This is a genomic window from uncultured Pigmentiphaga sp., from assembly GCF_937950555.1.
In the GTDB taxonomy this organism is placed as follows: Bacteria; Pseudomonadota; Gammaproteobacteria; order Burkholderiales; family Burkholderiaceae_B; genus Pigmentiphaga.
Genome location: NZ_CALFCW010000030.1, coordinates 55,009 through 110,844 on the forward strand (window position 1 = coordinate 55,009; position 55,836 = coordinate 110,844).

The window sequence follows — 55,836 nt, forward strand, 5'->3', positions numbered from 1 at the left end:
ACTGTCGCCGGCCGTGGCCCGCCTCGTCAAGCAATACAGCGCCAAGGTCGCTTCGGCTGCTTGATCGCCGTGTCCACTGCGTCCACGGCCTCCGGGGAGCATCCCGCCGACCTCGTCGAGGTCGGGCATGTGACGGAAGCCTACGGAATCCGCGGCGGACTCAAGATTCAGCCGTATTCGGCGCAGTCCGATGCCTTGCTGGGCACCCGCTCCTGGTGGTTGCGCAAGGGCAGGGAAATCCGGCGCGTCGAGGTCCTCTCTGCCAAGCGGCACGGTGCGTCGGTGACAGCCATGTGGTCCGGCGTCACTGATCGTGATCAGGCCCAGGCGTGGAAGGGGTGGACCGTGTTGGTGCCCCGCAGTGAATTTCCTCCCCTTGCCGAAGGCGAGTTCTACTGGGTAGACCTGATCGGCTGCGAGTTGATCGGCAAGGGAGAGAACGGCGAGGACCGCTTGCTGGGTTCGGTGTCGCATGTCAGCGACAATGGTGCCCATGCGGTGTTGCACGTGGCGCTCGTCGTGCCGGTGGCCCTGGGTGAGTCGTCCCAGCCCCTGCTGGATGCGAAGGGCCGGCAACGGGAAACGCTGGTGCCCTTCGTCGAGGCTTATGTGCGCAACGTGGATTTGGACGCGCGCCGCATCGACACCGACTGGCCGGAAGGTTTCTGAGGGCCGGCCATGAGCGGGGCGCTGCGGTTCGACGTAGTGACGCTGTTCGGCGCGATGTTCGACGCCGTCAGCGAGCTGGGCGTGACCGGCCGGGCGCATGCCCAGGGACGATGGGCCTTGCACCGGTGGAATCCGAGGGATTTCACCGTCGACGTGCACCGCACGGTCGACGATCGCCCCTACGGGGGCGGCCCGGGCATGGTGATGCGGGTCGAGCCGCTCGAGAAAGCCGTCCGCGCGGCGCTGGAAGGGCGTGCGAAGGCGGGGTTGCCGGAGACGGAAGTGATCCTGCTCTCTCCCCAGGGCCGCCGCTTCGACCAGTCCATCGCGCAGTCGATGGCGCGCGGTTCGGGGGCCATATTGGTATGCGGCCGCTACGAGGGCATCGACCAGCGGTTCATCGACCGCTGGGTGACGCAGGAGCTCTCGCTGGGTGATTTCGTGCTGTCCGGCGGCGAAATTGCGGCGATGGCGGTCATGGATGCCGTGGTCAGGCTGCTGCCCGGCGTGTTGAACGATGATGAGTCCGCTGTGCAGGATTCGTTCAACGAGCACTTGTCCGGACTGCTGGACTGCCCGCATTACACGCGGCCCGAGGTTTACGAGGGCGAGGCGGTGCCGGAGGTGCTGTTGTCCGGGCACCACGCCAATATTTTGCGGTGGCGCCGCAGGCAGTCGCTGGCGGTGACGCTCAGGAAACGCCCCGACTTGATCGAGGCGGCGCGGGCACGCGGCTGGTTGAGCCGCGACGACGAGAAGTTTCTGTCCGACCTGCAAAGGGAGGACGACCGCTGATCGCTGAGGCGATCAGTTTTGCAGTAGGCCTGCCGGGCATGAGTTCGGCGGGAACACCCATCCTCTGGTGGCGGTGCCAGGAAAAGCAGAACCGCTACGCATGATGGTCATTGGAGATAAACATGGACCTGATCAAAGTCCTCGAGCAAGAAGAGATCGCCCGCTTGACGGCCAATAAGACCATTCCCGAATTCGCTCCCGGCGATACGGTCGTGGTGAACGTCAACGTGGTCGAAGGCAACCGCAAGCGCGTGCAAGCCTACGAAGGCGTGGTCATCGCCAAGCGCAATCGTGGCTTGAATTCGTCGTTCATCGTTCGCAAGATTTCGTCCGGCGAAGGCGTCGAGCGTACGTTCCAGTTGTACGCCCCGACCATCGCTTCGATCGAAGTCAAGCGCCGTGGCGACGTCCGCCGTGCCAAGCTGTACTATTTGCGTTCCCGTTCGGGCAAATCGGCCCGGATCAAGGAAAAGCTCGTACGCAATACGTCGGCTGCCAAGGCTTGATTCCTGCTGTACCGCAATACAAAGGCGCCTCGTACGGGCGCCTTTTTTTTCCCTAGAACCGATGCCTGCGTCCAATCCTCCCGATCAGCGCCATGCGGCTCCGGCCCGAGCCGACGATACGTCCGTGCAAGTCCAGCCCGCGTCCCCCGATGGCCGGCGGGCGCGACCGCCGCAGCGTCCCGGATTCGACCCGGCCGCACAACCCTGGATCGCCAACCCCGGCGGCCTGGACCCGGTGCCGCTCGAGCGGCTCACGCCTGCCGCGCTGCGCCGGCGTTTTGCTGAACCGCCCGCCTGGGAGCCCGATGCGAACGATCCCGAGTCCAAGGGCATGGCAGGGCGAGCCGTGCGGCTGGCGTCGGTGCTGATTCCCTTGGTGCTTCGTCCGGAAGGGATATGTGTCATGCTGACCCAACGGACCGCACACTTGCACGACCATGCCGGGCAGGTGAGCTTTCCGGGGGGGAGGGTAGAAGAAAGCGATGCGTCGGCAACCGACGCCGCTTTGCGCGAAACCGAAGAAGAAACGGGGCTGCCTCGGGGGCTGGTCGAGATCATCGGCCAATTGCCCGACTATTTCACGCGCACGGGATTTCGCATCATCCCGCTGGTCGGCTTGGTTCGCCCGGATTTCTCCCCGCGGCCGGATCCGTTCGAGGTGGCCGAAGTGTTCGAGGTGCCCTTGTCCTTCCTCATGGACCCGACGAATCATCGCCTGCACAGCGCCACCTTGCCTTCCGGCGACGCCCGTACCTACTACTCGATGCCCTGGAAGCAATTCTTCATCTGGGGGGCGACAGCTGGAATGTTGCGCAATCTCTACCAGTTTCTGCGCGCGTAAGGCCGGCGGGCTGGTCGGTCGATGCTGCACATCGGCGCTATGCACTCTAGAATGCGGTCATGAGCTTTTTTGCACTTCTCCTCGCCTTTCTCGCCGAACAGGTCAGGCCCCTGCCCCGCTCGAATGCCGTCCACGAAGCCGCGCGTGCCGCGTGCCGCTGGGCCGGCCATGCGCTGGATGCCGGCAGCCGCGGGTACGCCATCCTCGGTTGGCTGCTGGTCGCCTTGGTTCCCAGTCTTGCCGTGTGGCTGATCGGATCGCTCGCCTGGGCGATTCATCCCGTCCTCGCACTCGTTTTCCATATCGTAGTGCTGTGGTTCACGCTGGGTTTTCGCCAGTTCAGCCATCATTTCACTGAGATCCAGTTTGCATTGGCCCGCGGTGACGTCACGGTGGCACGCAATCACATGCAGGCCTGGCTGCAGGCCTTTCAGGGCAATGCCTCGGCGGACACCATGACCGTCCAGGAGATTTGCCGTACCGCGATCGAAGAGGGGGTGGTGGCCTCGCATCGCAACGTTTACGGCGTGCTGTTCTGGTATGCGGTGTTGCCGGGCGCCTCGGGGGCGGCCTTGTACCGGCTTGCCGGCATCGTCCGCGAAGAGTGGGCCGACCGCACGGATGCCTTCGGGGACGTGGCGCGCGGCGCATTCCGCCTGCTTGACTGGATACCGGCGCGGATGACGGCCATCGGTTTCGCCATCGTTGGCAATTTCGAGGACGCGCTGTATGGCTGGCGCCAACGCGCCGCGCAATGGAAGGACGTACAGCGCGGCGTGGTTGTCGAGAGCGCTGCCGGCGCACTGGGCGTGCGCCTGGCACCCTTGCCTCCCAAGTGGCAGGCCGCTGCGCCCGCCGAGCCTCCCGCGCCGGCGCCTTCGGTCCAGCCGGCGGCGGCCGCGAGCGAATTTGCCGCTGCCGAGGCGCCAGACGAACCCATACGGTGGCCCGATCCGACGACACTGCATGCCGCGGTGGGGCTGTTGTGGCGCGCCGTCGTACTGTGGATGGCCTTGCTCTTGCTTTTGTCTGTGGTGTCCTGGGCGTCCTGAAGCGGTTCCCGAGCGCTTCGTCATGTTGCACTGCATGAGGTCACAACCTCCTGCAGGCGCTATAGTGGGCCGTCTACCGGAGCGGAGGGCCTGCAATGTTCTCTTTCCAATATTCCCCGAATCGCTCTTCCCGAGTGCTCGAGGTGGAAATCGATCCGCGCCAGCGTGAACCGGGCATGTGGGATGCCCAGTGCCGGATCTACGAGCGGACGAACGGCAAGCGCCTGTTGCTCGGCCCGGTCATGCCGCTGAGGGGAATCGCGGCCTCTTCCGAGCAGGAGTGCTTGGACGAAGCCGAGATCCGTATTGCGGAAGAGATCGAAAACGACCGCTGGTTCAAGCTGTAGCTGCACGGGGCGCGGGCCCGGCAAGGGCTATAACTCGCGGCTGAACCGTACGCGGTGCTGCCCCGGTCCGGCGTAGTCCAGGTGAACCGGCACGCCGTCCATCTCTCCCGTTCCAGGGGCGATCGCGAATCCCATTTTGCGATGGAAGTCGATCGATCCCTTGTTGGCGGGCGAGGTGATGCTGCACACCTGGGTGCAGCCGCGGGCGCGGACGATGTCGAAGAAATGCTCGTACAGCATGCGTCCGATGCCGCGACCCCGCAAGGCGGGGTCTACACCCACGAAATGAACGTAGGCGATGCGAGGATCGGTCTGGGAAATGAAGCCGATCAGAAACGCCTCGATGACGTCCTGCGACGCCAAGACGAAGCTGGTCGGTTGGAAATGCTCGAAGAACAGGCGCGGCAGCAGCGCCCGCACGGGGCGCCCGCCCCACCAGGCGTCGACACAGGCGGTGATGGGGTCGTAATCGGACGACGAGATTGCTCGCAGTCGTGAAGTCGGCATGACGGGCGAATGTCTTTGGTGGGGCGGTACATCATAGCGTCGCGGCGCGCCCCGGACGAGCGCTCGCATCCCCGTGTCTTCCGCAGGAATAAAAAAAACTCCCCCGGCGTCCGGAGACGCCGGGGGAGTCATATCACGCTGTGCGCGCTCGCCGCCTTAGGCGACGATGCGGATCTTCGTGGCTTGGGGGCCTTTGAGGCCGTTGGCGGCCACGAACGTGACGCGTTGGTTTTCCATCAGCGTCTTGCGTCCGCTGCCTTGGATCTCGGAGAAATGGGCGAACAAATCCTTGCCGCCGCTCTCGGGCATGATGAAGCCGAAGCCTTTTTCATCGTTGAACCATTTGACGATTCCTGTCTGTTCCATGTGTGTCCTAGTCAATTAAGGGGTGTGGCGTGCCGTGGCGTGCCGGTTTACTGAAAGTCCTGCCCGGCAGCCGGTATGCAGGCATGCCGCTGCGATTGGACCCGATGAACGTCCCGCTTGCGAAACCGCAGGCGTAGACGATGAGCGGACGTAGTGCCCGGAGCGGGTACCAAAGCGTCAGCGGTATAGGTAATGCAACCGAAGAGGGTCGCTGCGAATATCACGGTGCTGGCGACGAGCGGACCGTGCTTGGGTTGGAGATATACGACGTCGCCAACCTCGATGGCCTCGCCGTGCACGGGTTGATGCGCAGGGGGAGGGATGAGTTGGTCTGGGAAAATTTCTATCAAAAGCGTCCAACGAGACTGGGTACCGGAACGACGGACCTAGTCTCTTAGTCTGGCGCGCCGAAGCGGCGCGCTGGGTAACGAAACTCGGTTAAGAGGGGAAAGAGTACAAGAGGGATCGGGCTAGGCCGACCGTAACTTGTTGCCGCCATGTTCGTTGTGGTTCTTGCGGCAAAGATCGATTAGCCATTGTCACCCGCTGCGATGGGAAAGTCAACCGACTTTTGCACTGTCGATGAAAACGGACGCTGGCCTCGGGCTGGTGCCTCGGAAGTTCGTGCGCGCCCGCCCGGCCCTCATTCTTCCGGCCGGGCCGGGCCGCTGGGATGGAGGGAGGTCCTATCGAAGATGCGCGCGACTTCGAACTCGATTTCGGCGGCGCGCCGGGTGTCTTGGAGCAGGGACGTGTAGCGATGCATTTCGTGTTCGACGGCTTCGCGGAATTCATCGTCAGCCATGCGTTCCCGCGCCAGCACGCGGGCCGCGATGGTGAGCCCGTCGAGCCGGTTGCGTTGCGCCCGCAGCAGCTTTGCGAGTTCGACGATGGCTTCTTCCTGGTTCATGATCCTCTCCCTGTCGCGGGACGGTAGGCCCGTACGAACCCTCTATTGTAAGCGGTCGAACCGTCGCCCCCGTGGGCGCAAGGCCGCTGCCGGCACGGCGCACATGCGGTTGCCGCGGCCGTGCACCGTGGACGGGTCACATCAAGATAATGTCGTATTGCTCCTGGCTGTATATCCCCTCCACCTGCAGCGAAATGGGCTTGCCGATGAAGTCTCCCAGCGCGGCCAGGTTCTGGCTCTCTTCTTCCAGGAACATGTCCACGACCGCTTGCGAGGCCAAAACGCGGAACTCTTTTGGGTTGAATTGGCGCGCTTCGCGCAGAATTTCCCGCAGGATCTCGTAACACAGCGTGCGCGGCGTCTTGACCTGGCCGCGCCCCTGGCAAGTGGGGCAGGGCTCGCATAACACGTGGCTGAGCGATTCGCGGGTGCGCTTGCGCGTCATCTCGACCAGGCCGAGCTGCGTGAAGCCGTTGAGCGTGATGCGCGTGCGATCCCTGGCCAGGGCTTTGCGCAATTCCGCCAGCACCGCTTCCCGGTGCTCCGGGTTTTCCATGTCGATGAAGTCCAGGATGATGATGCCGCCGAGATTGCGCAGGCGAAGTTGGCGTGCAATGGCCTGGGCCGCTTCGAGGTTGGTCTTGAAAATGGTGTCGTCGAAGTTGCGTCCGCCGACGAAGCCGCCGGTGTTGACGTCGATGGTGGTGAGCGCTTCGGTTTGGTCGATGATGAGATAGCCGCCGGACTTGAGGTCCACGCGTCGCGACAGTGCCCGGTTGATTTCCTCGTCGACGTTATAGAGGTCGAACAGCGGTCGCTCCCCGGTGTAGTGCACGAGCTTGTCGACGACCGAAGGCGTAAACTCGCTCGCCCAGGTTTTTAGCTTATTGAAGCTGCTGCGCGAATCGATCTGGATGGAAGCCGTGTCGGTGCTGACGACGTCGCGCAATACCCTTTGCGCCAGGTTCAGGTCTTCGTGCAGCAGGCGCGGTGCGCCTTTGGTGCGCGCTTCTTGCTGCATGATGGACCAGAGCTTGCTGAGGTAGGCGATGTCGGCCGCGAGTTCTTCGTCGGTGGCGTCTTCGGCCTGGGTGCGGACGATGTAGCCCCCTTTCTCGTCCTTGGGCATCAGCCGCTGTACCCGATCGCGCAATTGGATGCGTTCGGCCTCCGACTCGATGCGCTGCGAAATGCCGATGTGCGGATCGAATGGCAGGTAGACCAGCATGCGTCCGGCCACGCTGATCTGGGTGGATAATCGCGCGCCCTTGGTGCCGATGGGGTCCTTGATGACCTGGACCATCAAGGTCTGCCCTTCGAACAGCAGTTTCTCGATGGGCGTGGTCGGGTGCCCTCCCTGGGCGCGTTCTTGGCGGCTTTCCCGTATGTCGGCGATGTGCAGGAAAGCGGCGCGCCCCAGGCCGATGTCGATGAAGGCGCTTTGCATGCCGGGGAGCACGCGCGCGACGCGGCCAAGATAGATGTTTCCGACGTAGCCTTTCTGGGAAGTGCGCTCGATGTGGAGTTCCTGGACCGCGCCCTGCTGGACGACTGCGACGCGGGTTTCATACGGGGAAACGTTGATCAGGATGTCTTCGGTCATGGAATCTGCCGGTGAGCTTGCGCGACTATCGGGGAGCTTACCGCGAGTCGCGAACCGGCGGCGAGCGGGGGAGTGCGGCCGGCTCGCCGGCGCGGATCAGGGAAGGAGGATGCCCGCCCTGGCGAGGAGGCGGGAGGTTTCGTACAGAGGCAGGCCCATCACGCCGGTGAAGCTCCCGCTGATGTGCTGTACGAATACGCCGCCCAGCCCCTGTATGCCGTAGGCGCCGGCTTTGTCGAAGGGTTCCCCGGTGTCGCAATAGCGTTCGATATCGCGCTGGGACAGGATGCGGAAGCGCACCTGGGTGATGGAGACGTCTTCGTACAGCTGCCCGCGGCATACCATGGCGACCGCGGTGTGGACGGCGTGTTCGGTGCCGGAGAGCTTTTGCAGGATGCGCACGGCATCGGCCCGGTCCACCGGTTTGCCCAGGACTTCTCCGTCTAGGATGACAGTCGTGTCGGCGGCCAGAAGAGGCCGTTCTTCCAGCTGGCGCAGGCGCATGGTTTCGGCGCCCAGCAGCGCCTTTTCGCGCGCGGTGCGCCGGACATAGTCGGCAGCCGGCTCGCCGGGCAGCTGGGGTTCGTCCGGGCCTGCGGCCGGGGGCGGCAACAGTACTTCGTGTTCGATGCCCAATTGCGTCAGCAATTCTCGGCGCCTTGGGCTGCGCGAGGCGAGGTAGATGGCCGTCATGTCGTCGTCTGTGCAGGGCGGGCACGCAAGGCCCGCGGATGGTCGGGTCAACCTCCCCTATGGTAGGGGTGATTGGCAAGAATGGACCAGCTTCGGTAAAGCTGTTCTGCAAGCAGCACACGCACCATGCCGTGGGGCAGGGTCATGCTGGACAGGCGCAGCATGCTGGTGCAACGCCGCTTGAGGTCGGGGTCGAGCCCGTCCGGCCCGCCGATGATGAGCGCCACGTCGCGTCCATCGTTGCGCCATTGCTGCATTTGCCGAGACAGGTCCAGGGTGGTGAGGTCGCGTCCCCGCTCGTCGAGCGCGATCCAAAGCCCTGAGGCGGGAAGGGCGGCTTCGATCCGCTTGGCCTCCAGGGCCTGCATCTGGGCAGGCGTCTTGCCCGTAGTGCGCGGCTCGGGGCGGATTTCGCGCAGTTCGACGGGGCAGTCGGGGGGCATGCGCTTGGCATAGTCGGTGAAGGCTTCGTCCACCCAGGCTGGCATGCGGTGGCCGACGGCGATGATGATCAGTTTCATGAGCGCGGTTCGCTGTGGCAGTCCGTGCGGCAGGCGCCGCTCCCGGGGAGCTAGCGCGCGGACGAGGCGTTCAGTTTCATCCGCACCGGTTTCCCGCCCCAGACTTCTTCAAGGTTGTAGTACTCGCGGATAGCGGGTTGCATGATGTGGACCACGATGTCGCCGAGGTCCACGAGCACCCATTCGCCGGTTTCCTCGCCTTCGGTCGCGACGACCTCGCCGCCGATGGCCTTGACCTTTTCGACGACGCTGGATGCAAGGGCCCGCGTCTGCCGGTTGGAGGTGCCGCTGGCGATGACCACGCGGTCGAAGAGGCTGGTCAAGTGGGTGGTGTTGAGCACCGTGATGTTTTGCGCCTTGACGTCTTCGAGAGCGTCGACTACGGCGCGTTGCAGTTTGCGTATGTCCATATTCAGGCCTGATACAGGCGATGCTGGCGGATGTAGCGTAGCACCGCGGGGGAAACGAGACCGTCGACGGGTTCGCCGCGTGAGAGCCGATCCCGGATGGCGGAGCTGGATATCGCCATCTCGGGCATCGGAAGCCTGTGTAGCGTGCGTTCCAGTCGAGCCAGCGCATCGCGCAGCGGTGGAGGGGGGTCCGGCCGGGTGCCCGGGCGGGCTGCCACCGCGAGTTCAGCCAGCGCGACGATATCCTGCCAGTCTTTCCAAGTGCAGAAGTTCGCCAACTGGTCGGCCCCGAGAATCCAGACGTACCGCGACGCTCCAGCAAGCGACGTGCCCGTGGGGCCCGCGAGCGCACGCAGCGTGTCGATGGTATAGCTGGGGCCGCCGCGGTCGATTTCCATGCGGTTCAGGACGAGATTCGGTTCCCCGGCGATTGCCAACGCCACCATCTCGGCGCGCTGTTCCGCCGTGGCGGTGAGCGGCCGTCGCTGCCAGGGCTCGGCCGCAGGAATGAAATGGACCGACTCCAGCCCCAGGTGGTCGCGCGCGGTACGCGCCAAGGCCACGTGGGCCTCGTGGATGGGATCGAAGCTTCCCCCGAGCAATCCGATGCGTTGGACGACAGGCGAATTCAAACCCACTCTCGCGGCGACAGCATTTCGTAGAGGCGCGCCTCTGGCGAGCCGGGCTCAGGATGCCAGTCGTAGCGCCATTGCGCGTGCGGCGGCATCGACATCAGGATGGATTCCGTCCTACCTCCCGATTGCAGCCCGAACAGGGTGCCGCGATCGAATACCAGGTTGAATTCGACGTAGCGGCCGCGGCGGTATGCCTGGAAATCGCGCTCCCGCTCGCCGTACGGCAAGTCGACGCGACGCTGGACGATGGGCAGGTAGGCGTCGAGGAAGTGATCGCCGACTGAGCGCGTCATGGCGAACGCATGCTCGAATCCACCTTCGTTGAAGTCGTCGAAGAAGATGCCGCCGATGCCGCGGGCCTCTTTGCGGTGCTTGAGATAGAAATATTCGTCGCACCATTTCTTGAAGCGCGGGTAGAGCTCCGGGCCGCTCGGGTCCAACGCTGCCTTGCAGGTGCGATGGAAATGGACCGCGTCTTCCTCGAACGGGTAATACGGGGTCAGGTCCATGCCTCCGCCGAACCAGAAGACGTCATCGGCATCGGACACGTGGACCGATTTTGCGACGAACACCCGTACGTTCATGTGCACGGTGGGCACGTAGGGGTTGCGCGGATGTAGCACGAGCGAAACGCCCATGGCTTCCCAGGGGCGGCCAGCCAGTTCGGGGCGATGGGCACTCGCCGAGGGCGGGAGGGCCGAGCCGTTGACGTGGCTGAACAGCACTCCGCCGCGTTCGAAAACCGCGCCCCCCTCTATCAAGCGGGAAAGGCCCCCGCCGCCCTCCGCACGCTCCCAGGCGTCGGCCCGAAAGGGCTGGCCTTCGAGTTCTTCGAGGCCTGCGACGATGCGAGATTGCAAATCGACGAAGTAGCTGCGGGTCAGCGAGGTGTCTATGTTCATGCCGTGCCAGAGTCTGTCGCGGCGGCGCGGCGTGCGATGGCTCGCCAGCCAATGTCGCGACGGTATTGCGCGCCGTCGAAGTGAATGGATTGCAGCACGTCGTAGGCGCGCTGCTGGGCCAATTTCACCGAATCGCCCAGCACCGTCACGCACAACACGCGTCCGCCGCTGGTCTTGACCACACCATCGCTCTCGACGGTGCCGGCATGGAACACCATGCAGTCTTCCGCTTCGGGCGGCAGGCCCGTGATGACGTCGCCGGTGCGCGGCGTGTCGGGATAGTTGGCGGCTGCCATGACCACGCCCAACGCCGTGCGGCGGTCCCAGTCGACGTTGGCTTGGTCCAGGGTGCCGGATACGGCATTTTCGAACACTTCGAGCAGATCGTTCTTGACCCGCATCATGATCGGTTGAGTTTCCGGGTCACCCATGCGGCAGTTGAATTCCAGCACCCGCACGCCGTGCGGACCGATCATCAGGCCGGCATACAGGAACCCGGTGTACGGGATGCCGTCTTTGGCCATGCCGTGGACGGTGGGCCAGATGACCTCGCGCATGATGCGTCCGTGCAGCTCGGGCGTGACGACCGGCGCGGGCGAGTAGGCGCCCATGCCCCCCGTGTTGGGGCCTTCGTCGTTGTCCTTGAGCCGCTTGTGGTCTTGGCTGGTGGCCAGCGGCAGCACGTGCTTGCCGTCGCACAGCACGATGAAGCTGGCTTCTTCGCCTTCGAGGTATTCCTCGATCACCACGCGCGCGCCGGCCTGGCCGAGCTTGCCGTCGCCAAGCATGGCGTCCACCGCGGCATGGGCCTCCTCCAGCGTGGCGGCGACCACCACCCCCTTGCCGGCGGCCAGGCCGTCGGCCTTGATCACGATGGGCGCACCTTGTGCATCGATGTAGGCGTGGGCTTCCGCGGGCACGGTGAAGGTTTGGTACTTGGCCGTCGGAATGCCGTGCCGGACCATGAAGGCCTTGGCGAAATCCTTGGAGCTCTCGAGCTGCGCGGCCGCCTTGGTGGGGCCGAAGATCTTCAGCCCCCTGGCGCGGAAAATGTCCACCACGCCGGCGGCCAGCGGCGCTTCGGGCCCGACCACGGTCAAGCCTATGCCTTCGTTCTGGGCGAAGTCGGCAAGTTCGTTCGGGTCGGTGATGGGAAGGTTCTGCAGGCGGGGTGTCAGCGCCGTGCCGCCGTTGCCGGGAGCGACGAAGACTTTCTCGGCTTTGTGAGATTTGGCCAGGCGCCAAGCCAGGGCGTGCTCGCGGCCGCCAGAGCCGATGACGAGGATTTTCATGTGTTTACTCGCCCATGACGGCTGTGGTGTAGACCTCCTGGACATCGTCCAGGGACTCCAGCGCGTCCAGTAGTTTCTGCATTTTTTCCGCGTCCTCGCCCTGGAGAACCGTTTCGTTGAGAGCCTTCATCACGATGCCGTCCATTTCGGCCTTCAGCCCCGCCCCGTCGAAGGCCCGCTTGACGGCAGCGTAGTCGGTGGGTGCACAGATCACCTCGATCACGCCTTCATCGTCGGTAATGACGTCTTCGGCGCCGGCCTCGAGGGCCAGCTCCATGACTTTGTCTTCCGAGGTGCCTGGCGCGAACAGGAACTGGCCGCAATGCTTGAACATGAAGGCGACTGAACCCTCCTGGCCGAGGTTGCCGCCATGCTTGGAGAATGCGTGCCGCACTTCGGCCACCGTGCGCGTGCGATTGTCGGTCATGCAATCGACGATGACGGCCGCGCCGCCTATCCCGTAGCCTTCGTAGCGGACCTCCTCGTAGTTATCGCCGTCGGCGCCGCCCGAGCCGCGCGTGATGGCGCGTTGGATGGTGTCCTTGGGCATGTTCGCGTCGGTCGCCTTGTCCCAAGCCAAGCGCAGGCGGGGATTGCTGTCGGGATCGGGGCCGCCGGCCCGCGCGGCCACCGTGATTTCACGTATGAGTTTGGTCCACAGCTTGCCGCGCTTGGCGTCCTGACGCCCTTTGCGGTGCTGGATGTTGGCCCATTTGCTATGTCCGGCCATGGAAATCGCTTGCGTCGTAACAGTGAAAGGTGCATTTTAGCTTGACCGGCAGGCGGGGGCTTCCGTTTGAATGTCGTCTTGCTGCCAATACCACAACCGTTACGCTATTTGCCATGTGGGCGACGGTATTTTGACAAGCGCGGCGCCTTGCCTACAGAATCGACGCCGTCCCGTCCCCGGGCATCCTGTTTAGTTTGCATAACGGAACCGACATGGCCGCCCCCATACTTCTCGCCAAGAACGCGAACACCGAACTTTTTCTCCTGCCGGCCATGGCCAACCGGCACGGATGCATTACAGGGGCCACCGGCACCGGCAAGACTGTCACCCTGCAGGTGATGGCCGAATCCTTTTCCCGAATGGGCGTGCCGGTGTTCATGGCCGACGTCAAGGGCGACCTGACGGGGATTTCCCAGCCGGGAGCCGCCACGCCCAAGCTCCAGGAGAGGCTGGAGTCGCTCGGCCTGGACATGCCGACTTGGGGCGGCAGCCCCGTGACGCTGTGGGACGTATTCGGCGAGCAGGGCCATCCGCTGCGCGCGACGGTATCCGACATGGGGCCGCTGCTGCTGGGCCGCATGCTGAACCTGAACGACACGCAAGCCGGTGTGTTGACGATGGTATTCCGGATCGCGGACGACAACGGACTGCTGCTGCTCGACCTGAAAGACCTGCGCGCCATGCTGCAGTACGTGGGCGACAACGCCGCCCAATTCAAGACGCGCTACGGCAATGTCTCGCCCGCTTCGGTGGGCGCGATCCAGCGCGGGCTGTTGGCGCTCGAGGCGCAAGGCGGGGACCGCTTCTTCGGCGAGCCGATGCTGAACATCGACGATCTCATGCAGACCGATGCGCAGGGGCGCGGGGTGGTGAACGTGCTGGCGGCCGACAAGCTCATGCAGGCGCCTACGCTCTATGCGACCTTCCTGCTGTGGCTGCTGTCCGCATTGTTCGAGCACCTGCCCGAGGCGGGCGACACCGACAAGCCGAAGTTCGTCTTCTTTTTCGACGAGGCGCACCTGTTGTTCAACGACGCGCCCAAGGCGCTGCTCGACAAGATCGAACAAGTGGTCAGGCTCATACGCTCCAAGGCGGTGGGCGTGTATTTCTGCACCCAGAACCCCCTGGACATTCCCGATACTGTGCTCGGCCAGCTCGGCAACCGGGTGCAGCACGCGCTGCGCGCCTTCACGCCACGGGACCAGAAGGCCGTCAAGGCGGCGGCCGAGACCATGAGGGCGAACCCCGGCCTCAACCTATCCGAGGCGATCACCGAGCTTGGCGTGGGCGAGGCCTTGGTTTCGCTATTGGACGAGAAGGGGCGGCCGGGCATCACGGAGCGGGCCTACATCGTCGCTCCGGGGAGCCGCATCGGTCCGGCCACCGCAGCGGAGCGCCAGGCGCTGATGACGTCGTCGCTGGTCGCGGGGGTGTACGAAAAAGTCGTGGATCGCGAATCGGCCTACGAGCTGTTGACCCGCAGGGCTGCCGGCGAGGCACCGTCCGATGCCCCGGCCCAGGCCCCGGCGCCCAAGGCCGGCAAGGCGGGGGGCTCGGCCGGCAAAGAGGATGACGGGCTGATAGGCGGCCTGCGGGACGTGTTGTTCGGGTCGACCGGCCCGCGCGGCGGGCGCCGCGAGGGTGTGCTGGAATCGGCCGCCCGCAGCGCAGTCCGCTCCATGGGAACACAGCTCGCCCGCGAACTCACCCGGGGGCTGCTGGGCTCGCTGCTCGGCAAGCGACGCTAAAGCCTGCTGCCCGGTGCCCGGTTGACGTGCTGCGTGCATTGAGGAGTGCTGCCGCCCGGCGAGGAAGCTCAGCGAGGTAGGTGGTCGCGGACGTAGTCCGCTACGCTCGCGAGCACCGCTGTCAGGTCGGCCTGCACGCGGTCGAAGTCAGCGTTGCGTTCACGCGTGGCCTCGTCCATGTAGACCGGGCGCCTGACCTCGATTTGCAAGCTGTGCCTGTGCTCGGCGGGGCGTCCCATTTGCGCGATGAGCTGCACGCCCTTGTAGGGGTCGTTGCGGGCCACGGTGTAGCCCTTGTCGCGCAATGCCTCTTCGATGAGCGCGACGAACCCGGGCTCGCAAGTCGTGCCGTCCCGGTCTCCCAGGACGAAGTCGGCCAAGGGGTGATCGCTGCGCATGCCCAGCCGTTCGTAGACGTCGTTGGGCATGGAGTGCAGGTTCAGGTGCCACAGCGCACCGAAGCGCGCATAGCGCTCCTCGACGGCGCGTTCGAGTTCCGCGTGGTACGGCCGGTAGTAGGCATCGATGCGCCGCCGTACCTCTTCGACGGTGAGCTTGCGGTCGTAGATCGGCGTCTGGGCGTCCAGGCGGCTCCAGATCAATCCCTTGCCGATCCGCGTCTTCTCGGTCGGCGTGACCGGCTCGGGCCAGGGGGCGTCGAGCAGCGCAGGGTCCAGGTCCTCCAGGGATCGGTTGGGATCAATATAGACCCGGGGGAAGGTGGCGGCGATCAGCGTGGCGCCGTATTCCGGCGCCGCGGCCCACAGGGCCTCCACATGCGTGTCCTCGCCCTGGCGCAGTCGCGCCAAGGGCACGGCTGCGCCGAAGTCCGGAGGGTAGTGGGTGCCGCTGTGGGGCGAATCGCACACCAGCGGCAGGACCGGGCCCGTCGGGTCGCGCCGCACCACGGGCGGCGGAATTAGGTCGGCCATGCTTATTGCGCCTGGATGTTGGCCGCCTTGGCCACCTTGGCGTAGCGTTCGAGCGCTTGGTCGATCTGCTTGGCAAATTCCGCGGGCGTGGTGGGGACGAGAGTTCCGCCGACGTCTTCTGCGCGCTTGCGGAAGTCAGGATCATCCATGGCCTTGCGTACGGCCTGGTTCAGGCGCGTGATGACCGATTCGGGCGTTCCGGCCGGAGCAACCAGGCCGAACCAGCCGCCGGTGCCCATTTCAGGGAAGCCCAATTCCGCGTAGGTCGGAACGTCGGGCAGCAGCGGCGAGCGTTGGGCCGCGAGCAGGGCCAGCGGCCGTAGGCGGCCGCTCTGCAGGTTGGGCAGCGTGGACGACAGGTTGTCGGTGATGGCATTGACCTGGCCGGCCAGTGCGTCGTTCAGCGCCGGACCTGCACCACGGTAAGGCACGTGCAACAGCTTGATGCCCGCAAGCATCATGAAGTTCTCGATGTTGGCGTGGCCCAGCGAGCCGACGCCGGGAGATGCAAAGGAGTATTTCATCGGGTTGGCCTTGGCCAGCGCAATGAACTCCTTCATGGTCTTGGCCGGAACGGAAGGATGCACCGCGAAGACGCTCGGGATGGACAGCACGTTGGCGATGGGCGCGAAGTCCTTGCGGGCGTCATATTTCAGGTTGGTGAAAATGGCAGGGTTGGCGCCGTGGGTGCTGACCGTGGCCATGCCGATGGTGTAGCCGTCGGCCGGCGCGCGGGCCACCATTTCCATTCCGATGGCGCCGCCGGCACCGCCCTTGTTTTCGACGACGATCGGTTGCTTGAGATCGCGGCCGGCATACTCGGCAATCAGCCGGGCGACGATGTCCGTGGAGCCGCCAGGGGCGAAGGGCACGATCAGGCGGATCGGACGCGAAGGATACGCGTCGGCGGCGTGGGCGGCAGTGCTCACTAATGCGGCGCTGACTGCGGTGAGAACGAGGCGCAGGGGGGACATGGTTGGCTCCGTTGCGAAGTAAGGAAACGTAAGAAAAACGATGTCCCCAGTGTCAGGAATTTACGCAGGCATCACAAACGACTATATTTCACCCCAGCATTACCTTTGGTAATGCTGGAGCCGGTCATGCGCCTTCATTCGCCTTCCATGTCCGAGCTGCACGCCTTCGTCACCGCGGCGCAGCTTGGCAGTTTCACCAAAGCCGCCCAGGTGCTGTGCGTAACCCAGGGCGCCATCAGCCGTGCCATTGCGCGCCTGGAGGAGCACTTCGGGCAGCCCTTGATGGCGCGCAGCGCCCACGGCGTAGCATTGACCGAGGCCGGCCGGCGCCTGGTGGAAGCAACGGCAGCGCCGCTTCAGGCCATCGAGTCGGTCAGCGCCGAACTGCGGGCCGCTTCCCGTCGCAATCAGTTGAACCTGGCGGTCATTCCTACGCTGGCCAGCGTATGGCTGGTGCCCCGCCTGCCGGATTTCCACCAGCGGCATCCCGATATCGAGCTGACCTTCAGCGCCTATCGGCGGGACGAGGATTTCTCGGGGGCCATGCCCGATGCCGCCATCCTGAGCGGCACGCCGGAACAATGGCCCCACTGGCAATGCGACTACGTGATCGGCAAGGAGATCGCGGTCATCTGCCATCCCGATCGCCTCGCCGCGCGCCGTGCGCAAGGCAAATGGTCGCACCCGGCCGAATTGCTGGGCGAGCCGCTGCTTTATCACACAAACGCCCGGGGGAACTGGCCGTACTGGTTCCAGGCGGTAGGGGTGGAAGGCACTCCTCACCTGGCCAACGGCTTTGACCAGGTGTCCATCCTGTTGCGCGCGGTCATGGCCGACATGGGGCTGGCGGTACTGCAGCGGTGCCTGATCCGTGCCGAGGTCGAGTCGGGTCAGGTGGTCATCCCATTCGATGTGCCGGTCGCATTGCCGCGCGGTTATGTGCTGTGCACGCCCATGCAGCGTCGGGATCACCCGGCGCTCTCGGCGTTTCGGGCCTGGCTGCTGGAGACGGCAGCCAAGGAGCCGCTATGAGGGCGACGAAACGCCTCGCTGCGCTGGGGGTGGCCCTGGCGGTGCTGGTGCAGGGCTGCGCGTCGGTCGGCAACGGGCCGGGTAGGTTGGAGATCGATACTTCCATCAGCGCGCGCAGCCAGGGGAGCCGCGTACGCTTCATCGTGCTGCATTACACGGTCTCGAATAAGGAGCGTGCGCTCGAGTTACTCAGCCGCGGCGAGGTCAGCAGTCATTACCTGGTGACCGACGATGATCCGCCGCGCGTGTATCGGCTGGTGGATGAGGATCGCGCCGCATGGCACGCCGGGCAGAGCGAGTGGCAGGGTTACACCTGGCTCAACCGCACCTCCATTGGCATCGAGATCGTCAACCGTGGCCCCATCGGCACGGCGCCGGATGGCACGACTCAGTGGCAACCTTATAAGCCGGCGCAGATCGAAGTCGTCAAGCAGCTCGTGCGCGACATCGCCCGACGGCATGACATCGCGCCCGAAAATATCGTCGGCCACAGCGACGTAGCCCCTTTGCGCAAGCAGGACCCGGGGCCGATGTTCCCTTGGCGTGAGCTAGCCCGCGCCGGAATAGGGCGCTGGTATGACGAGACCGCCGCGCAGGCGATGCGCGAGCGCTTCGAAGCCCAGGGCTTGCCGGACATCGCCTGGGCGCAGCAGCAGCTTGCGAGGCTGGGTTACGGCGTGCCGCGCACGGGCATTTGGGATGCAGAAACCCGGGCCGTGCTCGCCGCGTTCCAGATGCATTACCGTCCCAGCCGGTACGATGGTGTTTTCGATGCCGAGACGGCAGGCATACTGGCCGCGCTGGTGGCCGCTTCCGGCGGCGGGGCCGCGGCGCCGGGCGGTTAACGGCGCGCGCCGGATATCAGTTCTTCGTGCCGAACAGCCGGTCGCCGGCGTCGCCCAGGCCGGGGACGATGTAGGCGTGGTCGTCCAGGTAGTCGTCCAGCGCCGCCAGGTACATCGGGACGTCCGGATGGTGGTCGCAGTAGACGCGCATGCCCTCGGGCGAGGCCACGAGCGCGACGAAGATGATGTGGGAAGCCGGCACCCCCCGTTTCTTGAGCACTTCGACCGCGTGCGCGGCGGAGTAGCCCGTGCCTACCATGGGGTCGCAAAGAATGAAGGTGCGCCCTTCGATTTCGGGCAGGCGCACCAAGTATTCGACCGGGCGATGTTGTTCGTCGCGGTACAGGCCGATGTGTCCGACCCGCGCCGACGGGACGAGGTCTAGCAGCCCGTCGGCCATTCCGCTACCGGCACGCAGCACGGGGACGATCGCGAGCTTCTTGCCCGCAATGACGGGGGCGTCCATGGGCGTCATGGGCGTGTCGATGGCACGCAGCTCGAGCGGAAGATTGCGCGTGACCTCATAGCCCATGAGCAGGGAGATTTCCCTGAGCAATTCCCGGAACGTCCGCGTGGACGTATGTTTGTCCCGCATGTGCGTCAGCTTGTGCTGGATCAGCGGGTGGTCGAGGATGAACAGGTTGGGAAAGCGCGGATCGGTCTTCACATGCTTACCTTGCGGTTGGGACGGACGCCGCCGCATAGCGCGGTGCGGGAATTATTTTCCGCGATTGTATGCGCGATTAGAATGCGGCAAGAACATTGGCGACTAAGGAGATTGGGATGCCCAAGGCAATTCGGATCGAGCAGCATGGCGGGCCAGAGGTGCTCAAGTTGGTGGACGTCGACGTGCCCAAGCCCGGTCCGGGCGAGGTCAGGATCCGGCAGCATGCAGTGGGCCTGAACTTCATCGATATTTACTTCCGCACCGGGCTGTATCCGACCAAACTGCCGGCCGTGCTGGGGTTCGAGGCGGCCGGCGTGGTAGATGCGGTCGGCCCCAAAGTCCGGCACCTGAAGGTGGGCGATCGGGTCGCATACGGCCAGAGCCCGCTCGGCGCGTATGCCGAGGTCCGTAACATGCCGGCTTTCCAGGTCGTCAAGATTCCGGACTCCATCAGTTTCGAAGAAGCCGCGGCCATCATGCTCAAAGGCCTGACGGTGCAGTATCTGTTCCGGCAGACCTACCGCTTACAGGGGCATGAAACCATTCTCTTCCACGCGGCGGCCGGCGGCGTCGGATTGATCGCGTGCCAGTGGGCGAAGGCGCTGGGCGTAAAATTGATCGGTACCGTCTCCTCCGCCGAGAAGGCGGCGCTGGCCAAGGCCAATGGCGCATGGCGGGTCATCGACTACACGAAGGAAAATGTGGTCGAGCGCGTGCTCGAGCTCACCAAGGGCAAGAAAGTGCCCGTCGTGTACGACGGCGTGGGCAAAGACACCTGGGAGACCTCGCTCGACTGCCTGCAGCAGCGCGGCCTCATGGTGAGCTTCGGCAATGCGTCCGGAGCGGTCACGGGCGTCAATCTGGGTATCCTGGCGCAAAAAGGGTCATTGTTCGTGACCCGGCCCACCGTGGCGCACCACGTGGATACGCTCGAGAAAATGCAGCAGGCAGCATCCGAATTGTTCGAGTTGGTGGTTGCCGGCAAGATCAAGCCGCGGATCGAGCAACGCTTCAAGCTCGAGGAAGTCGCGTTGGCGCACGAGTCATTGGCCGCGCGCAAGACGACGGGGTCGACGGTGCTGACGCTGTGATCCGGCGGCATGCCTGCCGGGCAGGCAGGGCATCGCATCTAAGCTAAGGAAAGTAGTTGATGAAATGGGTCATCGTCGCGCTGTACTTGAGCGCCATCGGTTATGTGCACTTCCGGGGCAAGGTCCGGATGCGGTTCTTGAGGCAGCTGTTCGACCACTCCTCCATCGTGGCGCCGATCAACGCCTTTATGTATCTGTTCTCGAAGGTGCCTGCGGTGCCTTATATTTCGGCGGAGCAGCTACCGGGCTTGAAGGTCCTCGACGACAACTGGGAGGTTATTCGCGATGAGGCCGTGCGCCTGCGGGATGCGCAGCGCATTCGCGCTGCGGAAAAGAACAACGACGCCGGCTTCAACTCCTTCTTCAAGTCAGGATGGAAGCGGTTTTACCTGAAGTGGTACGAAGCCCAGCATCCTTCGGCGCATGAATACTGCCCGCGCACCGTCGAGATCCTGCGGGGAATACCGGAGGTCAAGGCGGCGATGTTCGCAGAGCTGCCGCCGGGCGCCAAGCTGAATCCGCATCGGGATCCGTTCGCCGGCTCGCTGCGCTATCACTTGGGGTTGGAGACGCCGAACGACGATCGCTGTTTCATCGAAGTGGACGGGCAGCGCTACAGCTGGCGCGACGGGCAGAGCGTGGTATTCGACGAGACCTTCATCCACTGGGCGGAGAACGGCACTGACCGGGATCGCATCATTTTGTTCTGCGACGTGGAGCGGCCGCTTCGCTATCGGTGGGCCCAGGCGTTCAACCGGTGGATGGGGCGCAAGGTGTTGACCGCGGCCAGCTCTCCCAATGAAGAGGGCGACAAGACCGGCCTGATCAATAAGTTGTTTTACGTGGTGTGGGTCGCGGGCCAGTATCGACGCAAGTTCAAGAATTGGAACCGCACTGCGTACCGAGTGACGAAGGCGGCGCTCATCGTCGGCGTCGTTGCATTGATCATCTACCTCTGATCGTTCCATTCATCGGGTCGCGTCGAGTGGGCGTTGGCCCAACCTAGGCTTGGCTCCCCCCGCACCCAGCGGGAAGGAGCCTTTTTCATTGCTGCCCTCACAGGCCACGAGACCGGGCATACCACCCCAGGCTGAGCCCGATGGCGGCGCAGGTTGCCATCAGGGGCAGGGCCCGGGACCAGTCGGGATCCGCCCCCGACACCGTGACCGCCCAGGTCACCAGTGGCGCGGCCGCAAACTGCCCGAGGTTAGAGCCTTGCAAAAAGAGGCCTTGCAGGCTGGCCATCTGGTCCGGCGCCTTGGCCAGGCGCACGGCGGCCGAGAGCGTGGCCGCAGGCAGAATGCCTCCGATCAGGTTGAGGCTGATGCAGGCCGCAAAGCGCGCGGCATCCGGTAGCCATTCCCAGAATATCGCGCATGCCGACAGGCCGACAACGACGTGGGCCGTGATGATCAAGGCGCTGCCGCGTATGCCTCGTTGGAGCAGTGAGGCGCCCAGCACCGATCCGCCTGCGTTGAAGATGATCGCTGCCGCGGTAAGCATGGAAGCGGTCCGCAGCGACACACCCCGCTCCTGGATGGCCCAGGTGGGGAGAAACGTCATGACGGTAAAGAACTGGATGGCGTAAAACGTGAATGAAAGCGCCAATACCCACGGGGCGACCTGGCGCAATCCACCCGTCAGCTTGCGCCAGTCGAGCGACTGTGAAGCCGGGGCGGGGCTGGCGTAACGCGACCGCCATAGCACCATCCATAGGGCGCAGATTCCCGTGAGGGCTGCGATAAGGGTCCACAGCATGCGCCAATGCCCACCCTGGAGCAGCAAGGGGGCGGTGAGCAGCGCCAGGCTGATGCCGAGCGGCATGTACGCGGACCAGAGCGCGAGCACCATGCGGGATTGCTGTGGAGTGCTCAGCCCCGCCAGCAATGCGGGAACCGAGACGACGATGGCGATCTGGCCCGTTCCCTCGAGAATCCGGCTCAGGAGCAGGACGCCGTAGCCATCGGAGGCTGCACCCAGCAGTCCCCCCGTCGCCAGCGCGCAAAGCCCTCCGACCGTGAAACGCCATGCGCCGACTCTCCCCGACGCCAGGCCCATGACGGCGGCGCACAGGGTGGCGATGGTGCTGAATAGCGAGACGACCCAGCCGACCTCCCTGAGGTTCAACCCCAAGTCCTGTTGCAGTAGCGGAAGCGCGGGGGGCATTTTCCCGACGCACAACGCGACGAGGATGCCGCAAGTGATGCCGAGCGCAACGCCGGGCCAGTCGGTCAATGCGCGCGGCGAGATGGGGGCGTTTGTTTTTGTCTGCATGCAGGCTTGACTCCGATTTTCTTATGGAGGGGTGACCCAAAGTCAGGCGTAAGGCACATTGTTGGTGCAAATGAGCATTTATCAGCCAAATTGAGGGTTATTTTTCCTTTTATTGATCCAAATCAAAAATTCTTGACAGCCGTGGTGCTGCTTTCTAGTATGACCGACGGTGTCACTGAATTCATTCTTAAAAAAATTGGATCCAGGTCGATCCGAAGGGGTAGGGCAGCATGCGTGTAGTGGTCATCGGCAATGGTATCGTGGGAGTCTGTACGGCTGCATGGTTACAGCGGGACGGCCATGATGTCACGTTTGTCGATCCGCGCGGGCCGGGGGAGGCCTGTTCGTTCGGCAATGCCGGATCGCTCTCGCCCAGCGCCTGTTTGCCCGTCGGCATGCCCGGCATGTGGAAGAAGGTACCGGGTTGGCTGAAAGATCCGCTCGGTCCCCTCACCATACGGTGGTCTTACCTGCCAACCGTAATGCCTTGGCTATTGCGGTTCTTGCGGCATTCGCGTCCCGCCGAAGTCGTGAGGATTGCCACGGCAATGCGGAATCTGCTGGCACCCATTTTCGAGAACTACGATCCGTTGCTGGAGCGCGCCAATGCCCGGCACTTGGTGCGGCGCACCGGTTGCCTGTACGTGTATTCCGGTCGCGAGGCCGCCCGGCAGTGGCAGTGGGGCATGGACCTGCGCCGCAATTTGGGGGTCGACATGCGCGACGTGGGACAAGAAGAGCTGGAGTCGCTCGAGCCGGACCTCAAGGGAAGATTCCGCTTCGGTATCCTGGCGCCGGAGAACGGTTCTACGCTGGATCCCTCGGAGCTGGTGAAGGCGCTGCATGCGCAATGCGAGCGCGATGGCGCGCGCAGCGTGCGCGCGAGTGTCAAGGCATTCGAGCGGCACCGCGACGTGGTGCGCGGTGTGCGGACCGATGCGGGCGAAGTCATCGAGTGCGATGCAGTGGTGGTTGCAGCGGGAGCTTGGTCGGGCGGCCTCGTCCGGGACCTAGGGCTGCGCGTGCCCCTCGAAAGCCAACGCGGTTACCACGTGACGGTCAACAGCTCGAATCTTTCGTTGCGGCATACCGTCATGGCCGTCGAATACAACATCATGGTCAATCCCATGGCCAAGGGCCTGCGGTTGGCGGGCTCGGTCGAGTTCGCCGGGCTCGCGGCACCGCCCGACTATAGAAGGGCGCACGTCTTGCTGAAGCGGGGCAGAGAAATGTTCCCGCATTTGGACACCAGCCGCTATACGGAATGGATGGGGCATCGCCCGTGCTTGCCGGACAGCATGCCGGTGATAGGGCGGGCGCCGCGCTTGCAGAATGTATGGCTGGGATTCGGTCATGGTCACGTCGGCATGTGCGGTGGCGCCACCACGGGCCGCGAACTGGCGAACCTCATCGCGGGCCGTCCGACGGGTGTGGACTTGGCGCCGTTCGCGCCGGATCGGTTCTAGGGCGGGCCCATGGCATACGACCGCGATACGCGCCGGTGGGAAGTCGGGATAGACGTCGGCGGAACTTTCGTGGACGTCGTCGCCGTTGCTCCCGATGGCGCAGTGCATGCTTCCAAGCATTCGCGTCGCGCTGGGGAGCCGGCGCAGGCCGTGCTACAGGCGCTCGACGAAGTGTCCGGCACACTGGGTTTCCAGCCGTCGGAAGTCGGACGGATTCTGCACGGCACGACCATCGCCACCAATATCCTGCTCGAACGCAGCGAGCCTCCGGTGGCGGTCATCGTCAATCGAGGTTTCGCCGACGTGCTGACGCTCGGCAGGCAGAACCGCCGGGACTTATATGCACCCTGGGTGCCGTGCCAGGCGCCGGTCTCGCTCGTGCCCGATGCCCTGCGCTTCGAGATAGGCGGGCGCATCGATGCGGCCGGGCAGGAGTGCGAGCCGTTGAATGAGGCCGAGGTGCGGGGCGCCGCGCAGGCGATGCGCGAGGCCGGGGTGCGCAGCGCGGCCGTGTGCCTGCTGTTCTCGCACTGCAACCCGGCGCACGAGCGGCAGGTGCGCGCGTGGTGCGAAGACACGGCGCCCGAGATCGCCATATCGCTTTCCTCCGAGGTCGATCCCCGCCCGCGCGAGTTCGAGCGCTGGCTGACCGCCGCCATGGATGCTTACGTGAAAATCGGCGTGACCGATTATTTGCGTCGATTCCAGGATGGGCTGCGCCAGCGCGGCTACGTCCCGGCCCTGGTCATGCGTTCTCAGGGCGGCGTGGCTACGCTCGATGCCTGTCTGCGCAAGCCCTTGACCCTGGCCATGTCCGGTCCGGCGGCGGCCGTCCAAGGCGTGGCGGGCATGCTGGACGAAACGTCCCTCGCTGGCGATGCGCTCAGCCTCGACATTGGGGGGACGACGTCCGACCTTAGCCTGATCCAAGGCGGGCGGACGCGCTATACGCTCGAGCTGGGCGTTGGTGACATGAGCCTGCGCATGCGCTCGGTCGACGTGTTGTCGGTCGCCGTGGGCGGCGGCAGCTACGTTTCGGTCCACGCGGGAGGTGGGATACGCGTGGGCCCAGAGTCGGCCGGTGCCCGTCCCGGCCCGGTGGCTTATGGCCGCGGCGGGGTGCGCGTGACGGTGACGGACTGTCTCCTCGTGCTGGGTTTGCTGCCGGAGCGGCTGGCTGGCGGACTGGCGTTGGATCGCGAGGCTGCGGCGGCCGCGATTGAAGCCTCGCTCGCGCGGCCGCTGGGCTTGTCGGTGGAGGCGGCGGCGCATGCCGCCGTGCACGTGGCCAATGGCGCGCTGGCGGAGGCGGTCAAGCGCGCAGCGTTTGCAGTGGGCAGCGATCCGCGAAAGCTGACGTTGGTTGCCGCGGGCGGCGGCGGGGCGATGCACGCCGCCGAAGTGGCACGGATGGCGGGTATTGCGCGGGTCGCCGTGCCGGCACTGCCCGGGGTGGCGGCGGCCTATGGCCTGCTGCGCAGCGACTGGACTGACGTGGTCGAGCAAGCGTTGGACCTGCCGTTGGCGGACGACGCTTGGCAGCAACTGGGCAGCGTGGCACGGCGTTTGGCCGAGGTGCTTCGGGCGCCAGACGTCGTAAGCTACGGTGAGCTGTCCCACGCGTTTTTCCTGGACGTCGGTTACGCCGGGCAGGAGTTCGCGCTCGAAGTGCCTTTCGAGCTGGCCCATGACTCGGCAGCGGACATAGCGCGTAGGTTCGACGACGAACATGCCCGGATACGCGGCCAGGCTTTCTCCGCTCCGCACAGGGTGCGCGGGATGAGGCTGGTCGCGCGCAGGGCGCCGTCGTCCGCTGCCGGGGAGGCGCGTCCGGTGGCCACGGGCGGTCAGCTCGAGCGCGAGCGCACGCTGAGGCTGCCCCAGGTTGCATCCTGTCTCGTCCACCAGCGCGCCGAGCTCGCCGTGGGCCAGGAAGAGAGCGGGCCCGCCATCATCATGTCGGGAGACTCGACCGCGTGGGTGCCGCCCGGTTGGCGCTGGCGCGTGGATTCGTCCCGGGTCTTGATTATGGAGCGTGCATGAAACGGTGTGCCACCATGGAGCCATTGGCGGCCGATCCCGCGGCGCTCGAAGTGCTCCGCATGCAGCTGGATGGCGTGGCCGATCGCATGCAGGACGCACTGGTCCGGTCTGCCACTTCCTCGATCGCCCGGGAAGGCATGGACTGCGCGGCCGCGTTATTCCTGGCCGACGGCCGGGTCATCGCCCAGGCCCGTTCGCTGCCCTTGCTACTGGGCAGCCTGCTGCCCGCGGTCGAGGGCGTGCTCAAGCATTTCCCCGTGCAAGCCATGCGGGCAGGCGATGCCTATCTGCTCAACGATCCCTGGTCGGGCGGAACGCATTTGCCGGACTTGGCCCTGGTGCGGCCCATCGTGTGCGAGGGTCGCGTCGTCGCCCTGGCGGCCGCCATCCTGCATCACCAGGACGTCGGCGGCAGTACCCCCGGCTCGATCCCTCCCGACGCGACCGAGATATTCCAGGAGGGGCTGCGCATACCACCCATCCAATGGAGGGAGGCTGGCAAGGTCCGCGAAGACGTGGCGCGCTTGCTTCTTGCCAACAGCCGCACGCCTGATAACCTTCGCGGCGATCTAGATGCGCAATGGGCGTGCGTGTCGCTGGGCGAGCGCGAAGTGGCCGAGCTCATCGAAGCCTATGGCGTGCAGGCATTCACGGCGGGGTGCGAAGCCTTGATCGTACAGGCCGAACGCATCACGCGCGCTGCCCTGGCTGCGTTGCCCGACGGCGTCTACCGGCATGCGGATGAATTGGATGGTTGCGGCGCGGCGCCAGTGCGCCTCCAAGTGCGACTGGAAAAACGCGGCGAGGGCATCGAGATCGATTTCACCGGCTCTTCGCCTCAAGTCGCGGCGCCCGTGAATGCCACCTATGCGGCCATGTTGTCCGCGGTGTTTTTTTTCATGCGTACCTTGGCCCCGGACGCGCCCAACAATCATGGCTGCCTGCGGCCGGCGCGATGGATCTTCCCCGAGGGCTCGGTCGTGAATCCGCGGTATCCGGCGCCAGTGAACGCGCGCACCGCCACGGTCAAGCTTGCCTGCAATGCGATGTTGGCCGCGTGGGCGGGCGTCGATCCGCAACATTCGGCTGCGCCCAATTCCGGTGTGGCCCTCGTCATGTCAGTAGGCGGCACGCGCAGCTGCGGCACGCGCTATTTCTTCACGGAAATCATCGCCGGGGGCGCTGGTGGTTCGCCATGGGGAGAGGGTGCTTCGGGCATATCGACCGACGTCGGCAATGGCAAGAACCTGCCCGTGGAAATGCTCGAGGCGCAGGCCCCGATTCGCGTCGAGAGCTATAGGCGGCGCCGCGGTTCGGGCGGTGCGGGCATGCACCGTGGCGGCGATGGCGTCGTTCGCCAATATCTTTTGTTGGACGGAGAGGCTGTGGTGTCGTATCGCAGTGAGCGCCACGAATCACGGCCTCCTGGCGCGGCGGGGGGAATGCCCGGCGCATCGTCATCGGCCGTCTTGGTGCGCGCCGACGGAACGCGCCAGGTGTTGCCGTCCAAGTCACGTTTTCAATGGAAAGCCGGCGAGCGCTTGATCATCGAGACCGCCGGAGCAGGCGGATGGGGTAGCCCTGCCGATGGGCACGGCGCCCCGCTCGATGTCACAGCGACGACAACTGGGGAGGTCGTATGAAAAAGTGGTATGGATGCATGATCGGCGCCTTGTTGGCCGCGGCGTTTGCAGCAACGGCCCACGCACAGGACTATCCGAACAAGATGGTCCGGATAGTCGTACCGTTCCCGCCCGGAGGAAGCACTGACCTGCTCGCGCGCCAGTTAGCCGAAAAGTTGGCCCAGGCTCTCGGCCAGCCCGTCATCGTCGAGAACCGGCCGGGCGCAGGGGGGACGGTGGGCTCGGCCTACGTGGCCAAGGCCGCCCCCGACGGCTATACCTTGGGGATGGGCGTCACCGGCTCGCACGGCGTCAGCTACAGTTTGTATTCCAAGCCGCCCTACGACCCGGTCAAGGATTTCGCGCCGATTTCGATGGTGGTCAACTCTCCGCTCATCCTGGTGCGCACACCCGAGATCCCCGCCAAGACCGTTGCGGAGTTCGTGGACTATGCGAAGGCGAATCCCGGCAAGGTGAGCTACGGCTCGCCCGGCAACGGCACGTCCATGCACCTGACGGGTGAGATGTTCGCCCAGGCAACCGGCGTCAGCCTGCTGCACGTGCCGTACAAGGGCAGCGCCGGCGTGCTGAACGATTTGCTGGGCGGACAGTTGCAGTCGGCTTTCGCGGATCTGCTGGTGGTCCAGCAGTTCATCAAGTCGGGCAAGCTGCAGCCTATCGCCGTGACCTCTTCGACCCGCCATCCGATGTTCCCCGAGGTGCCGACGATTGCGGAGAGCGGCGTGCCGAATTTCGAGGCGTTGTCGTGGCAGGGGCTGTTTGCGCCGGCGGGCACGCCTGCCGCCATCGTCAACAAGCTCAACGCAGCCGTCGTCCAGGTCTTGCAGCGCCAGGACATGAAAGAGTTTTTCGCGTCGCAGGGCTTTATCGTCGCCCCGACGTCGCCAGATGAGTTCGGTCGATTCGTTGCCGCCGAGGTCAAGAAGTGGGGCGACATCGTCAAGAAAGCGGGAGTGCAGGTCGAATGAGCGGACGCTTTCCCGCCATCGAGCATAAAGGGGGGCAGGTCGTGCGGCGGGGCATAGTGCAGCCCATCACGCCTGCCGTCATCGCCAGCGGTCGATTGGTCTTCGTGTCGGGGCAGGTGCCCATGGGGCCTTCGGGGCCGCTGGCACCGGACATCGAAGGGCAGACGCACGCCGCCATAGACATGATCGAGGCGATCCTTGCAGACTGCGGCTGCGGCCTCGATCGGGTGGTCAAGACCACCGTATGGCTCGTGTACGCGGAAGATTACGAAGGCTTCAACCGAGCCTACGGAGAACGTTTTCCGCATTTGCCACCGGCGCGCGCGACGGTGGTGAGCGCCCTCGTTCCGCCCGTGCGGGTCGAGATCGAAGCAATTGCGGTGCTGGACGATTGAGTCAGTTCTTGCCCAGGACGATCTTCATGGCAGGCATGATCTCGGCGGCCGTCTCGGGGCGTTCGAGGGCATACTCGAGGTTCATCTGCGCAACGTCCACGTGTTCCTCGGCCAACGCTTGGGCGCGCGCCGCCTCGCCCTTTTCCATCGCCTGCACGAGCCGGTGGTGTTGCAGATGGGCGTAGAGCATCCATTTCTGCCGCTCTTCGCCCGCGTTCTGCATCGGCAACATCGCGCTGGGCGAGGCAAACGGGAGGCGGTTATTCATCTCGATGGCGCGCGTGAGCGCGAAGTTGCCTGCTGCTTCGATGATGAGCCTGTGGAACCTGTCGTTCATCTCGCCGTACAGGGCGTAATCATCGTAGGTCATTTCCGCCTTGTTGACGGCCCGGTCTCCGTCCCGGAGGCAGGCGCGCAGGTCCAGCGACAATTGCCGCGACACGCCATGTTCCGCCACGAGGCGCGCCGCCATGCCCTCCAGGTGACCGCGTACCGCTATCGCGTCGTGGATCTCGCGTGGCGTGAAGCGCCGCATCATATAGCCGTTGGTGGGAGAGGGTTCGATCAGCCCTTCTTGTTCCAATGCCGCCAGTGCGAGCCGGATCGGCGTGCGGGAGACGCCCAGCTTGGCGGCAAGTGGTACCTCGGCCAGCCGCTCGCCGGGGGCGAACTCGCCTTTCAGGATGAGGTCCCGCAATTGCACCAATACTCGCGTTTGTTGCGATTCCAACGTTGTTCTCCTTGGGCCGCCCGACGGCATGACCGCTTTCGATGCAAGGTGGCCGTATTGTATCGAAATGATGAACTGGATCCAGGATGGGCTATCCAAGACCGCGCGCATGCCAGGCCATGAACGCCGCACGCGCGGAAGGGCTTCCCGGGATTGTTGGATAACATATTGAGTGGAAACGATTTTTTTTGTTTTCCTTGGAGGCTCGTGGCTAGGCATCGGAGGAAGGTAGAAAGCTTGTTTTACTTATCTGGATCCATGGAATAGTATTCTGCATACAGATTGTGCTCGGGGCCGGGTTCACTTATTTTCGAATGGTCGGCGCCGAATTCCATGAAAGGAGTGTTCGATGTCCCCTGAACAGAATGAACGCATCACCCGGGTCGGCCCGGGAACCCCGGCGGGGAAGCTGCTGCGCCAGTATTGGCAGCCGGTGGCGCTGCTCGAGGAGCTCGAGGGCGAACGCCCCATCCGTGCGGTCAAACTGATGGGCCAGGATTTCATATTGTTCCGGGATGAGCAAGGGCGCTATGGCCTACTCGACCGCGACTGTCCCCACCGCAACGCCGACCTGGCGTACGGGCGCCTCGAAGACGGCGGCGTGCGCTGCCTGTTCCATGGCTGGTTGTTCGATGTCTACGGCAACTGCCTCGAGACCCCCGCGGAACCTGAAGGCAGCAAGCTACACCAGCGCATCAAGCAGAAGGCCTATCCCGTCGTGGAGAAAGGGGGCATTCTTTTTGCGTTCATCGGTGAAGGGCAGCCGCCGGCCTTCCCCCATTTCGACTGCTTCGTTGCGCCCGATGAATACACCTTTGCATTCAAGGGGTATCTCGATTGCAATTGGCTGCAGGCCTTGGAAGTGGGCATCGATCCGGCGCATGCTTCGTATTTGCACCGGTTCTTCCAGGATGACGACGCCGAGGCCAGTTACGGCAAGCAATTCCGCAGCACCTCGGCCGACTCCGACGTACCCATCACCAAGGTCTTGCGCGAGTACGACCGTCCGGAAATCAAGGTCGATCACGTCGATTACGGCTTGCGCCTGACTACGCTGCGCAAGCTGGACAGCGGACGCACGCACGTGCGCGTCACCAACCTGGTGTTCCCGCAGGCCTTCATCATTCCGATGAGCACGGAAATGACGATCGCGCAGTGGCACGTGCCCGTGGACGATACGAGCTGTTATTGGTATGCGATCTTCACCAGCTTCGGCAAGCCGGTCGACAAGAAGCAGATGCGCGACCAGCGGCTGCAGCTCTATGAACTCCCCGATTACATGCCCCGCGTAGGCCGCTTCAACAATTACGGCTTCAATCCAAAGGAGCAGGCCACGCAAACCTATACCGGCATGGGGCAAGACATCAACGTGCACGACCAATGGGCCGTGGAGTCCCAAGGCAAGATCCAGGACCGCACGCGCGAGCACCTCGGGTCCACTGACAAAGGCATCGCCGCCTATCGGCGCTTGTTGCTCGAGGCCATCGACCAGGCCGCCAACGGCCAGAAGGCCTTGATGATGATCGATGACGAGCAGGCGCGCACTTTCACCGGGCCGCCGTCCATCGACGGCATCGGGCCAGAGGACTCTTGGAGCGATTACTGGAAGATCGCGGACGAAAAGCGCCGCAAGAGTTCGCAGTGGGCGGCGTAGATAGACGGCCGGGGGCGTAGTCCCCCGATTCCCCGACGGTTGGATGCCCGCCCGGCGCAAATGCAACATGAAAGGGGCGGGCTCTCCTTTTCGGAGTTTTTTATGTCTTTCGTGGATCGGTTCGGTCTATGGTCCGAGGCTCAACAGCATGCCGCGCGCGATGTCGTGGCCGCCCTCGAACGCGGCACCATCGACGTCGTCAGGTTTTCGTTTCCTGACCAGCACGGGATATTGCGCGGCAAGACCCTGGTGGCCAAGGAAGCGGTGCGTGCGCTCAAGAACGGGGTCACCATCACAACCACGATGTTCGCCAAGGACACCTCGCACCGCACGGTCTTTCCCGTGTTCACCTCCGGCGGCGGGTTCAATCGTCCGGAGATGCAGGGGGCAGCGGACGTGCTGATGGTGGCCGATCCGCTCACCTTCAAAGTGCTGCCCTGGGCGCCGAACACGGGCTGGCTGTTGTGCGACACGTATTTCCACAGCGGCATGCCTGTTCCTTTCGATACCCGGAACCTCTTCCGCAAGACGCTGGCCAAGCTTCATGACGCGGGGTTCGAGCTTGTCACCGGATTGGAAGTCGAATGCCACGTGTTCAAGACGGTGCAGCACCACATGCGCCCGGAAGACGCGGGGCAGCCTGGGCAACCTGGCGTGCCGCCGGACGTCGAGCTGATGTCCCAAGGGTATCAGTACTTGACCGAGCTGCGCTACGACTCGGTGGATACGGTCATGGAGCTGGTGCGCTCGACGGCGCAGAAGCTCGAGCTGCCGCTACGTTCGCTCGAGGTGGAGTTCGGCCCCAGCCAGTTCGAGTTCACCTTTGGGCCGGGCAGTGCAGACAAGACCGCGGACGACATGATCCTGTTCCGCAGCGCGGTCAAGCAAGTGTGCCGCCGCTACGGTTTTCACGCGACGTTCATGTGCCGGCCGCGCATCCCGAACGTCGTGTCGAGCGGCTGGCATCTGCATCAGTCGCTGCGCCGCCTATCCGACGGCAGCAACGCCTTCGTTCCCCTGGAGGAAGGCAAGCATTTGTCGGAAACCGGCCTGCACTATCTGGGCGGGCTGCTCGCCCACGCCTGCGGTGCCACGGCGCTGTCTACGCCCACCCTCAATGGGTACAAGCGCTATCGGCCTTATTCGCTCGCGCCGGACCGCGCCATTTGGGGGCGCGACAACCGGGGCGTGATGCTGCGGGTGTTGGGCGGCGTCGGCGACGAGGCGACTCGGATCGAGAACCGCGTGGGCGAGCCGGCCGCCAATCCCTACCTGTACTTCGCTTCGCAGGTGCTGTCCGGGATGGACGGGATGGCCAAGCGCATCGATCCGGGCCCCTCCGCCGACGCGCCCTATGAAACCAAGGCCGCCGGTCTGCCAACCACCTTGGGCGAGGCGCTGCGCTGCCTGCGCGAAGACGCCTGCCTCACAGAGGGTTTGGGACCGGGCTTCGTCGACTACTTCTGCCACATCAAGGAAGCGGAGATCGCCCGCTTCAACCTCGAAGTCAGCGAGTGGGAGCAGCGCGAGTACTTCGATATGTTCTAAGTCGTGCCGCGCCCCTGCCATCCCTCGAGGAGGGCAGGGGTGCCGGCGAAGGCCTTACGCCTGGCTGCCCGCCTCCTGGTGGTAGCGCGACACCAGTTCCACTTCGTTCTTCGATCCCAGGATGACGCTGACCCGCTCATGCAGCGCCGAGGGCTGGATGTCCAGGATGCGCTGCAAGCCGTTAGTCGATGCGCCTCCGGCTTGTTCGACGATCATGCTCATGGGATTGGCCTCGTACATGAGCCGCAACTTGCCCGGCTTGGTGGGTTCGCGCGCGTCCCACGGATACATGAAGATGCCCCCGCGATTCAGGATCCGGTGAACGTCGGCCACCATGGATGCGATCCACCGCATGTTGAAGTCTTTGCCGCGCGGCCCGGTCTTGCCCGCCAGGCATTCCTCGACATAGCGGCGCACCGGCGGGGCCCAGTGCCGCATGTTTGACATGTTGATGGCGAATTCCTTGGTGTCGGCCGGGATGCGGATGTTCTCGTGCGTCAGCATCCAGGACCCGACTTCGCGGTCGAGCGTGAAGCCGAAGACTCCGGTGCCGACGGTCAGGACGAGCATGGTCTGCGGGCCATACACCGCGTAGCCGGCCACCACTTGGCGGGTGCCGGGCTGTAGGAAGTCTTGCTCGGTTATCTCGCGGCCTTTCGCAGATTCGGGCGCCCGCAGCACTGAAAAAATCGTGCCGATGGAGACGTTCACGTCGATGTTGCTGGAGCCGTCCAGCGGATCGAACAGCAGCAGGTATTCACCCTTCGGGTAGTGGGTGGGAATGAGGTGGACAGTCTCCATTTCTTCGGAGGCCATGGCGGCCAGCTGGCCTCCCCATTCGTTGGCCTCGAGCAGGATCTCGTTAGAGAGGACGTCGAGCTTTTTCTGCACTTCGCCCTGGACGTTTTCGCTCTCCAGGCTGCCGAGCACGCCTCCGAGCGCGCCTTTGCCGACTGCGTGGCCGATGGCTTTGCAGGCGCGGGCGATGGTCTCGATGAGCAAGCGGACTTCGGCAGGCAGGGCGGCCGGGCCGCGTTGCTGCTCGATCAGGAATTGGGTGAGCGTTTTGCGCTTCATGCGGCGATCTCCAAGGCTTTAGAAACGATTTCGGTCACATTGCGCGACAGGCCGGAGTGGTTGCGCACCTGCTCCAGGGCCTGTCGCATGGGCTCGCTGAGTTCGGGCACGTACCGGACCCACCGGTCTAGCGCGCGCGCGAGCCGGGCGGCAATTTCAGGGTTGAGGGCGTCCAGGGCGAGAACCTGCTTGGCCCAATAGCGATAGCCTGAGCCGTCGGCACGGTGGAACCCGTAAGGGTTGTTCAAGCAGAACTGGAAAATCAGCGAGCGCGCGCGGTTCGGGTTGCGCAGCGAGAAGGCGGGATGGACCATGAGGCCTTCCACGGTCTCGACCGTGGTGCCGCGGGCCGTCGCTTGCAGCGCGAACCATTTGTCCACCACCAGTGGGTCGTTCTGCCAGCGCTCGTAGAAATCTGTCAGCGCGTCGGCCGCCGAGCCCGGGGCGCCGAAGTTGACGAGGGCCGACAGCGCGGCCAGGCGATCGGTCATGTTGCTCGCCGCCCCGTATTGGCGTTCGGCCATCTGCGCCGCGCCTTCCACTTTCCCGGCCATGAGGAAGGTGAGCGCCAGGTTTTTCAGCGCGCGCTTGCCGGCGCTGATCGGATCGGGCGAGTAAGGGCCGGGTGTCTGGTTGGCGTCCACGGCGGCGCGCCAGTCGACCGCGAGCTCCCGGCCCAGCGCCGCCAGCGTGTCGTCGCGTGCGGCTGACAGGGCGACGGGGTCGACCTTGTCCATTTGCTCGGCCAGGGTTTTTTCCGAGGGAAGGGTCAGGGCGCGGGCGCGGTAGGCCGCATCGAGCCCCGGCGCGGTGAGCACGGCGCGCCAGGCCTCGACGAAGGCCTGCGGCAGCACATAGGACCTGCCTTCCCGCTTGGCATGCGTTGCCGCCAGTATGACGCGCGTGGCCAGTTGCTGGCCTGCTTCCCAGCGGGCGGAGGCGTTGCCGTCATGCTTCATCAGCAGCGCAAGCTCATCGTCGGCATAGTCGTATTCGACGATGACCGGAGCCGAGAAGTCGCGCAGCAGGGAAGGCACGGGCTTGGCGTCGATGCCTTCGAAGACCCACTGTGCGCGCTCGGTGGTCAACTCGAGCAGGGCGGTATCGCGCGCCGCCGCATCCCCGGGTTGCCTGAGCGGCAGGGCCCGGCCCTCGGCGTCGAGCAGGCCGATGGCAAAAGGAATGTGGAAAGGTTGCTTGGCCGGCGCCCCAGGCAGGCGCTCCACGCCCACGGGTTCGCAGCGCTGTTCCAGCGTGATGGTGCAGAGCCGGTTGGCTGCGTCGTGTTCGAGCGTGACCTTCACCCGCGGCGTGCCCGCCTGGCTGTACCATCGCCGGAAAACGGACAGGTCGCGTCCGGGGTGGTCCTGTACGTAGACGGACTCCATGGCGTCGACGAAGTCGTCGCACGTGACCGCTTGGCCGTCGTGGCGCCGAAAATATTCCGCCAACCCGCGCTTGAAACCGTCTGGCGTCAGCAGCGTCTGCTGCATGCGTATGACTTCCGCACCTTTTTCGTATACCGTCGCGGTGTAGAAATTGGCGATTTCCTGGTAGCTTTCCGGCCGGATGGGATGGGCCATGGGGCCGGCGTCTTCGGGGAATTGCGCGGCGCGCAGGGTCACGACGTCGTCGATGCGCTTGACGGTGCGGGCGCTGGCGGCGGCCTCGGCGTCGAGCCCCCGCGCCATCATGTCCGCGGTGAATTCCTGGTCGCGGAATACGGTCAGGCCTTCCTTCAGGCTCAACTGGAACCAGTCGCGGCAGGTGACGCGGTTGCCGGTCCAATTGTGGAAATACTCGTGGCCAATCACGGCTTCGATGTCGCGGTAGTTGGCGTCGGTAGTTGTTTCCGGATCGGCGAGCACGTACGCGGCGTTGAAGATGTTCAACCCCTTGTTCTCCATCGCGCCCATGTTGAAGTCGCGTGCGGCCACGATCATGAAACGGTCCAGGTCGAGTTCTAGCGAGAAGCGCTCTTCGTCCCAGCGCACGGCGCGTTCCAGCGATTCGAGCGCGAACTGGGTCTTGCTTTCGCTGCCGGGGTCGCTGTAGACCTGCAGCAGTACCTCGCGGCCGGAGCGGGTGCGGAGACGGGTTTCGCGCCAGGTCAGCGTTCCGGCGACGAGCGCGAACAGATAGCAGGGCTTGGGGAAGGGGTCTTCCCAGCGTGCCTCGTGCCGGCCATCCGGGAGATCCGCCTGGGCGAGGAGGTTGCCGTTGGAAAGCAGTTGCGGATAGCGCGCTTTGTTCGCCCGCAGGACGACCGTGTAGCGCGACATGACGTCCGGCCGGTCGGGGAACCACGTGATGCGCCGGAAGCCCTCCGCCTCGCACTGCGTGAAGAACACGCCGTTGGAAATGTACAGACCCATCAGGGCGGAATTCGCGCTCGGCCTGCAGCGCGATTCGATCTCGACGATGGCCTCCCCGTCCAGTCCGTCCAAGGTGAGCGTCTCCTCGCCCAAGCGATAGCGGTCCGGGCCCCAGCTCTGGCCATTCACCGTCACCGACACCAGCTCGAGGTCCACACCGTTCAGTACGAGCGGGCCTTGGCCCTTGCGGCGGACCTCGAGTTTCGAGCGGACCCGCGTGAGGTCGGGATCCAGGTCGAACTCCAGGTGCACCGATGGAATGTCGTACGGAAACGGAAGGTAACTCTCGCGTCTGATCGTGACGGGCGTATCGGTTCGCATAGTCGTGGATAAATAGTGGCGGCGCAGGGATGGGATTGTAGCGGGCGGGGCGCTGGCGCGCCCGCCCAGAACCGTTTGGCTTGCCTTCGGTCCAAGACCATAGCGGTTAAATTACGATTCTTGTTGTGGATGCGGAAGCGCCATGTCGATATTCAAATGTAATTTTTCCTCCGGCCGGAGCCCATGGGCCATGGCGGCCCGCGCGGCTCGGATTGCCGCCGTGGCGCTGCTCGCAGGTTGCGCGACGACGGTACCGGCCCGGGTCACGACTTTCCAGCAGTGGCCGGCGGATGCCGTGGGAGCGACCTGGGCGTTTGACGAATCGTCTGTACAGCGTGATAGCCTGGAGTATCGCCAGTATGCCGACATGATTCGTTCCGCCATCGGCCCCACTGGCATGGTCGAGGCAAAGCCCGGAGAGACGGCCCGTTTCAAGGTTGGCTTTTCTTACGGCGTGGAGCCCGTGCAGGTACGCATCGAGCGCCCCGCGTACGATCCCTTTTACGGACCGTGGGGGCCGTGGGGCTGGGGCGGCTTCGGCTACCGTGGGCGCGCGGGCATCGGCTGGGCCTGGGGCCCGCCGTATCCGCCTACCTGGACTTCCACCACGGTCGATGCGTCGCGTGCCACGCTGAAGGTGGAGATCCGCGACGCCAAGCAAAACGGCCAGAAAGTCTATGAGTCCACGGCCGTGAGCACGGGAGCAGGGGATGCCTTGCCCGAGATCATGCCTTACCTGGTGCGCGCGATATTCGATCGGTTTCCCGACACCAACGGCCAGGTGAGGGAAGTGAGCTACGAGGTCGAGAGGAGTCGTTAGGGGCGCTGGGTAGCTTTCAGGCCGTCGAAGAAGGCGTCGATGGCGTAGCTGCCCACTTCCTTGATGTCGAATTGGCCCGGCTCGAGCATCCAATCCATGAAGAGTCCGTGCACGAGGGAATGCAGGCCCAGCGCAGCGACCTTGGGGTCGGTCGCCTGCGGCAGCTGGCCTTGCTCGATGGCTCGCCGGAACCCTTCCTCATAGCGGGCGAGCGCGGTCTTGCGGCTCTCGACGTGTCGCCGCCGCATATCCGCCGTCTCGGCCACATATTCGCACTTGAATAGCAAGATCTCGCAGACGCGCTGCGCGCTTGCACCCTCGGACACGAGTTGCAAGGCGGTCAACGCGCAGTGGCGCAGCTGCTCCAGCGGATCGGGGGCGTTTCCGTCGCAACTGCGCTCCACGGCTTCTTCGATGGGGGTCTTGACGCGCTGGAGCATGGCGTCGAGCAGATCCGTCTTGTTCTTGAAGTGCCAATAAATCGCGCCACGGGTTACATTGGCGGCCGCCGCGATGTCTTGCAGCGAGGTATGGGATACGCCCTGTTCGCTGAAGATTTGTTCAGCGGTTTCGAGAATGCGGGTGCGGGTTTCGAGCGCTTCCTCTTTCGTCTTGCGTACCATGGCCAGGCCGAGCCGGTGGTTGCCTCATCAGCCGTGGGCCGATGGCGGCAGAGTGAATAATGAGCGGATCTGTAATAGATATGCCAGAGGTTCAGGCATGCTTATATACATGCATGAATGTATGTAAGCATACCATGTTTTGAAATTTTAGGAAATTTTGAAGAGGTGCGTATGGCGGCCCAAATATTTGGGTTCGTTGGGCTTTTGATTTTGTCCAATACCTTCATGACCTTTGCCTGGTACGGCCACCTACGCTATGCGCACGCAAGTCCTTGGTATGTGGCCTTGTTTGCCAGCTGGGGGCTTGCTTTTTTCGAATATGCAATTATGGTGCCCGCCAATCGATACGGCTTCGGATTTTTGAACGTGACGCAAATGAAAATATTACAGGAGGTCGTCACGCTTGCTGTGTTCGTGCCGTTTGCGCTGCTCTTCATGGATGAGCGCCTTCGCTTGAATCATTTATGGGCTGCGCTTTGCCTGGTAGGCGCGGTTTATTTCGCTTTCAAGAAGTAGCTTTCCAATTCGTAATGAAACTAAAGGTGGCTTTTGCGATATGGATCGCAAAAGCCACCTTTTACGACGCGGCCTACCCGAGGCCATGCTCCATATGGGTGAGCTGCGATTACTTGTTGATCAGGAATTGGTCGCGGGTGGCGCCGGCAGCTTCCGCTGCCACGAGCCAACGAGGAGGTTTACCGCGCCCGGTCCAGGTTTCCCCGGTTTCCGGATGACGGTATTTCGGCGCGACCTGTTTTGCCGGCTTCGCCGCGGCCTGCTTGCCCGCGCCTGCGCCGCGCTTGCGCCCAGGAACGCCTTTGGCCTGCGCTGCTTTGAGCTCCTCTAGAGTGATGTCGTACTCTTGCATGGAGCGCAGGATGGATGCAATGACCGGCTGGCGTTGCTTCAAGCGTACGGCCTCGGCCTTCTCCTGCAGTTTCCGGATTTGGGCTTGCAGTGCCTGGTAGGTATCTTTAGCCATTTTTGTCCATGTAGTTTGGTTTTGTCGGGTTCCGCGGAGGTATTTTCCCGCAATGACCCGCGAATTTTAGAATCGAAGCTTCGGTGTTGTGAAGCCCCAGGGTGAAAGCGGATACATCCTGAAAGGATAGAGCGCACGCGCTCGTGAAAGTTCAAGCCGTGTCATTTTTTCGATTAAGGGCTCGTGCAGCCCGGAACCGTCGTGATGACGTTTTGCACCCGCCTGGCAAAGCGGTTCGGGAGTGATATTTGTCGGGTGCCTTACGACGGAAACAGACTGCCGCGAGGCGATGAGGAAACCTATGGCTCTTCGTTCAACGATTTACAAGGCGGTCCTGCAGATTGCGGACATGGATAGGGCCTACTATGCCGAGCATTCGCTGGTCATTGCGCGTCATCCGTCGGAAACCGACGAGCGGATGATGACGCGACTCCTGGCTTTCGCGTTGAACGCCCAGGATGGCCTGACGTTTGGGCGCGGTCTTTGTATCGACGATGAACCCGATTTATGGTGCAAGGATTTGACTGGCGCAGTCCAGGCCTGGATAGAAGTAGGGTTACCCGATGAAAAATGGCTGCGCAAGGCATGCGGCCGGTCGAAGGAGGTGATGCTGTACGCCTACGGCCGGACGGCGGACAGTTGGTGGCGGAACAATGGGGATAGGCTTGCCCGGTTCGACAATTTACGCGTTTTCCGTCTCGAGCCAGCAGCCACGGTCGCGTTGGCGGCCTTGGCGGCGCGCTCCATGCAGCTTCAGTGCAACGTTCAGGACGGAGAGGTGTGGATGGGAAGCGATGCCGCCATCGTCCGGATCGTCCCGGAGATATTGCATCCGGTGATGTGAGCCGGGCCGTTGCGGCGTAGCCTTGCGCCGCTCGGGGGAATCCCTGCCCGCGCTGGATTTTGATGCTAGGATTGCCGGGCAAGCAAAGTCAAAGTGGTTGCGGATTTGGTCTACCGAAACGGCGCCGACCGGAAAGTGCTTGTCTGGACGAAGGTTGTGCGCCGGTAACGCGCGTCTGTCGCGATCGACAGGTTGTGAAACACGGAAAACCTTCATGAATGCACTTTTCTCACAGGCTGAGCGTCAACTTGCAGCATTACCCATTCCCGTTCAGTTAATACTGCCGGACGGCACCAAGTTGGGGGCCGACAATCCCAAGGTCGGCTTCCAATTCAAATCCCTGCGGTCTTTGTCTCACCTTGTGAGAGGTAAGATAGGCGCGATCGGCGAAGATTATGTCGAAGGGCGCGTCGATATTCGCGGCAGCATGCGCGACCTTATGACCGCCGCCGCGGCCTTGCTGAAAGACTCGCCCATCGATCGCTCCCGTCCCGGATTCTTCACCGAAATGGCGCGCAAGGCCGCCTCGGTGATGCGCCATACCCTCGAGCGCGACGCTCGCCAGATTGAATTCCACTACGACTTGTCCGACGAGTTTTACGGCCTGTGGCAAGACCCTCGCCGCGTCTATTCGTGTGCGTATTATCGCGATTCGAACATGACGCTGGCCCAGGCGCAGGAGGCAAAGCTGGACCATATTTGCCGGAAGCTCCGGCTGCAGAAGGGTGAGCGTTTTCTCGACATCGGGGCGGGCTGGGGCGGACTATTGCTGTGGGCCGCGGAAAATTACGGCGTGGACGCGACCGGCATCACCCTGTCAAAAAATCAGTATGCCCACGTCAACCGCCTGATCGAAGAAAAGGGCCTCAAGGATCGGGTGCGGATGCTGCTGCTCGATTACCGCAAGCTCGATGAGTCGCAGCCCTACGACAAAATCGCTTCCGTGGGGATGTTCGAGCATGTGGGCCGCGCACAGTTGACGGCCTATTTTTCCAAGATCCGGCGGCTGCTGCGTCCCGGCGGCCTCGTGATGAATCACGGCATTACCGCGGGCGGCACCTACAACGCCCAGCTCGGCAGCGGCATGGGCGAATTCATCGAGAAGTACATTTTTCCAGGCGGCGAGCTCGTCCACGTCAGCAAGGTGCTGGAGACGCTCAGCGACGGCGGGCTGGAGGCAGTCGACGTCGAAAACCTGCGTCCGCATTATGCCCGCACGCTGTGGGCCTGGAGCGACGGGCTGGAATCCAAGCTGGATGAGGCGTACAAGATTCTGTCGGGCGAGCAGGGGGCCAAGTCCGTCCGCGCGTATCGTCTCTATCTCGCGGGCTGTGCCATGGCCTTCGAGCAGGGGTGGGTGTCGCTCAACCAGGTCTTGTGCCAGCGGCAGGTCGCTTTCGACAGCACGGAGCTGGACAATCCTCCGGGGCAGGCTTATCCGTTCCGGCGCGACTATATGTACGCCGGCACCTGCGCTGCTGAAATGGCGCGAGAGCATGCTGCATGAAACACGGGCCCCGCTTGCGGGGCCCGTGCATGTCGTAGTGGCCGGCCGGTCTCCCCGCGCTAGAGCGCCGCGGCCGCAAAAGTGTCGCACTGGCGGGGATCCCCGCTTTCCAGGCCGCGCTTGAACCAGCGCACCCGCTGCTCGGAGGTGCCGTGCGTGAAAGAGTCCGGCACCACATAGCCTTGGGCTTCTTTTTGCAGCCGGTCGTCGCCGATGGCGGAGGCGGCGTTGAGCGCCTCTTCCACGTCGCCCGGCTCGAGTATCTGTCTGCTCCGGTTGGCATGGTGGGCCCAGATGCCCGCATAACAGTCCGCCTGCAGCTCCATGCGCACGGACAACCTGTTGGCTTCGGCCGTGTTCACGCTCCGCTGCTGCCGGCTAACACGTTCGGCGGTGCCGAGCAGGTTTTGGACGTGGTGTCCGATTTCGTGCGCGATCACATAGGCGCGGGCGAAGTCACCGGGGGCGTTCAGGCGCCGCTGCATTTCCCCGAAAAAGCTCATGTCCAGGTAGACCCGCGTGTCGGCGGGGCAATAAAAGGGGCCCATGGCCGACTGGCCCATGCCGCATGCCGTGCCGGTCGCGCCTGTGTAGAGCACCAGCTTGGGTTCCGCGTACCGGCTTCCCGAGGCACGGAAGAGTTCTCCCCAGGTGTCCTCCGTATCGGCCAGGACCTTCGAGACGAACTGGGCCTGCGGATCGTCCGCCGGTGGAGGACCGGCGGTCTGCTCGGCGGGCGCGCCCGGGCCGGAGGCAAGATCGAGTACGACCGCGGGATCGATGCCGAAGTACATGGCCACGAGTGCCAATATCACCGCTCCAATGCCGAGGGAGCCTCGGCCGCCGAGGCTTGGTCCGGCGCCGCGGCGGTCTTCCACGTTGCGGCTTTGTCGGCCTTTGTCCAGACGCATGGTGCTTCCTTTCTCGTACTGACGGTGCCCGGGAGCGCCGGGCGTATGTGGACTATAAACCGATCGCGTGGCGTCGCGCGGCGATCCAGTTTCCCCAGGGAAGGGGAGTTGGCACGAAGACCCGGGGAAAGTGTTGTTTATGCCGCAACACGTGCAACGCAAAGTCACGCCTCACGTAGCGTGGCGCCACAAAAATATGGGAGCATTCTCCCTTGTTTCTTCAGCCGGCCGTGGTTCGGTGCCGGCTGCCAAGGGAAAGGATCCCGATCTCGACATCCTGGGGTGGCACCGGCCGCTGGCGGCTGCCGACGTCGAAAAGTCCTCTGCTTTTTATACAAACATCCATGAATGTTTGTATAATCGTCCGCTTCATGATGTCCGCACTGTCTTCTCGTCCGCACTGGGGCTGCGCTCCGGCCGCCGGACCCGCAAGGCTTTCGTGATCCAGGGATTTCGATTACGTCCGGCCCTTCGCCGCGACGTCATATGCCTAGAGGAATGCTATGCAACGCAAAAGACGCTCCCCTTATCTGCTAGGCGCGGTATCGCTGGCGACCTTGCTCGCGTTGTCGGCTTGCAGCAAAGGAAACGGTAGCGCACAGCAGGGCGCGGGTGCGCCTCCTCCCATGGAGATCGGCACCATTACCGTCCAGCCCGCGAAAGAGGTCATCGTCAACGAGCTGCCCGGACGCGTGGAAGCCACGCGGATCGCGGAAGTGCGGGCGCGGGTTCCCGGCATCGTCCTGCAACGGGCTTTTCGAGAAGGGTCCGACGTCAAGGCCGGACAATTGCTGTTCAAGATCGACCCAGCGCCGTTCCAGGCTGACTACAACAGCGCCAAGGCGAACCTCGAGCGGGACGAAGCGAATTTGTACCAGGCGCGCATGCTCGCCGAGCGCTACGAGCCGCTGGTCAAGGCAAACGCCATCAGCAAGCAGGAATACGACAATGCCGTGGCGGCTTACAAGCAGGCGCAAGCCGCCGTGTCGGCAAGCAAGGCTGCGCTCGACCGCGCGAAGCTCAACCTCGACTATGCAACCGTCACGGCTCCCATATCGGGTCGCATCGGCCGCGCGCTGGTGACGGAAGGCGCCTTGGTCGGGCAGGGAGAAGTGACGCCGCTTGCCGTCATCCAACGCCTGGATCCCATCTACGTCAACTTTACCCAGTCCGTGACCCAGCTGATGCAACTGCGAGCGGCGTTCGACAGCGGCAAGATCAAGCAGGTCGCGCCCAATGAGGCGCGCGTCTCGCTCCTGCTCGACGACGGTTCGCAATATCCGCTAACGGGCAGGCTGCTGTTTTCTGACGTGACGGTTGACCAGAGCACGGGCCAGGTGACCCTGCGCGCGGAATTTCCCAATCCCAAGAGCGTGCTGCTGCCCGGCATGTATGTGCGGGTACGCGTCGAGCAAGGCATAGACGAGGCGGCGATTACCGTGCCGCAGCAAGCGGTGCAGCGGGGCGCCAATGGCGACGCAGCGGTCTACGTGGTGGGCGCCGACAACAAAGTCGAAACGCGGCCCATCCAGACCGGCGCCGCGGTGGGCGACCGCTGGGTCGTGACGAAGGGGCTTGCGCCCAATGACGTCGTCATCGTGGAGGGCTTCCAGAAGATTCGCCCGGGCGCGCAGGTCAAGCCCGTTCCCTGGAAGGCTGCCTCGGGCGCCCCGGCTTCGGGGGCACAGCCAGCGACGGCTCAAGGCAGTAGCAAGCCGTGATGGGTACGGCGTCCGGAGCAATGTGGGCCCCGGGCGAGCGGGCCGGTGAGCTCCGTCCCCGTCGGGGCGGGGCGTGTCTTGCGCCATTGATGTCGAGCCGGGTCCAGCCGGGCCGCCAGAAGCTTCTCTAAGAGAGTCACCAGACATGTCGCAATTTTTTATTAACAGGCCGATTTTTGCCTGGGTGGTCGCGCTGTTCATCATCCTGGCGGGCGTCCTGGCCATTCCGAATCTGCCCGTGTCGCAGTACCCGGCGGTGGCGCCTCCGGTCATCACCGTCTCGGCGACCTATCCCGGCGCGTCCGCGGAAACGATCTCTCAGTCCATCACCGCACTGATCGAGGACGAGCTCAACGGTGCCCCGGGCATGTTGTATTTCGAGTCGCAGAGCAATTACGGCCGCGCCGAGATCGACATTACCTTCGCGCCGGGCACCAACCCGGACTTGGCGGCGGTGGAAGTCCAGAACCGCGTCAAGCGCGTGGAGTCGCGCTTGCCCCAGACCGTGCTGCAGCAGGGCCTGCGGATCGAGAAGGCCAGCACCAACTTCCTGCTGGTGGTGACGCTTTCGTCCGAGAGCGGCCAGACCGACGCCGTCGGGCTGGGCGACTACCTGACACGCAACGTGCTCAGCGAGATCCGCCGCATCCCCGGCGTGGGCCGCGCACAGCTGTTCGCGTCGCAGCGCGCCATGCGGGTGTGGATCGACCCGGCCAAGCTGGTGGGGTACAAGCTCTCTGCGGCCGACGTGAATGCGGCGATCGCGGGCCAGAACGTGCAATTGCCCGCGGGCGCGATCGGCGACCAGCCCAACTTGCCCAACCAGCAGATCAACGCGTCGATTACCGTGCGCGGGCAGCTTGCCACGCCCGAAGAGTTTGGCAACATCATCCTGCGCGCGAACCCGGACGGCTCGACCGTGCGCCTGCGGGACGTCGCTCGTATCGAGGTCGGTGCCGAGACCTACATGTTCTCCTCGCGCCTGAATGGCAAGCCGACGGCAGCCGTCGCGGTGCAGCTTGCGCCCGGCGCCAACGCGCTGTCGGCGGCCGAGGGCGTCAGGAACAAGATGGAGGAGCTCGCGGCCTATTTCCCGCCCGATTACAAGTACGACATCCCGTACGACACCTCGCCTTTCGTGAAGGCGTCGATCGAGAAGGTGCTCCACACCCTGGTCGAAGCCATGGTGCTGGTGTTCCTGGTGATGTTCCTGTTCCTGCAGAATTTCCGCTACACGTTGATTCCATCCATCGTGGTGCCGATTGCCCTGATGGGGTCGTTCGCGTGCATGTACGCCGCGGGATTCTCTATCAACGTGCTGACCATGTTCGGCATGGTGCTCGTGATCGGTATCCTGGTGGACGACGCCATCGTGGTGGTGGAGAACGTGGAGCGGATCATGGTCGAGGAAGGCCTGCCGCCTAAGGAAGCCACCATCAAGGCCATGGGGCAGATCAGCGGGGCCATCATCGGCATTACCCTGGTGCTGACGGCGGTGTTCCTGCCCCTGGCTTTCATGAGCGGATCGGTAGGCGTGATTTACCGCCAGTTCTCCCTGGCCATGGCAACGTCGATCCTGTTCTCAGGCTTCCTGGCATTGTCTCTGACGCCTGCCCTGTGCGCGACGCTGCTCAAGCCCATCCCCAAAGGGGCCCATCTCGAGAAGAAGGGCTTCTTCGGATGGTTCAACCGCAGCTTCAACCGCACCGCGGATGCCTACCAGAACTGGGTCGGGCGCATCCTGGGCAGGACCGGACGCTACATGCTCCTTTATGTGGCCATCCTGGCGGTACTGGCCTATACCTTCGTGCGCCTGCCGTCTTCGTTCCTCCCGGCCGAAGACCAGGGTTACGTGATCACTGATGTCCAGACGCCGCCGGGTGCCTCGTCCAACCGCACGCTCGCGGCCGTCGAGGCCATGGAGGAGCATTACCGCTCGCGTCCGTCGGTGAAGTCCATCATCACCATCATGGGCTTTAGCTTCTCCGGCATGGGCCAGAACGCCGCGCTGTCGTTCGCCACGCTCAAGGACTGGTCCGAGCGCGGCCCGGATGAGTCGGCCCAAGCCGAGGCCTCGCGCGCCAACGGATCCTTCTTCGCCCGGATCAAGGACGCTATGGTGTTCTCGATCGTGCCGCCCGCCATTCCCGAACTCGGCAACGCGACCGGCTTCACCTTCCGCCTGCAAGACCGCGGCGGCCTCGGCCACAACGCGCTGCGGGATGCCCGCGACCAGTTGCTGGCAGCGGTGGCCCAGAGCCCGGTGATCGCGTACGCACGCGTCGAAGGCCTGGAAGATGCGCCGCAACTGCGGCTGTTGATTGACCGGGACAAGGCGAATGCCCTGGGCGTGTCGTTCGAGTCCATTCGGTCCGCGTTGTCCACCTCGGTCGGCTCGGCCGTGATCAACGATTTCATCAACGCGGGCCGGGTGCAGCGGGTGGTCGTCCAAGCCGAGGCCGAAAGCCGGATGACCCCTGACGACTTGCTGCGCCTTTATGCCGCCAATTCGAGAGGGGAGCTGGTGCCGTTCTCCGCATTCGCCACCTCAGAGTGGGACAAGGGGCCGGTACAGGTCATCCGCTACAACGGGTATCCCGCGTACAAGATCTCGGGTGACGCCAAGCCAGGCTTCAGCACCGGGGATGCCATGGCCGAGATGGAGCGGTTGGTGCGCGATTTGCCCCCGGGCATCGGTTACGAGTGGACCGGGCAGTCGCTGCAAGAGCGGGTGTCGGGCGCGCAAGTGCCCATCCTGCTGACCTTGTCGCTGTTGGTGGTCTTCCTCGTGCTCGCGGCGCTTTACGAGAGCTGGTCGATTCCGTTCTCGGTGATCCTCGTGGTTCCGCTCGGGATCCTCGGGGCTGTGCTGGCCGTCACCCTGGTTGGCATGCCCAACGACGTGTTCTTCAAGGTGGGGCTGATCACCATCATCGGCCTGTCGGCCAAGAACGCGATTCTGATCGTGGAGTTCGCCAAGGACCTCTACGCCCAGGGCAAGGGGCTGGCCGAAGCCACCATCGAGGCGGCCCGGCTGCGCTTCCGTCCCATCATCATGACCTCGCTGGCGTTCATTTTGGGCGTCCTGCCGCTCGCCATCGCGACTGGGGCGAGTTCGGGCGCCCAGCGCGCCATCGGCACGGGCGTGATGGGAGGCATGATCTCCGCCACTTTGTTGGCGGTGTTCCTGGTGCCGGTGTTCTTCGTGGTAGTGCTCAAGCTGTTCAAGACCAGGCCTGAATCGCTGCACGTCATGGGTCATCATGACGATCAACCGAAGGCGGCCGATGCAGGCGCGGCGGGAGCAGTCAAGCATGAAGGAAATTGATATGAAGGGACTTTCACGCGTGCTGCGTTTGCTGCCCGGCCAGGAGGCCGGGGCGGCAGGGTCGGTCCGTGGAGCCAGCCTGCGCAGGACACTCGTGTCTGCGGCGGTCGCTGCATTGGTGGGCGGATGCTCGATGATCCCGGCCTATGAACGGCCCGCTGCGCCGGTCGCGCCGGATTTCTCCGCGCACGGAGCCCCCGCGGCGGCCGGCTCGCAGCCAGCCGCGGCTGACATTGGATGGCGGCAGTTTTTCGCAGACGAGAGGCTGCAGCGGCTGATCGAGTTGGCGCTGGAAAACAATCGCGACCTACGCGTGGCGGTGCTCAATATCGAGGCAGCGCGGGCACAGTACGGCGTGATCCGCGCAGACCAAGTGCCGGGCGTCAATGCCAATGCCGCTGGCACGCGCCAGCGCACGCCCGCGGATCTTTCGCCCTCGCGCCAGCAGACCGTGGGCAGCCAGTATCAGGTGAACCTCGGGGTGACGGCCTTCGAGCTGGACTTGTTCGGCCGCGTCAGGAGCCTGAGCGCGGCGGCCCTGGCGCAGTACTTGGCGAGCGAGGAAGCGCGGCGTGCCACGCAGATCAGCCTCGTCGCGCAGCTTGCCAATGCCTACCTGAACGAGCGTGCGAGCGACGAGCTCTATTCCCTCGCGCAGCGTACGCTCAAGACGCGCCAGGAATCGTATGAGCTGATCAAGATTCGGTATGACGCGGGAACGGCTTCGGAGCTGGAGCTGCAACAGGCGGAGTCGCTGGTGCAAAGCGCGCTCTCGGAGCTGGCGATCGCCGAGCGCAACCGGGCCCAGGCCACCAATGCGATCGTGCTCATGATTGGGCAGCCCTTGCCGGCCGATCTCCCTCCGCCCCGCCCGTTGGATGCGCAATCGCTATTGGCGGACGTACCGGTGGGCCTGACCTCGGATGTCATCGAGCGGCGTCCGGACATTCGCGCCGCCGAGCAGCAGCTGCGCGCGGCGAATGCGAACATCGGCGCCGCGCGGGCGGCCTTCTTCCCCCGCATTGCGCTGACGGGCGCGTTCGGCACGGCCAGCAGCCAGCTGTCCGGCCTGTTCGACAGTGGGTCGCTGGCATGGAGCTTCACGCCCCAGATCAGCCTGCCGCTCTTCGACGGCGGCCGCAATCGAGCCAATCTCGATTTGGCGGAGGCCCGCAAGAATATTGCGGTGGCCCAATACGAGCAGGCCATCCAGACGGCCTTCCGCGAAGTGGCTGACGCGCTCGACGCCAAGGGGGCGTTCGACCGCCAGATCCAGGCGCAGGAGCAGCTCGTGAATGCATCCCGCCGAAGCGTCGAACTGTCGGATTTGCGCTACAAGAATGGCGTGGACAGCTACCTGCAGGTGCTCGATGCCCAACGACAGCTGTTTACGGCTGAGCAAGGCTTGTTACAGGCGCGCACGCAGCGCTTGAACAATTTGGTGGCCCTGTACAAATCGCTGGGCGGCGGATGGGAAGAACATTCCGTCGTGTCGTCGAGCGCGACCAGCGCTACCGCCCAATAAGTACAAAGGGGTGCAGATCGCTGCACCCCTTTCATTTCGCTTCGAAATCTCCATGGGGGCATGGCCCGCATGGAGATTTTTTTCGCCCGGGACGACCAAAAACAAAGGGCGTCTCCCGGTAACGGGGACGCCCTCGGATGACGCGCGCCACGGTGCTCAGCCGTTGGCGTATTGAACGTTGTAGCGGCGTGCGGCGCGCTTGAGGTCGGCGATGAGGTCAAAGACCTGGACGGCGGCATTGCGCACGGCTTCGAACGGACGGGGTTGGTCGACCTCGTTGGCCAGTTCGTCGCGAATCAGTTGGCGTTCGAGGGTATCGGTCAATTTGGCGTCTTGAACGTATTTCATGGTGGATTCCTCTCTCTGGGTTGGCTAGGTGGTATCACCTAGGGGATAACCCTATATTAGGGGAAACCCCAGGACAGTGCAAGCCTTTTTGTCTCATAGGCGGAAAAAGCGACAGAATGTTGTTGCAGCGCATCATCTTTCTCTCGGCCTGTTCCCAAGCTTGACGGGTCGACGAGGGATGAAATAGGGGGCGGCGGAGGGCAGCGGCGCAGCCGCAGGGTGATATGGGGCTGGCGGGCCATCCGGGCAGGATAGGGAGCAGACGAACGGACGCCTCCCTTTGCTGGCGGAAGAAACGAGGAAAGGAAGGGGTAGCAGGCGGCGAAGGCCGCCTTTCCGGGTTAGCGGCGGAAACTGCCTTGGACCAGCCGGAAGCCGAATAGGCGGCATTCCAGGGCGCCGTTGTGGACCGGCGTGCGCCGGAACGGGTCCAGGCGCAGCTTCCTCGGGAGGTCGAAGTCGTTGGTGATGACGTGGAGCTGCCAGCCGCCGAACTCCCGTTTCAACGTGGTCGCCCATTCCGACCACAGTTGGTCGTCTTGTTCAAGGCCTAGCCGCTCGCCGTAGGGAGGGTTGGTGACCAGCCAGCCGGCACGTTCGTCCAGGGGGCAGGTGTCCCGCGCGTCGGCGACTTCGAAGTAGACCGCGTCTTCCGTGAGGCCGGCGCGGCGGGCGTTTTCGCGGGCAGCTTCGATGGCGCGCGGGTCGATGTCGGCGCCGGCCAGCTGCATGGGCAATTCCGGCAGGATCCGGCTGCGGGCGTCGTCCTTCAGGTCGCGCCAGCGGCGTTCCGGGTGGTCGCGCAGCCTTTCGAAGCCGAAGGGGCGGGAGATGCCAGGCGGAACATTGAGCGCCTTGAGGGCGGCTTCGATCAGGATCGTGCCACTGCCGCAGAACGGGTCGATGAGCGGTACGTCTGCCGTCCAGCCCGAGAGCGCGAGCAAGCCGGCGGCCAGGTTCTCGCGCAGCGGCGCTTCTCCCTTGTCCAGGCGCCAGCCGCGCTTGAACAGCGATTCCCCAGACGTGTCGAGGTAAAGCGTGGCGCTCGTTTCGTCCAAGAAGGCATGGACGCGGGCGCCCGGCCGCACGGTGTCAATGCTGGGACGCTCGCCCTCCAGTTCCCGCAGCCTGTCACAGATGCCGTCTTTGACCCGCAGGTTGCAGAATTGCAGGCTCTTCATGGGGCTGCGCACGGCCGAGGTGTCGACGCGCAAGGTGCATTCCGCGCCGAACCAGCGTTCCCAGGGGGTAGACCGGGCGAGCTCGAGCAAGTCATTTTCGTCGTGCACGGTTTCCTGGGCAACGCGGACCAGTATCCGGGTAGCCAGCCGCGACTCGAGATTTGCGCGCATCATGCCCGACCAGTCTGCCGAGAAGTGCGCCCCGGCCCGGCCGGGGCGGACATCGTCGAATCCCAGGGCGCGCAGCTCGTCGGCCAGGGCCTCTTCCAGCCCTTGTGGGCAGGGCGCGAACATGGCAAAGGTTTCGGCCCGAGGCGGCGCGGGCGCACGGCGCCCCGCATCCGCCAAGGCCTCCAAGCGCCCTGGTCCGGGGCGTTCCCGGCGCGGGACGGCCTCGACGCTGCGCCCGGACTGGTTGGGCCGGGTGGTAGGCACCGCTTGGGCCGCCTTGCCGGCACGCGGCGGGCGAGCGCCCGAGGGATGGTCGCCTGCATCACGAGATCGCCGCCCGGGCGGTTTGGCCGGGACAGCGTGCTCGTCCGGACGTTTGGGCCCGCGCCGACCGGACTCGCGTTCCGGCTCGGCGGGCGAGAGCTTGCCGCTTTCGAGCGCAGCCCGGGCCACCCGGTGGGCGCGCGGGCCCGAGCGGGTGCGCCGGTCGGCATTGCGTTCGTCGCCGGCAGGGGGGCGCAACGCGCCAGCGGGGAGGGATAGCGTCTTGGTCTTGCGCTCGGGGGTATCGGACAAGGTCGGAACGGTTAGAAAGGTTTGACGACAACGAAGATCGTGGCCGCGAGCAGCAGCAGCACGGGGATTTCGTTGAACCAGCGATAGAACGTATGGGACCGCGTGTTGCGCCCGGCTTCGAATTTGCGCAGCAGGCTGCCGCAAGCGTGGTGATAGCCTATCACCAGCAGGACGACGGCAAGCTTGGCATGCATCCAGCCGTTGCCCGGACCCATGCCGATACCGTAACCCAGATAAAGCCATAGCCCCAGCAACACGGCGGGTACCGCCAGCATGGTCATGAAGCGGAATAGCCGCCGCGCCATGCCCAGGAGCCGGGCGATGGCCGCCTCGTTCGTTTCCTGGGCCAGGTTCACGAAGATGCGGGGCAAGTAAAACAACCCTGCAAACCAGGAGGCGACGAATACGATATGGAAAGCTTTCACCCACAACATGAGCGGTTCCTCGTCAGTTCAAACACAGCTTGCGCGGCATCGCGGCAGCGTAACAGGGATCGGGGAGGCAGGCCATGTGTGCCCGGGGCGACCGGTTAGCCGCGCGTCTGGCCGTCGCCGGTCAGCACCCACTTGAGGGTCGTCAGTCCTTCCAGCCCAACGGGCCCTCGCGCGTGTAGCTTGTTGGTCGAGATGCCGATTTCGGCGCCCAATCCGTATTCATACCCGTCGGCAAAGCAAGTGGGGAGGTTGACGTAGACGGAGCTGGAGTCCACTTCGCGCTGGAAGCGGCGAGCCGCCGCCAGACTCTCTGTCACGATGGCGTCGGTGTGTTGCGAACCGTAGGTTTCGATATGGTGGATCGCCTGCCCAATGTCGTCGACAATTTTCACTGAGAGAATGGGGGCCAGGTACTCGGTGGCCCAGTCCTCCTCGCTGGCGGGCACGGCCTCGGGGACGATGGCCCGCGTGCGCTCGCAACCCCGCAATTCGACTCCGTGCTCGATGAAGGCGCGGCTCATGGGGGGCAGGAAGGCGGGCGCGACGTCCGCATGCACCAGGAGCGTCTCCATTGCGCCGCAGATGCCGTACCGGTAGGTCTTGGCGTTGAACGCGATGGCCTGGGCCTTGGCGAGGTCGGCGTCGCGGTCCACGTATACGTGGCAGATACCGTCCAGGTGCTTGATCACGGGCACCTTGGCCTCTTCGGACAGTCGCTTGATGAGTCCCTTTCCTCCGCGCGGAACGATGACGTCCACGTACTCTGTCATGGTCGCGAGCTTGCCCACGGCGGCACGGTCTGTGGTTTCGACCACCTGCACGGCGTCGGCCGGCAGGCCGGCCGCCTCCAGGCCGGCGCGCACGATGAGCCCGAGCGCCGTGTTCGAATGGATGGCTTCGGAGCCTCCACGGAGGATCGCGGCATTGCCGGATTTCAGGCAGAGCGCCGCGGCGTCGATCGTGACGTTGGGGCGCGACTCGTAGACGATGGCGATGACGCCAAGCGGTACGCGCATGCGGGCCACCTGCATGCCGTTCGGGCGCAGCCGGGTCTCGGTCAGTTCGCCGACGGGGTCTGGCATCGCGGCGATCTGCTCCAGGCCAGCCGCCATCAGGGCCAGGGCTTTGTCCGACAGGGTCAAGCGGTCGATCAACGCGGGCTCCAACCCATTGCGCTTGGCCGCTTCCAGGTCTTTGGCGTTTTCCGCCTGCAGCCAATCCTTGCGTTCCCGCAGGCGCTCGGCCATGGCCCGGAGCGCAGCCGATTTCGTGCGGTCGTCCGCGCGCGCGACCTGGCGGGCGGCCTTGCGGGCCCGGGCGCCCAATTGACGCATGGTGTCGTCGAGTGTGTGAGTATCCATTCCAAATGCGAAAAAAATGGGCCGTGCCTCAGGCCGCGAGCCTGAGCGCAAGGCGCGTGAGTTCGTGCCATGGGTCTGGCAAGCGCCCCGGTACGCGCAAGCCTTTGATGATTTTGTCCACTTCGTGGGCGTGGTGGACGGCAGCGGTCCATGCCTGGGGCGGAATGCGCTTGAGCGCCTGATGGGCCAGTTGCTCGTGCGTGCCAAAGAAGCGCAGCGTCCGCATTAGGGCCGGTACGCTTTGACCCTGCTGGGCGGCCTGTGAAAGTCGGGCCAGCAGCCGGATCTCTTCGCCCACCGCCCACAATACGAGCGGCAGCGCTTCGCCCTCCGCGCGCAAGCCCTCGATCAGCCTGACGATGCGCTGGGCATCTCCAGCCAGCATTGCGTCGCGCAGCTTGAATACGTCGTAGCGCGCGACGTTCATGACCGCTTCCTGCACCTGTTCCAGCGTCAGGGCGCCTTCAGGATAGAGCAGGCCCAGCTTGAGGATTTCCTGGTGCGCGGCCAGCAAATTGCCTTCGACGCGATCGGCCAGCCATTGCAGGACTTCAGCGCTTGCGCGCTGCTGCTGGCGAGCCAGGCGTTCGCCTATCCAGCCGGGCAGCATGGGCCGTTCTATGGTCGGGACGTCGACGACCAGGCCGTGTTCGGCCAAGGCAGTGAACCAGTTCGAGGAACGGGTCGCCTTGTCGAGCTTGGGAAGCATCACGACCGTGATGCAGTCCCCGGCCTGGGCGGGCGCCTGGCGGGCGAGCCGGGCGATGACTTCCCCTCCCGTCTTGCCGGGCTTGCCCGAAGGAATCTTCAGCTCGAGCAGCCGGCGTTCGCCGAACAGCGAAATGGATTGCGAGGCGCTGAGCAGCGCGCTCCAGTCGCTCCGGGCGTCGGCCACGACGGTTTCCCGTTCGGTATAACCCGCCGCCATGGCGGCCGCACGCAGTGCATCGCAGGTCTCGATGACGAGCAGCGGTTCGTCGCCCGTGACCGTGTAGAGGGGCTCCAACTGCGTGCCGTTGCGCTGCAGCTGGGCGATGAGCTGTTCCGGGCGCACTTGTTTCATGACGACCCCATCACGACGAATGGCTCAGGCTCGGGAACAACGGGATACCACCGGTCATCAACTGGGTTGCTTGGAATCGACGGCAGCCATCCTGCGCAGCAGTTGCTGGATGGCTTCGTTCTGCATGTCGCGGTACAACAACCCCGCCTCGAAATCCTTGGCGAGCACGTTCGAGTCGCTGAAGGTGAGGTCGCGCTTCAAGGCGATAGTCGTCGGCGGTATGTAGTCCTGGCCCTTGCCGTCGTGGACGCGGAAGGCGAACAGGTAGCGCAGTTCGAACTCCCGGACCCGGCCCGTGGCGTCCAACGACAGGATGCTACGCTCCTGGGTCTCCTGCAGGATCTGCAATTGCGCCTGCGCTGCCTTAGGGTCTTCGACGATCTGGGTGTTGGTCGTGCTGCGTACATATCGGCGCAACTGCGCACCGAGTTCGGACGTTTCGCTCGCTCCGATGTAGAGCGTCGAGAACGGTAGGTTCGCCGTGCCGCGGAGCGCGAAACCGCAGCCTCCCAACAGGCCCAGGCCGGCCGCACCGGCCGCCTGGAGCAAGAGGCGGCGCCGCGTGCCGGCGAAAGACGAAGAAGACGACGGTTTCATGCCAGTTCCTACAGTTCATTGTCGGGCTCGGCCCCTTGCGCAGCGAGAAGCCGTGCCCGGGGCAGGGCCTGCTGCTAGCCGACCACGTTGACCAGCTTACCCGGTACGACGATAACCCGCTTGACCGGCCGCCCCTCGAGGAACTTGCCGACGGCTTCGTGAGCCACCGCAATGCCCTCGATCGTGGCCTTGTCGGCGCTGCTCGGCACGGAAATCGATCCGCGCAATTTGCCGTTGACCTGCAGCATGAGTTCGATTTCGTCGGTGACCAGGGCCGACTCGTCGACCTGGGGCCAGGGGGCATCGAGCAGATCCCCGTGGACGGTCGCATAGCCCAGTTCCTTCCATGCCGTCCAGGTGATGTGAGGCACGATGGGGTAGAGGATGGCCAGCAGGATGCGCGTGCCTTCGGCCAGCGCGGCGTCGCCCAGCTCGCCTTCGAGCTTGGCGTCCTCCAGCGCATTGAGCAGTTTCATCGCGGCGGAAACCACCGTGTTGTACTGGATGCGCTGGTAGTCGTAGTCGGCCTGCTTGAGAATGGCATGCACATCCCGGCGCAGGAGCTTGACCGCCTGGCTTGCAGCCGACCAGTCGGCCGGGGCGGGGTGGTTCAGCGCGGCCTGGATGCGCTCGCGATTGGCATAGCAGAAGGCCCACAGGCGCCGCAGGAAACGATGCGCGCCGTCCACGCCCGAGCCCGACCACTCCAGGGTCTGTTCCGGGGGGCTGGCAAACATGACGAACAGGCGGGCGGTGTCGGCGCCCTGCGTGTCGATCAGGGATTGCGGGTCCACGCCATTGTTCTTGGATTTCGACATGGTACCCACGCCGCCGTACTCGATCGGCGAACCGTCGGCCTTGAGCTTGGCGCCCACGATCGCGCCCTTGGCATCGTAGATGTTCTCGACCTCGTCCGGCCAGAAGTACTCGATGCCGCCTTTTTCGTTCTTGCGGAAATAGATATGGTTGAGCACCATGCCCTGCGTCAGCAGCTTGACGAAGGGCTCCCCGAATTTGACCAGGCCCAGGTCGCGCATCACCTTGGTCCAGAAGCGCGCGTAGAGTAGGTGCAGCACGGCATGCTCGATGCCGCCGATGTACTGGTCCATCGGCATCCAGTAATCGTTGCGCTCGTCGACCATGGCTTCGTCGTTGCCGGGGGAGGTGTAGCGCATGAAGTACCACGACGAATCCACGAAGGTGTCCATGGTGTCGGTCTCGCGCCGGGCCGGCTTCCCGCACTGCGGGCAGGCGCACTTGAGGAACGATTCGCACTTGGTCA

General features: G+C 64.3%; 54 protein-coding genes (2 of these 54 cut by a window edge). 26 read left to right on the forward strand and 28 right to left on the reverse strand.

The genetic code is table 11. From position 1 onward, the window contains the following. The 7 genes from rpsP to Q0319_RS06905 form a co-directional block, all read left to right on the forward strand. Nucleotides 1-64: the 3' end of a 30S ribosomal protein S16 gene (gene rpsP / locus Q0319_RS06875; protein WP_296470244.1), read on the forward strand. 197 nt of this gene lie to the left of the window's left edge; only the last 64 of its 261 coding nucleotides appear in the window; its start codon lies beyond the left edge, outside the window; its stop codon occupies nt 62-64. Nucleotides 65-69: 5 nt separating this feature from the next. After that, nucleotides 70-669, forward strand: coding sequence for a ribosome maturation factor RimM (gene rimM / locus Q0319_RS06880; RefSeq protein ID WP_296470238.1), 600 nt, complete (start codon nt 70-72; stop codon nt 667-669). Between the two features lie 21 nt (nt 670-690). Beyond that, nucleotides 691-1,464, forward strand: a complete 774-nt coding sequence (gene trmD / locus Q0319_RS06885; protein WP_296470241.1) for a tRNA (guanosine(37)-N1)-methyltransferase TrmD — start codon at nt 691-693, stop codon at nt 1,462-1,464. A gap of 122 nt (nt 1,465-1,586) precedes the next feature. After that, a complete protein-coding gene (rplS, locus tag Q0319_RS06890; protein WP_296470236.1) occupies nt 1,587-1,970 on the forward strand; it encodes a 50S ribosomal protein L19 in 384 nt (127 codons plus the stop codon). 124 nt (nt 1,971-2,094) lie between these two features. After that, complete coding sequence (locus Q0319_RS06895) at nt 2,095-2,811, forward strand: CoA pyrophosphatase (protein ID WP_296470233.1); 717 nt, start codon at nt 2,095-2,097, stop codon at nt 2,809-2,811. A 59-nt stretch (nt 2,812-2,870) separates the two neighbouring features. Continuing rightward, nucleotides 2,871-3,863, forward strand: coding sequence for a CobD/CbiB family protein (locus Q0319_RS06900; protein ID WP_296470230.1), 993 nt, complete (start codon nt 2,871-2,873; stop codon nt 3,861-3,863). A 95-nt stretch (nt 3,864-3,958) separates the two neighbouring features. Further along, nucleotides 3,959-4,210, forward strand: coding sequence for a hypothetical protein (locus Q0319_RS06905; RefSeq protein WP_299451526.1), 252 nt, complete (start codon nt 3,959-3,961; stop codon nt 4,208-4,210). A 27-nt stretch (nt 4,211-4,237) separates the two neighbouring features. Here Q0319_RS06905 and Q0319_RS06910 read toward each other — a convergent pair whose 3' ends face one another. From Q0319_RS06910 to Q0319_RS06960, 11 genes are all read right to left on the reverse strand, one after another. Then, nucleotides 4,238-4,717 (reverse strand): GNAT family N-acetyltransferase, encoded by a 480-nt coding sequence (locus tag Q0319_RS06910; RefSeq protein ID WP_299451527.1) that lies wholly within the window; start codon nt 4,715-4,717, stop codon nt 4,238-4,240. 156 nt (nt 4,718-4,873) lie between these two features. Continuing rightward, nucleotides 4,874-5,083, reverse strand: a complete 210-nt coding sequence (locus Q0319_RS06915) for a cold-shock protein (RefSeq protein ID WP_299451528.1) — start codon at nt 5,081-5,083, stop codon at nt 4,874-4,876. Nucleotides 5,084-5,726: 643 nt separating this feature from the next. After that, on the reverse strand, nt 5,727-5,993 hold the full coding sequence (locus Q0319_RS06920) for a hypothetical protein (RefSeq protein ID WP_296468007.1): 267 nt from the start codon (nt 5,991-5,993) through the stop codon (nt 5,727-5,729). A gap of 136 nt (nt 5,994-6,129) precedes the next feature. Further along, nucleotides 6,130-7,596 (reverse strand): ribonuclease G, encoded by a 1,467-nt coding sequence (rng, locus tag Q0319_RS06925; RefSeq protein ID WP_296468009.1) that lies wholly within the window; start codon nt 7,594-7,596, stop codon nt 6,130-6,132. A gap of 96 nt (nt 7,597-7,692) precedes the next feature. Further along, entirely contained in the window at nt 7,693-8,289 is a 597-nt protein-coding gene (locus Q0319_RS06930; protein WP_296468011.1) for a Maf family protein, read from the reverse strand. Between the two features lie 47 nt (nt 8,290-8,336). Beyond that, nucleotides 8,337-8,810 (reverse strand): 23S rRNA (pseudouridine(1915)-N(3))-methyltransferase RlmH, encoded by a 474-nt coding sequence (rlmH, locus tag Q0319_RS06935; protein WP_296468013.1) that lies wholly within the window; start codon nt 8,808-8,810, stop codon nt 8,337-8,339. 50 nt (nt 8,811-8,860) lie between these two features. After that, complete coding sequence (gene rsfS, locus Q0319_RS06940; RefSeq protein ID WP_296468015.1) at nt 8,861-9,220, reverse strand: ribosome silencing factor; 360 nt, start codon at nt 9,218-9,220, stop codon at nt 8,861-8,863. A gap of 2 nt (nt 9,221-9,222) precedes the next feature. Then, a complete protein-coding gene (gene nadD, locus Q0319_RS06945; RefSeq protein ID WP_299451531.1) occupies nt 9,223-9,852 on the reverse strand; it encodes a nicotinate-nucleotide adenylyltransferase in 630 nt (209 codons plus the stop codon). Then, nucleotides 9,849-10,757 (reverse strand): oxygen-dependent coproporphyrinogen oxidase, encoded by a 909-nt coding sequence (gene hemF / locus Q0319_RS06950; RefSeq protein ID WP_299451533.1) that lies wholly within the window; start codon nt 10,755-10,757, stop codon nt 9,849-9,851. The genes nadD and hemF overlap by 4 nt, the downstream gene beginning before the upstream one ends. Continuing rightward, nucleotides 10,754-12,049, reverse strand: a complete 1,296-nt coding sequence (purD, locus tag Q0319_RS06955) for a phosphoribosylamine--glycine ligase (protein ID WP_296463452.1) — start codon at nt 12,047-12,049, stop codon at nt 10,754-10,756. The genes hemF and purD overlap by 4 nt, the downstream gene beginning before the upstream one ends. Nucleotides 12,050-12,053: 4 nt before the next feature. Beyond that, complete coding sequence (locus Q0319_RS06960) at nt 12,054-12,779, reverse strand: YebC/PmpR family DNA-binding transcriptional regulator (RefSeq protein WP_296463450.1); 726 nt, start codon at nt 12,777-12,779, stop codon at nt 12,054-12,056. Between the two features lie 212 nt (nt 12,780-12,991). On the opposite strand from Q0319_RS06960, the gene Q0319_RS06965 reads away from it, so the two are divergent. Beyond that, nucleotides 12,992-14,527, forward strand: coding sequence for a helicase HerA-like C-terminal domain-containing protein (locus tag Q0319_RS06965; RefSeq protein WP_296463448.1), 1,536 nt, complete (start codon nt 12,992-12,994; stop codon nt 14,525-14,527). A gap of 68 nt (nt 14,528-14,595) precedes the next feature. Here Q0319_RS06965 and Q0319_RS06970 read toward each other — a convergent pair whose 3' ends face one another. Together Q0319_RS06970 and Q0319_RS06975 are read right to left on the reverse strand one after the other, a co-directional pair. Further along, nucleotides 14,596-15,459 (reverse strand): N-formylglutamate amidohydrolase, encoded by an 864-nt coding sequence (locus Q0319_RS06970; RefSeq protein WP_299451536.1) that lies wholly within the window; start codon nt 15,457-15,459, stop codon nt 14,596-14,598. Between the two features lie 2 nt (nt 15,460-15,461). Further along, complete coding sequence (locus Q0319_RS06975; RefSeq protein WP_296463436.1) at nt 15,462-16,433, reverse strand: tripartite tricarboxylate transporter substrate binding protein BugE; 972 nt, start codon at nt 16,431-16,433, stop codon at nt 15,462-15,464. A gap of 126 nt (nt 16,434-16,559) precedes the next feature. Here Q0319_RS06975 and Q0319_RS06980 point away from each other — a divergent pair, with 126 nt between their 5' ends. Both Q0319_RS06980 and Q0319_RS06985 read left to right on the forward strand, forming a co-directional pair. Further along, entirely contained in the window at nt 16,560-17,465 is a 906-nt protein-coding gene (locus Q0319_RS06980; protein WP_296463435.1) for a LysR substrate-binding domain-containing protein, read from the forward strand. Next, on the forward strand, nt 17,462-18,310 hold the full coding sequence (locus tag Q0319_RS06985; protein WP_299451538.1) for an N-acetylmuramoyl-L-alanine amidase: 849 nt from the start codon (nt 17,462-17,464) through the stop codon (nt 18,308-18,310). The genes Q0319_RS06980 and Q0319_RS06985 overlap by 4 nt, the downstream gene beginning before the upstream one ends. Before the next feature lie 16 nt (nt 18,311-18,326). Here Q0319_RS06985 and upp read toward each other — a convergent pair whose 3' ends face one another. Further along, on the reverse strand, nt 18,327-18,977 hold the full coding sequence (gene upp / locus Q0319_RS06990) for a uracil phosphoribosyltransferase (RefSeq protein WP_296463432.1): 651 nt from the start codon (nt 18,975-18,977) through the stop codon (nt 18,327-18,329). A 116-nt stretch (nt 18,978-19,093) separates the two neighbouring features. Here upp and Q0319_RS06995 point away from each other — a divergent pair, with 116 nt between their 5' ends. Together Q0319_RS06995 and lpxO are read left to right on the forward strand one after the other, a co-directional pair. Then, nucleotides 19,094-20,068 (forward strand): quinone oxidoreductase, encoded by a 975-nt coding sequence (locus Q0319_RS06995; RefSeq protein WP_296463430.1) that lies wholly within the window; start codon nt 19,094-19,096, stop codon nt 20,066-20,068. A 56-nt stretch (nt 20,069-20,124) separates the two neighbouring features. After that, nucleotides 20,125-21,027 carry a lipid A hydroxylase LpxO gene (gene lpxO / locus Q0319_RS07000; RefSeq protein WP_296463428.1) on the forward strand — a complete coding sequence of 301 codons (903 nt, stop codon included), beginning with the start codon at nt 20,125-20,127 and terminating at the stop codon, nt 21,025-21,027. A 97-nt stretch (nt 21,028-21,124) separates the two neighbouring features. Here the strand turns inward: lpxO and Q0319_RS07005 are convergent, their stop codons facing one another. Then, nucleotides 21,125-22,342 (reverse strand): MFS transporter, encoded by a 1,218-nt coding sequence (locus Q0319_RS07005; protein WP_296463426.1) that lies wholly within the window; start codon nt 22,340-22,342, stop codon nt 21,125-21,127. 230 nt (nt 22,343-22,572) lie between these two features. Between Q0319_RS07005 and Q0319_RS07010 the strand changes: the two genes are divergently transcribed. Genes Q0319_RS07010 through Q0319_RS07030 form a run of 5 tightly spaced genes read left to right on the forward strand, consistent with a single transcriptional unit; the run spans nt 22,573 to nt 28,857 of the window. Continuing rightward, nucleotides 22,573-23,808: an FAD-dependent oxidoreductase gene (locus Q0319_RS07010; protein WP_296463424.1), complete on the forward strand. Its 1,236-nt coding sequence runs from the start codon at nt 22,573-22,575 to the stop codon at nt 23,806-23,808. Between the two features lie 9 nt (nt 23,809-23,817). Further along, nucleotides 23,818-25,851, forward strand: coding sequence for a hydantoinase/oxoprolinase family protein (locus Q0319_RS07015; protein ID WP_299451539.1), 2,034 nt, complete (start codon nt 23,818-23,820; stop codon nt 25,849-25,851). Then, complete coding sequence (locus tag Q0319_RS07020) at nt 25,848-27,494, forward strand: hydantoinase B/oxoprolinase family protein (protein ID WP_296463420.1); 1,647 nt, start codon at nt 25,848-25,850, stop codon at nt 27,492-27,494. Before Q0319_RS07015 ends, Q0319_RS07020 begins: the two co-directional genes overlap by 4 nt. Beyond that, nucleotides 27,491-28,462, forward strand: a complete 972-nt coding sequence (locus Q0319_RS07025) for a tripartite tricarboxylate transporter substrate binding protein (RefSeq protein WP_296463417.1) — start codon at nt 27,491-27,493, stop codon at nt 28,460-28,462. Before Q0319_RS07020 ends, Q0319_RS07025 begins: the two co-directional genes overlap by 4 nt. Continuing rightward, on the forward strand, nt 28,459-28,857 hold the full coding sequence (locus Q0319_RS07030; RefSeq protein ID WP_296463415.1) for a RidA family protein: 399 nt from the start codon (nt 28,459-28,461) through the stop codon (nt 28,855-28,857). Before Q0319_RS07025 ends, Q0319_RS07030 begins: the two co-directional genes overlap by 4 nt. Before the next feature lies 1 nt (nt 28,858). Here Q0319_RS07030 and Q0319_RS07035 read toward each other — a convergent pair whose 3' ends face one another. Beyond that, nucleotides 28,859-29,587 (reverse strand): GntR family transcriptional regulator, encoded by a 729-nt coding sequence (locus Q0319_RS07035; protein WP_296463412.1) that lies wholly within the window; start codon nt 29,585-29,587, stop codon nt 28,859-28,861. Between the two features lie 349 nt (nt 29,588-29,936). Between Q0319_RS07035 and Q0319_RS07040 the strand changes: the two genes are divergently transcribed. Together Q0319_RS07040 and Q0319_RS07045 are read left to right on the forward strand one after the other, a co-directional pair. Continuing rightward, complete coding sequence (locus Q0319_RS07040; RefSeq protein WP_296463410.1) at nt 29,937-31,241, forward strand: aromatic ring-hydroxylating dioxygenase subunit alpha; 1,305 nt, start codon at nt 29,937-29,939, stop codon at nt 31,239-31,241. Nucleotides 31,242-31,343: 102 nt separating this feature from the next. Then, nucleotides 31,344-32,789 (forward strand): glutamine synthetase family protein, encoded by a 1,446-nt coding sequence (locus Q0319_RS07045; protein WP_296463408.1) that lies wholly within the window; start codon nt 31,344-31,346, stop codon nt 32,787-32,789. 54 nt (nt 32,790-32,843) lie between these two features. Here the strand turns inward: Q0319_RS07045 and Q0319_RS07050 are convergent, their stop codons facing one another. Continuing rightward, nucleotides 32,844-33,866 (reverse strand): class 1 fructose-bisphosphatase, encoded by a 1,023-nt coding sequence (locus Q0319_RS07050; RefSeq protein WP_296463405.1) that lies wholly within the window; start codon nt 33,864-33,866, stop codon nt 32,844-32,846. Next, nucleotides 33,863-36,562, reverse strand: a complete 2,700-nt coding sequence (gene pepN, locus Q0319_RS07055; protein ID WP_299451543.1) for an aminopeptidase N — start codon at nt 36,560-36,562, stop codon at nt 33,863-33,865. Before pepN ends, Q0319_RS07050 begins: the two co-directional genes overlap by 4 nt. A 142-nt stretch (nt 36,563-36,704) precedes the next feature. On the opposite strand from pepN, the gene Q0319_RS07060 reads away from it, so the two are divergent. Beyond that, on the forward strand, nt 36,705-37,382 hold the full coding sequence (locus Q0319_RS07060; protein ID WP_299451545.1) for a DUF4136 domain-containing protein: 678 nt from the start codon (nt 36,705-36,707) through the stop codon (nt 37,380-37,382). On the opposite strand, the gene Q0319_RS07065 is transcribed toward Q0319_RS07060, so the two are convergent. Continuing rightward, nucleotides 37,379-38,005: a TetR family transcriptional regulator gene (locus Q0319_RS07065; RefSeq protein ID WP_299451547.1), complete on the reverse strand. Its 627-nt coding sequence runs from the start codon at nt 38,003-38,005 to the stop codon at nt 37,379-37,381. The genes Q0319_RS07060 and Q0319_RS07065 overlap by 4 nt on opposite strands. Nucleotides 38,006-38,176: 171 nt before the next feature. On the opposite strand from Q0319_RS07065, the gene Q0319_RS07070 reads away from it, so the two are divergent. Further along, nucleotides 38,177-38,521: a DMT family protein gene (locus tag Q0319_RS07070; RefSeq protein WP_299451549.1), complete on the forward strand. Its 345-nt coding sequence runs from the start codon at nt 38,177-38,179 to the stop codon at nt 38,519-38,521. A 109-nt stretch (nt 38,522-38,630) separates the two neighbouring features. On the opposite strand, the gene Q0319_RS07075 is transcribed toward Q0319_RS07070, so the two are convergent. Beyond that, nucleotides 38,631-38,987: an H-NS histone family protein gene (locus tag Q0319_RS07075; RefSeq protein WP_296470699.1), complete on the reverse strand. Its 357-nt coding sequence runs from the start codon at nt 38,985-38,987 to the stop codon at nt 38,631-38,633. Nucleotides 38,988-39,288: 301 nt separating this feature from the next. On the opposite strand from Q0319_RS07075, the gene Q0319_RS07080 reads away from it, so the two are divergent. Both Q0319_RS07080 and Q0319_RS07085 read left to right on the forward strand, forming a co-directional pair. After that, on the forward strand, nt 39,289-39,831 hold the full coding sequence (locus Q0319_RS07080; protein WP_296470702.1) for a YaeQ family protein: 543 nt from the start codon (nt 39,289-39,291) through the stop codon (nt 39,829-39,831). Between the two features lie 214 nt (nt 39,832-40,045). Further along, the gene (locus Q0319_RS07085; RefSeq protein ID WP_296470704.1) at nt 40,046-41,338 is read left to right on the forward strand and encodes a class I SAM-dependent methyltransferase; all 1,293 of its coding nucleotides are present in this window, start codon (nt 40,046-40,048) and stop codon (nt 41,336-41,338) included. 59 nt (nt 41,339-41,397) lie between these two features. Here Q0319_RS07085 and Q0319_RS07090 read toward each other — a convergent pair whose 3' ends face one another. Beyond that, complete coding sequence (locus Q0319_RS07090) at nt 41,398-42,249, reverse strand: neutral zinc metallopeptidase (RefSeq protein WP_299451552.1); 852 nt, start codon at nt 42,247-42,249, stop codon at nt 41,398-41,400. A gap of 503 nt (nt 42,250-42,752) precedes the next feature. Here Q0319_RS07090 and Q0319_RS07095 point away from each other — a divergent pair. From Q0319_RS07095 to adeC, 3 genes are all read left to right on the forward strand, one after another. After that, nucleotides 42,753-43,970 (forward strand): efflux RND transporter periplasmic adaptor subunit, encoded by a 1,218-nt coding sequence (locus tag Q0319_RS07095; RefSeq protein WP_296468301.1) that lies wholly within the window; start codon nt 42,753-42,755, stop codon nt 43,968-43,970. 145 nt (nt 43,971-44,115) lie between these two features. After that, nucleotides 44,116-47,298 carry an efflux RND transporter permease subunit gene (locus Q0319_RS07100; protein ID WP_299451555.1) on the forward strand — a complete coding sequence of 1,061 codons (3,183 nt, stop codon included), beginning with the start codon at nt 44,116-44,118 and terminating at the stop codon, nt 47,296-47,298. Between the two features lies 1 nt (nt 47,299). Then, on the forward strand, nt 47,300-48,823 hold the full coding sequence (gene adeC, locus Q0319_RS07105) for an AdeC/AdeK/OprM family multidrug efflux complex outer membrane factor (RefSeq protein ID WP_296468305.1): 1,524 nt from the start codon (nt 47,300-47,302) through the stop codon (nt 48,821-48,823). 156 nt (nt 48,824-48,979) lie between these two features. Here adeC and Q0319_RS07110 read toward each other — a convergent pair whose 3' ends face one another. The 7 genes from Q0319_RS07110 to leuS form a co-directional block, all read right to left on the reverse strand. Next, nucleotides 48,980-49,171, reverse strand: a complete 192-nt coding sequence (locus Q0319_RS07110; protein ID WP_296468307.1) for a hypothetical protein — start codon at nt 49,169-49,171, stop codon at nt 48,980-48,982. Nucleotides 49,172-49,512: 341 nt separating this feature from the next. Then, nucleotides 49,513-51,099, reverse strand: a complete 1,587-nt coding sequence (locus Q0319_RS07115) for a THUMP domain-containing protein (RefSeq protein ID WP_299451557.1) — start codon at nt 51,097-51,099, stop codon at nt 49,513-49,515. Nucleotides 51,100-51,110: 11 nt separating this feature from the next. Beyond that, nucleotides 51,111-51,533, reverse strand: coding sequence for a CopD family protein (locus Q0319_RS07120; protein ID WP_296468309.1), 423 nt, complete (start codon nt 51,531-51,533; stop codon nt 51,111-51,113). Nucleotides 51,534-51,628: 95 nt separating this feature from the next. After that, complete coding sequence (locus Q0319_RS07125; protein WP_296468311.1) at nt 51,629-52,894, reverse strand: glutamate-5-semialdehyde dehydrogenase; 1,266 nt, start codon at nt 52,892-52,894, stop codon at nt 51,629-51,631. Between the two features lie 28 nt (nt 52,895-52,922). Continuing rightward, complete coding sequence (holA, locus tag Q0319_RS07130) at nt 52,923-53,957, reverse strand: DNA polymerase III subunit delta (protein WP_299451559.1); 1,035 nt, start codon at nt 53,955-53,957, stop codon at nt 52,923-52,925. A 57-nt stretch (nt 53,958-54,014) separates the two neighbouring features. Further along, nucleotides 54,015-54,554 carry an LPS assembly lipoprotein LptE gene (lptE, locus tag Q0319_RS07135; RefSeq protein WP_296466126.1) on the reverse strand — a complete coding sequence of 180 codons (540 nt, stop codon included), beginning with the start codon at nt 54,552-54,554 and terminating at the stop codon, nt 54,015-54,017. 74 nt (nt 54,555-54,628) lie between these two features. Next, a protein-coding gene (gene leuS, locus Q0319_RS07140) for a leucine--tRNA ligase (RefSeq protein WP_296466123.1) crosses the window boundary here: on the reverse strand, nt 54,629-55,836 show its 3' portion. The gene runs 1,453 nt beyond the window's last position; the window shows 1,208 of its 2,661 coding nt (coding positions 1,454-2,661); the start codon falls outside the window, past its right edge; the stop codon is at nt 54,629-54,631.

Coding starts and splice junctions, on each gene's coding strand:
- rplS (WP_296470236.1), top strand. CDS start 1,587: ATGGACCTGATCAAAGTCCTCGAGCAAGAAGAGATCGCCCGCTTGACG.
- Q0319_RS06900 (WP_296470230.1), top strand. CDS start 2,871: ATGAGCTTTTTTGCACTTCTCCTCGCCTTTCTCGCCGAACAGGTCAGG.
- Q0319_RS06905 (WP_299451526.1), top strand. CDS start 3,959: ATGTTCTCTTTCCAATATTCCCCGAATCGCTCTTCCCGAGTGCTCGAG.
- Q0319_RS06910 (WP_299451527.1), bottom strand. CDS start 4,717: ATGCCGACTTCACGACTGCGAGCAATCTCGTCGTCCGATTACGACCCC.
- Q0319_RS06915 (WP_299451528.1), bottom strand. CDS start 5,083: ATGGAACAGACAGGAATCGTCAAATGGTTCAACGATGAAAAAGGCTTC.
- Q0319_RS06920 (WP_296468007.1), bottom strand. CDS start 5,993: ATGAACCAGGAAGAAGCCATCGTCGAACTCGCAAAGCTGCTGCGGGCG.
- rng (WP_296468009.1), bottom strand. CDS start 7,596: ATGACCGAAGACATCCTGATCAACGTTTCCCCGTATGAAACCCGCGTC.
- Q0319_RS06930 (WP_296468011.1), bottom strand. CDS start 8,289: ATGACGGCCATCTACCTCGCCTCGCGCAGCCCAAGGCGCCGAGAATTG.
- rlmH (WP_296468013.1), bottom strand. CDS start 8,810: ATGAAACTGATCATCATCGCCGTCGGCCACCGCATGCCAGCCTGGGTG.
- rsfS (WP_296468015.1), bottom strand. CDS start 9,220: ATGGACATACGCAAACTGCAACGCGCCGTAGTCGACGCTCTCGAAGAC.
- hemF (WP_299451533.1), bottom strand. CDS start 10,757: ATGAACATAGACACCTCGCTGACCCGCAGCTACTTCGTCGATTTGCAA.
- purD (WP_296463452.1), bottom strand. CDS start 12,049: ATGAAAATCCTCGTCATCGGCTCTGGCGGCCGCGAGCACGCCCTGGCT.
- Q0319_RS06960 (WP_296463450.1), bottom strand. CDS start 12,779: ATGGCCGGACATAGCAAATGGGCCAACATCCAGCACCGCAAAGGGCGT.
- Q0319_RS06965 (WP_296463448.1), top strand. CDS start 12,992: ATGGCCGCCCCCATACTTCTCGCCAAGAACGCGAACACCGAACTTTTT.
- Q0319_RS06970 (WP_299451536.1), bottom strand. CDS start 15,459: ATGGCCGACCTAATTCCGCCGCCCGTGGTGCGGCGCGACCCGACGGGC.
- Q0319_RS06975 (WP_296463436.1), bottom strand. CDS start 16,433: ATGTCCCCCCTGCGCCTCGTTCTCACCGCAGTCAGCGCCGCATTAGTG.
- Q0319_RS06980 (WP_296463435.1), top strand. CDS start 16,560: ATGCGCCTTCATTCGCCTTCCATGTCCGAGCTGCACGCCTTCGTCACC.
- Q0319_RS06985 (WP_299451538.1), top strand. CDS start 17,462: ATGAGGGCGACGAAACGCCTCGCTGCGCTGGGGGTGGCCCTGGCGGTG.
- Q0319_RS06995 (WP_296463430.1), top strand. CDS start 19,094: ATGCCCAAGGCAATTCGGATCGAGCAGCATGGCGGGCCAGAGGTGCTC.
- Q0319_RS07005 (WP_296463426.1), bottom strand. CDS start 22,342: ATGCAGACAAAAACAAACGCCCCCATCTCGCCGCGCGCATTGACCGAC.
- Q0319_RS07010 (WP_296463424.1), top strand. CDS start 22,573: ATGCGTGTAGTGGTCATCGGCAATGGTATCGTGGGAGTCTGTACGGCT.
- Q0319_RS07015 (WP_299451539.1), top strand. CDS start 23,818: ATGGCATACGACCGCGATACGCGCCGGTGGGAAGTCGGGATAGACGTC.
- Q0319_RS07020 (WP_296463420.1), top strand. CDS start 25,848: ATGAAACGGTGTGCCACCATGGAGCCATTGGCGGCCGATCCCGCGGCG.
- Q0319_RS07025 (WP_296463417.1), top strand. CDS start 27,491: ATGAAAAAGTGGTATGGATGCATGATCGGCGCCTTGTTGGCCGCGGCG.
- Q0319_RS07030 (WP_296463415.1), top strand. CDS start 28,459: ATGAGCGGACGCTTTCCCGCCATCGAGCATAAAGGGGGGCAGGTCGTG.
- Q0319_RS07040 (WP_296463410.1), top strand. CDS start 29,937: ATGTCCCCTGAACAGAATGAACGCATCACCCGGGTCGGCCCGGGAACC.
- Q0319_RS07045 (WP_296463408.1), top strand. CDS start 31,344: ATGTCTTTCGTGGATCGGTTCGGTCTATGGTCCGAGGCTCAACAGCAT.
- Q0319_RS07050 (WP_296463405.1), bottom strand. CDS start 33,866: ATGAAGCGCAAAACGCTCACCCAATTCCTGATCGAGCAGCAACGCGGC.
- pepN (WP_299451543.1), bottom strand. CDS start 36,562: ATGCGAACCGATACGCCCGTCACGATCAGACGCGAGAGTTACCTTCCG.
- Q0319_RS07060 (WP_299451545.1), top strand. CDS start 36,705: ATGTCGATATTCAAATGTAATTTTTCCTCCGGCCGGAGCCCATGGGCC.
- Q0319_RS07065 (WP_299451547.1), bottom strand. CDS start 38,005: ATGGTACGCAAGACGAAAGAGGAAGCGCTCGAAACCCGCACCCGCATT.
- Q0319_RS07070 (WP_299451549.1), top strand. CDS start 38,177: ATGGCGGCCCAAATATTTGGGTTCGTTGGGCTTTTGATTTTGTCCAAT.
- Q0319_RS07075 (WP_296470699.1), bottom strand. CDS start 38,987: ATGGCTAAAGATACCTACCAGGCACTGCAAGCCCAAATCCGGAAACTG.
- Q0319_RS07080 (WP_296470702.1), top strand. CDS start 39,289: ATGGCTCTTCGTTCAACGATTTACAAGGCGGTCCTGCAGATTGCGGAC.
- Q0319_RS07085 (WP_296470704.1), top strand. CDS start 40,046: ATGAATGCACTTTTCTCACAGGCTGAGCGTCAACTTGCAGCATTACCC.
- Q0319_RS07090 (WP_299451552.1), bottom strand. CDS start 42,249: ATGCGTCTGGACAAAGGCCGACAAAGCCGCAACGTGGAAGACCGCCGC.
- Q0319_RS07095 (WP_296468301.1), top strand. CDS start 42,753: ATGCAACGCAAAAGACGCTCCCCTTATCTGCTAGGCGCGGTATCGCTG.
- Q0319_RS07100 (WP_299451555.1), top strand. CDS start 44,116: ATGTCGCAATTTTTTATTAACAGGCCGATTTTTGCCTGGGTGGTCGCG.
- adeC (WP_296468305.1), top strand. CDS start 47,300: ATGAAGGGACTTTCACGCGTGCTGCGTTTGCTGCCCGGCCAGGAGGCC.
- Q0319_RS07110 (WP_296468307.1), bottom strand. CDS start 49,171: ATGAAATACGTTCAAGACGCCAAATTGACCGATACCCTCGAACGCCAA.
- Q0319_RS07120 (WP_296468309.1), bottom strand. CDS start 51,533: ATGTTGTGGGTGAAAGCTTTCCATATCGTATTCGTCGCCTCCTGGTTT.
- Q0319_RS07125 (WP_296468311.1), bottom strand. CDS start 52,894: ATGGATACTCACACACTCGACGACACCATGCGTCAATTGGGCGCCCGG.
- holA (WP_299451559.1), bottom strand. CDS start 53,957: ATGAAACAAGTGCGCCCGGAACAGCTCATCGCCCAGCTGCAGCGCAAC.
- lptE (WP_296466126.1), bottom strand. CDS start 54,554: ATGAAACCGTCGTCTTCTTCGTCTTTCGCCGGCACGCGGCGCCGCCTC.